Origin of the sequence: Undibacterium sp. 5I2, from assembly GCF_035019605.1 — a bacterium.
Classification (GTDB): domain Bacteria; phylum Pseudomonadota; class Gammaproteobacteria; order Burkholderiales; family Burkholderiaceae_D; genus Undibacterium.
The window spans coordinates 57,672-115,342 of sequence record NZ_JASJVS010000001.1 but is presented as its reverse complement, the minus strand read 5'-3'; the positions used below and the strand labels follow the sequence as shown (position 1 = coordinate 115,342).

Sequence of the window (57,671 nt, the reverse complement as noted above, 5' to 3'; positions counted from 1 at the left end):
CGCCGGCTACGTTTTGAACGCGATCTCGAACAGCGCGATGATTGGTTGCGAAATAAATTACACAGCGCCAATTTAGCCCCTGACACCATCGTCTTGCTCGACACGCCGCCAGGGCCGTCGATTTATCTTAAACAAGCCATGCAGGCAGCCGATTTTCTGCTCGTCGTTGTGCTGGCCGATGCGGCCTCGTATTCGACGCTGCCGGAAATGGAAGCTTTGATCGCGAGCTACCGTGGCAGCAGCGTCGCCTCGGCTTATCTGCTCAATCAAAGTAATGCGCGCATGCTGGGACAAGATGTGCTGACCTTGATGGCCGATCGTCTTGGTGAGCGTATGCTGCCCTTCGTTGTGCCCGATAGTGCCGCAGTCGAAGAGGCGCTGGCATACGAACGCCCGGTCGTGCTGTACCAAAGTCATGATCCGGCCGCCATCAATTTACAAGCCATTGCCGATTTTTTGATTCGTACCGTGGGCTTGCATCCGCGTCTTTCCTAAGTCTACTTCCTTCCCCGATGCGGGAAGGAAGTAGATCGCGTCATTTTTGTTTGATTAAAATCAAAATAAAATTTGCGCTTTGCTCACACTGCTGTGCCGCATAATTCCAGTGTTTTTCTCTTCCAACTCCACAGTATTGACCTGTCGCAGCACGTTAATCGTGTGTGTGCGAGCACTCGCGTCCACCGGTAGTTGCCGTAAAGTAAGAGTATTTCACCGAAAATGCCGTGATTTGCGGTGATAGCTATGAGGAAGCTTAGCTTTTTCAGCAAATTTTTCCTGATTATAGATTGTTGACATTTAAGTACTGCAGATTGCTGGACGGCCATTGATACCAAGTGGTAAAGTTGTAGACATGTTGTAACAGTTCGTAATATAAAAAATATTCTCTTAACAAGAACAACTTCCATTAAAGAAAAGCTGAATCCAGTCATGAATAACCTTGGATATTACGAAATACAGCAGTGTTCTCAGCAGTGGCGAATTTTCTTGCATGCCTTTGCCAGCCAATTTTCCAGCAAAGCCGAACCGGCCGAGCTGCGTGCGTTTATGCATGATTTGGGTCGAACCATGGCACAGAGCTTGCCGGTTACCGACGGCAGCAGTTTGCCGGCGCTGGCGGCGGCTATGAATGTGATGTGGGCGCAATTGAATTGGGGTTGGGTCGAGTTGATCGAGGAAGCCGACAGTTTGCAAGTCGCTCACCATGCCTCACCGCTGAAAGCGGCGTTTGGTGAAGCCGCACTGGAATGGTCGCCGGCTTTGATCGAAGGAATTTACGCACAATGGTTTGAAGGTTTGGGCATGGACCCTAGCCTGCATTTGGTGCAACGCGGCGCGGTGTTGGAAGACGGTCAGTTATTCGTCTATGAGCTAAAAAAACAACATGAGACACCCGCGTATTTTACCCGTCGTTGAATCTCGCCTCTGGGCGACACAAAGAAACAGGGCAAGTGACTATTATGGATGATGACGTAAAAAATCTTTTTCAAAAATTCGGCCAATCGGCGGCTGGTTATCAAGAAATTAATCGCCAGGCCGAAACGGAACAGGCGAAACAGCGCTGGCCCTTGCTGCGCGACGTGCGCGTGCATGCGCTGCCAGAGCCGGAGCCGGAAGCGGACCAGGTAGCGCTGGCTGAGCCAGTCGCGTGCCCGGTGCTGCGCACGCTACCGAGCGTAGCGACCGCTGTGGCTGCCCTTCATGCCGAGCCATTCGTGCGCAGTGTTGTTTCTGCTCCTGCTCCTGCTCCAGCTCCAGCCGCAGCTACAGCTACAGCTCAAGCTACAGCTCCGACCGCCAAGGCCGGCAGTTTGGCCAGCGTGTTTGCACGTTTGGCCAAACCGAACTTGCCTGTGCAAAATGAGCCGGCCGTGTCATCGTTTTTCAAAAAAATCTTCCAGTCATGAGGATTGTTGCTGTCATTTCTCCTAAGGGTGGCGTCGGCAAGACCACCGTGACAGCTAATTTGGCCGCGTCGCTGGCGCGTTTGGGCGCACGTGTCAGCGTTCTCGATCTCGATCCTCAAAATGCCTTGCGCTTGCATTTTGGCATGCCTTACGACCAGCAGGGCGGGATTGCCGGCCAAGATGCGCAAGGCCGGCCCTGGCGCGAAGTGTTGTATGAAAGTGCCTTTGGCGTTGATTTCATACCATATGGGACGATCACCGAGAAACAGCGCGACCAGTTCGAAGCCGGCATACGTCAGCAGCCGGACTGGTTGGCGACGCGGCTGGCAGCAATGCAGCTTGATGACAATGCCGTCTTGCTGATCGATACGCCACCGGGACCTAGCCTCTATTTACAGCAAGTATTGAATGTCGCCAATGTCGCGCTGGTGGTTCTGCGCGCCGATGCCGCTTCGTACTCGACGGTGCCGGCGATCGAAGCCTTGCTGGCGTATTACACCGGTAAACGCAGCAATTTTTTTGGTTATTGCTATGTGGTGAATCAAATGGATGCGTCAAAGCAACTTTGTCGCGATGTGGTCGGCATGTTGCGTAGTGATTTGGGGGCGCGTTTTGTGTCGGCAACGATACACCGCGATGAAGCGGTCAGTGAAGCACTGGCCTGTCAGTCGCCGGTGGCGTACTATGCCAAACATAGTTCGGCCACCCATGATGTTGAACAACTGTCGATCTGGTTACAGAAAAATTTCGGATTGGTGGACTGATGCGCTCGATTCTCAATTCTCGCTATTTGTACGGACGGCTCAATGAACTCGGCCTGGCACTGGTCAACTGGCCCGGCTGGGAACGCAGAGTGCCGCGCGCGCTGGCCTTGTTAGTGGCGGCTTTGTTGTACTGGACCGCCATCAGCATTCCTATGGAATTGCCGCTGCAAGCTTTTTTTTCCGCCATCGTGTTTGGTATCGCGCTGTATTTACGACGCTATACCGGCACCTTGGTGTCGCTCATCATGGTGATGTTTTCAGTCAGCGCGACGAGCCGCTACATTTACTGGCGCATCAATTACACCATAGGCACAGAGAATCTGCTCGACTTGTTTTTCGCCTTGGTGCTGATTATGGCCGAGGTTTATGCTTGGCTGGTACTGTTGCTCGGCTACGTGCAAACGGCTTGGCCGCTCAAGCGCAAACCGGTACTGATGCCGGCCGATGTCAGCAGTTGGCCGGTGATCGACTTGTTCATTCCGACGTATAACGAAGACATCAGCGTGGTCAAGCCGACCGTGATGGCGGCCATGGGGATAGACTGGCCGCGCGAGAAACTCAATATCATTATTCTCGACGATGGGCGTCGTCCTGAGTTTGCCGTTCTGGCAGCCAGCTTAGGTGTGGAATGCTACACCCGGGCTGACAATAAACATGCCAAGGCCGGCAATATCAATGCAGCACTCAAGCGCACTTCGGGCGAATTCGTCGCCATTTTCGATTGTGATCACATGCCTACCCGTTCGTTTTTGCAGTATGCGATGGGCTGGTTTTTGGTCGACCCGAAGTTGGCGATGGTGCAGACACCCCATCATTTTCTCTCACCCGATCCGTTCGAACGTAATTTGCAAACCTTCCGTGACGTCCCCAATGAAGGCGAGTTGTTTTATGGTTTGATACAAGATGGCAATGATCTTTGGAATGCCACTTTTTTCTGCGGTTCCTGCGCTATTTTGCGTCGTTCCTGTCTGGAAGAAATCGGCGGTATTGCCGTCGAAACGGTGACCGAAGATGCCCATACTGCGCTTAAAATGCAGCGACGTGGATATAACACCGCGTATCTGTCTTTACCGCAGGCGGCTGGCTTGGCGACTGAAAGTTTGTCTGCCCACGTCGGGCAAAGGATACGCTGGGCGCGTGGGATGGCGCAGATTTTCCGTACCGATAATCCCTTGTTCGGCAAGGGACTGAGTTTCGGACAACGACTCTGCTACAGCAACGCCATGCTGCATTTTTTCTATGGTTTGCCGCGCATGGTATTTTTGCTGGCGCCGATTTCCTATCTGTTTTTCGAAGTGCATATCATTAAAGCTTCGGCCTTGTCGATTGCCGCCTATTCGCTGCCGCATTTGTTACATGCCAATTTAACCAACTCGCGCATTCAGGGCGCGCACCGCCATTCCTTCTGGGCCGAAGTGTATGAAGCCACGCTGGCTTGGTATATTTTTCGCCCGACCTTGGTCGCGCTGGTCAATCCCAAGCTTGGTACCTTCAACGTGACCGCCAAGGGTGGTTTAGTACAGGAAGAGCATTTCGACTGGGTGATTTCGAAACCGTATCTGGTGATGCTGGGCTTGAATGTACTGGGCTTTTTGATCGGCATCGGGCGAGCGATCTGGTGGAATACCTACGAGCTTGATACCGTGATTTTGAATATGCTCTGGACCATTTATAACCTGGTCATACTCGGTGCCACCTTGGCCGTGGCGACGGAATCGAAGCAGGTGCGCCGCACCCATCGCGTGCGGGCCTATCTGAACGCCACACTGCGGCTGGAGAATGGCCATTCGGTAGTTTGCCAGACCGAAGATTTTTCCATGGGCGGCATGTCCCTGCGCGTGCCCGATGGGTTTGCGATGAAAAAGAATGAACAACTGCATGTGTCACTGTATGGCACCAGTGGTGAATGCCTGTTCCCCGCCAAAGCGATTTTTGCCAAGCAAAATATTCTCAGCGTGCAATTTCTTGAACTCAGCATCCAACAAGAAATGGATTTGATCAGTTGTACGATAGGGCGCGCCGATGTCTGGCTCAATTGGTCGGAAAACCGGAATATCGATCAACCGCTCAATGGTTTGAAAGAAATTGCTTTTCACAGTATTCAAGGATTCACTCGGTTTGGCACCGGCCTCAAGCAATATTGGGACACGCAATCGGAACAACAGAAAATATTAACGGAAACGACGATCATGAAAAAAAATAAAATCAAATGGCCGTGGAAACGCGCCACCGGCGCTGCCCTCGCCATCGCTGTCGGCTTGACGGCGGGCGTACCTGAGCAAGCCTACGCTGCATCGAAGCGTCACCAAGCCGAAGCGGCCGCGGCCGCGGCCGCCGATGCGACGGCGGCAACGGCGGCAACGGCCGCAACTACGGTAGCGACCGCCGTCGCTGGCCCGGTCAGCGGCCAGACCATCTATAAACTCAGCCTCAAACAAATGGGGCAGGGCAGTAACATCGAATTGCGCGGTATTGAGGGTGAGCGCTCATTTCCATTTACCGTGCGCAGTGATGAAGTGATCACGGCAGCGCGCATCCGCTACGGCTTGGCGTATTCGCCGGCGCTGCTGCCCGATTTGTCGCATCTTAAAGTGTCGGTGAATAATGAACTCATCAGCGTGGTGCCGCTGCCAAGAGAAACCGCCAAAGGCATCATCCGCGACGAGGTGATCGATCCACGCTTTTTTACCGATTTCAATCAACTCAGTTTTAAACTCATCGGCCACTATTCACGCGAATGTGAAGATCCGTATCACTCCAGCCTGTGGGCACAGCTGAGCAATACCAGCTATTTGGAATTGACGGTCAGTCCTATCGAGCTGGCGAATGATCTGGCCTTGTTGCCTGGCCCCTTCTTCGATAAGCGCGATGCGCGTTTGTTAGAATTGCCATTTGTTATGCCGGCCCAGGCTTCACTCGAGATGCTGCGTAATGCCGGTGTGGTGGCATCGTGGTTCGGCCACCTTGCGGCTTACCGTGGCGCGCGTTTTCCGGTCGCCAGCGAAGGTTTACCTAAAACGCATGCGATCGTCTTTGCCACCAGCAAAGAAGCACCCGTCGGGATACAGTTACCGGTCATAAATGGTCCGAGCTTGATGGTCGTCGCCAATCCAGCCAATCCGAAAGCCAAACTCTTGTTGGTCTTGGGGCGCGATCAAAATGAATTGAAAATTGCGGCACAAGCGCTGACTCTGGGTCAGAGCGTATTGTCCGGCCCTAGCGCCGTCATCAATAACTATAAAGAACCGCATGCCCGCTTGGCCTATGATGCGCCGAACTGGCTGCCGACCAATCGTGCGGTTAAGCTCGGTGAACTGTTGCCGCTGGAAAGCTTGCAAGTCAGTGGTCTGACCCCGGATTTAATTCGCATCAATATGCGCGTGGCACCCGATCTGTTCACCTGGCAACGTGATGGCGTGCCTATCGATTTACGCTATCGTTTCACGCCGCGTCCATCGGTCGATAAGTCTACCCTCAACATCGGTATCAATGATGGTTTCGTGCGGGCTTTGTCTTTATCGGGCGCAGAAATTGAAAAAGGCAAGATCAAAGAATCGGTGATGTTATTCTTCAAGGATGGTCATCGTTTTGCCCAAGAAGAAGTGCAATTGCCAATCTTCCGCATCGGCGCGGAAAATCAATTGCAATTCCATTTCTTTTACGATTACCCGAAACAGGGTGCCTGTAAAGATGTGTATCTCGATAATGTACGCTCGGCCATCGATTCCGATTCCACCATCGATTTTTCCAACATGCCGCATTACGCTGCCTATCCGAATTTGGCCTATGTTGCCAACGCCGGCTTTCCGTTCACCAAATACGCCGATCTCTCCGGTACCGCCATCGTCATGCCTGATCGCGCCAGCAATCAAGAAATCGAAACCTACCTTAATCTCATGGGGCGCATGGGTGAGTCGACCGCTTATCCGGTAACCAACAACACGGTGATACGTGGCAGCGATGTCGAGAAACACAGCGACCAGGATTTGATCATCATCGCCACCAATGGCAATCAAGCCCTGCTCAAGCAATGGGCCAGCTATATGCCGCTGAGCATGGATGAGACGGGCAATCATCTGCAATTGCCACGCGGATTCATGCGCTACTTGGCACGTTGGAATGGTAAGGATATCGACGACGTCGAACGCCGCTCCGGTGAGATGTTGGCCAAGACCGGCAATGGCTTCGGTGCGATGATGCAGTTTGCTTCACCCTTGTCGAGTGAACATAGTGTCGTGGTGCTTACTGCCGGTGCGGCAGAACATTTACGCGATTTGACCGATGCCTTGACCCAGCCTGATTTACGCAGCAAGTTTCAGGGTGATTTGGTGCTGGTCAAAGGCGATCACATCGAGCATGTCTTGATCGGCGATACCTACTATGTCGGCAGCTTGCCATTATGGACCTGGGTGAAGTGGACTTTGTCGACACAACCTGTGTTGCTGATCATCTTCCTGCTGCTCGCTTCGCTGATTGCCGCGACGATGTTGTTCCGCTTTTTGCGTAAAAAAGCAGCCCAGCGTTTGCAGGCCGGGCAAGATGTCGAATAAATGACACGTTTATGCGGCCGTCGCGAGGCGGTCGCGTAGTAGAATTGAAGCAATAGAGCGCCGCGCTGCTGCGCCTGCTCATCGCAGTATTTGCTTAATCAACAGGGTGAAATGCATGGTTTTCAAACGAAAAGCGATAGCGCTGGCGTTTTTGGCAATATCGATGGAAGGCACAAGCGCCTTCGCCACCTCAACCCTGCAACAGCAATTGCTGGAACAAGCACAATTTTGGGAGCAGCGCGGACGCGATGACCATGCCGCCGATGCCTGGGCCAAGTTGCTCAAGGTCGATCCCGACAATCTTCAGGCATTGGTTGCCGTCGGTATGCAAGCTGCGCGCAGCGGCAATCCCGAGCAAGCCAAAATCTGCCTGGCCAAATTACGCAGTCTCAATGCCAGTGCCTCTCAACAGCGCTTGGTGGAAGAGGCGCTGCGGCGCGGACCGGTCAGCGCCGGCCGTCAGCTCGATGATGCGCGACGCTTGGCGCGCCAAGGCGACAGCGAGGCGGCAGCCGACAGTTTCCGTTTGCTCGGCGATCCGAGTCGCCTCAAGGGCGATGCGGCGCTCGAATATTATCAAGTACTGGCTGGTACCAAGAGTGGCTATGACGAAGCCCAGCGCGGCTTGGAAAAACTCAGTAAAGACACCCCGGCCAACCTGCGCTATGCGCTGGCCTATGCCCAAGTACTCAGTTATCGCCAAGTCAGCCGAGTCAGCAGCCTTGGTTTGTTGGAAAGTTTAAGCAGCAAGCCTGAAGTGGCCACGGCTGCCACTGCCGCCTGGCGTCAGGCGTTGAGCTGGATGGGTTTGGAAGCGGGCAACAGTAAATTTTTCCGTGCTTACTTGGAGCGTCATCCGGGCGACCAAGCCATCGCCGACAAACTCGCGGCATTGGCACGGCAGAGCAAAGAAACGGCGCTCGAAAGTCGCCGCACCGGCAATAAGCCGGAGCGTAGCAAAGCGCCGGAGGTCAATATTTCCTCGGCCGGCTTTAAGGCGCTCGATGCCAATGATTTGGCTTTGGCGGAAAAAGAATTTCAAACCCTCATCAAACGCCATCCTAAAGATCCGGTTGGTCATGGCGGCATGGGCTTAGTAAAAATGCGCCAAGAAGAATTCATCGCGGCGCGAAAATATTTGCTGCAAGCCACACGTCTCGGTGGTGCCAAGGGCCAAGCCAACTGGCACCAAGCGTATGACAGCGCCAATTACTGGGCCATCATCGAAGAGGCGCGCAGCGCCTTCGAAGATGCCGACAGCGCTAAAGGTATCGCCTTGCTGCGCAAAGCGATAGCCCTCAATGGCAAAGAGCCGTCCGGGATTTTGCAATTGGCCGACGCCTTGCAGGCTGAAAATGATATGGCCGGTGCCGAAGCAAATTTCAAACAGGTCTACAACGAAGACAAAACTAATATGCGTGCGCTCGATGGCTTGATCGGCGTGTATGTATTACAAAAGCGTTTGAAAGATTTGGAAGCGCTGAGCCCATCGATGTTGCCGCGCCATTTCGCCATTTTGGCTAATTTGAAAGCCGAAGAATTTTCTGCCACGGCGAAACGCTTGTTGGCTGCCGGTGATCTCAACGGCGCCCAAGCTGCGCTTGAAGATGCGATTTTGGTCAAACCGGAAGATGCTTGGTTGCGTATGTCTCTGGCCAAAATCTACTTGCAGAGAAATATGCCTGCGCAGGCACAAGCCTTGCTCGATGCCCTCACCAATGTTGCCAAACCGGATCCCGAAGCCCTGTATGTCAGTGCCTTGCTCAGTCAAATGCAGCAATTGTGGTGGGAAGGTTTGATGACGCTGGAGCGCGTGCCGGTCGCTGCGCGTAAGGGCGAATTATTGGCCTTGCAGAAGCGCTTGTGGATACACGTACAGCTGGATCGCTTGGAATTGTTGAGCGCCCGCGGCAACAGCGCCGAAGTGAACAAAATTCTGTTGGCGATCGAAGCTGCCGCTGGCAAAGAGCCTGAATATCTTGGCACAGTCGCGGCGCTGTATATCCGCCTCGGCGACGCCGAGCACGGCTTGGCGATGATGCGACAGGCGGTACAGGAGAGCCCGAAGCCGAGCGCCGAATTGTTGCTTGCCTACGGCAGCACGCTGATGCAAATGAACCAAGAAGCCGAGCTCGATGCCGTCATGCGCAGGGTAGCGGCGCTGCCGAAACTGAGCGAAGCAGAGGTGCGCACATTCCGCCAATTACAAAAAGCTTTGTCCATGCGCTATGCGGAACGCAGCCGTGAGGCCGGCGATTATGCCGCTGCCTATACCTATTTACAGCCCTTGCTGATCAGCGAACCACAAGACCCGCTGCTCTTGCTGGCCTTGGCGCGCATCTATGCCTCGGCCGGTGAGGCCGATGTTGCAAAAACTCTGTATTTGCAAGTGTTACAGACTGAACCGAATAACCCGGAAGTGTTGCAAGGCTTGCTGTTCGCTGCCATGTCGCTGAAAGATTATGACGGTGCCGAACAACAGCTGGAAAAATTACTGCGCTTGCAGCCCGATAATCCGCGTTTCATTGCCTTGGCTGGTAATGTCGCGCGTGCGCGTGGTCAGAATGGCCGCGCACTCGACTACTTCAAACGAGCGCTGGCACTGGAACAAGCGCGCCGTCCGCTGGCCGGCCGCGGCGTGGATGGACTGCGCTTGGTCGCCACGGTGCCGGTGGCCAATGATTTCAAACTCAATCCCTTCGCGCTTGCCGGCAGCACGCCGCCAGCCGCTGGGCCACAGCTGAAACAAGTGCCGCAATTGTCCGCGCAATACGCGGTGGCGAACTTGCCTGCGGCTGCATTGCCAAGCGCTGCGCCGGCACCAACTGGCGCGCGGCTAGCGGCCGTCGCGCCGCTGCCGGCTCCGCTCAGCGTGCCAGTGTTGCCGGCCGCCAGCGTGGCCCCGCAGAGTGTAGCGCCGCTACTGATCGTGCCAAACCCGGCAATCACGCCAAGCTTACCAAGCGCAGCGCGCTCTGGCCTGAATGCCGTCGCTCCGGCCTTGCTACCAGCCTTGGCACCAGTTGCGACTGCAGCTCCAGTGTCAGCTTCAGTCGCCAGTCCACTCAATAGCCGCGCCGCGACGCGCCGCTACAGCCAAGGCTACAGCAGTTCGGTGAGCCCGGAAGAAGCCGCTTTGATCAAAGAAATTGATGATCTGTCAGCGTTGAATCGCTCGGAGGTCACGCTGGGCTTGGCCGCGCGTGCGCGCAGCGGCCAGAGTGGCTTGTCGCAGCTCAAGGATATTGAAACCCCACTCGAAGTACAGCTTTCCACCCTCTCGGCCGGTCAATTTGGTTTGAAAATCATCCCGGTACTGGTCGATGCCGGGACGCTAAACCTCAACGATAGCGGCGTGGCCGGTTTGTTTGGCCGTAATACGGTGATCAATGGCCAAGCGACGATTGCCAAATTACCGCTGACCAGCGTTGCGGCTCAGCAAGGTTTATCGAACGCGGCGAGCATCAGCCAAGTTGCCAAAGGCGTGGCCTTGAGCCTCAGTTATCAGCTCAGCGGCTTCAAGGCCGATCTCGGCAGTAGTCCGATAGGCTTTCCTATCCGCACCGTCGTCGGTGGCTTGCGCTGGAGCGATCAGATTGAGTCTTGGAATTACAGCATCGAGGTGGCCCGCCGCTCAGTCACCGACAGTTACCTCTCCTATGCCGGAGCAAAAGACAGTCTGTATGGCTTGAGCTGGGGCGGGGTGAGCAAGAATGGTGTCCGTCTGGAAACGGCTTACGATACCCCCGAAGGCGGGCTGTATCTCGGTGCCGGCTTGGCGCGTCTGAGCGGCACCAATGTGCTGAGCAACCGCGTGTTCGATTTGGGCGGTGGCATTTACTGGCGTGCGTATCGCCGCAGCGATATGTTGGTCACGACCGGCTTGGGCTTGACCAGCATGTTTTATCAAAAGAACTTACAGAATTTCACTTACGGCAATGGCGGCTACTTCAGCCCGCAATCGTATGTAGCGCTCAATCTGCCGGTGGAAGTCAGTGGTCGCTCTGGCAAGCTGGCTTACCAGCTTGGCGCTGCGATCGGTATCCAGCATTTCCGCAGCGATGCCGCACCGTATTATCCGCTCGTCAGTGCCGATCAGACGGCTTTGGAACTATTTGTCGCCGCTAATCCCGGCAGCAATCTTTCCAGTACCTATGCCGCTGCTTCGCATACCGGCTTACAATATAAACTCGGGGCTGCGCTGGAATACCTGCTGACGCCACAATTTGCGCTCGGTGGCCGCCTCTCGGTCGATAACTCCGGTGATTTCACCGATGCCGCCGCCTTGCTGTATCTGCGCTACACCTTCGAGCCGCGCCGCGGGCCGGTGGCATTTCCTCCGGTCGCACCAAAACCGTATTACCAGGGAAACTAGGTATGACTCTCCATACATTGATACGCCTTTGTACTTGCTTATTCGCCGCGTTACTCTTGCCGGTAGCGGCGGCTGATTTACAAAGCGAAGGCCGGGTCTTGTTGTCGCAAGGCGATAACTTGGCAGCCAGCAAGAAATTTTCCGAAGCGGCCAAACAAAACCCCTTTGATGGGGCCGCGCTCAACAACCAAGCGCTGGCTTATGCGGCTCAGGGCGAGTATGAACAGGCGCTGGCACTGCTGGAGCGTGCCGTGCGCGTGAGTCCGCAACGCGCCGACATCGCCGCTAATCTGCAGGAGATGCGGCAGTGGATCGCGCGCCATGCTCCTTCCGTTGGCATGGTAGCCAAGAGCACACCGATCATCAATGTGTATCCCGACAGCACGAACGATCTGCCGCCGGAACCACCGGCACTCTGGAAAAAATAAAATGAATTGCCTCAAATCGCTAATCTGCCCTTGCTAATTGCCGCGTTTTAATGCAATATCAGAGCATCATTTTGACCACTTTGTCAGAATTAAATACCGACAACCGAGATCAGCTCCTAATTTTATGAAGTTCGCACATTTTTTCTTTTTTTACTTTAGCTATTCCCAGCCTCAGGCGGACGGAAGAAGGTAATCGTGCAAAGAAAAACAGCCGAACCGAATTTCTGAAAAAACCGCCGTTACCGGCGGTTTTTTTTTGCCATCGATTTTGAATGAAGACTGACGATTTATTTTTGAACACTATCCGCAATTAACTGGAGAAAACATGCAACGCACTGATGACTTACGCATACGCGAAATGAAAGAACTGTTGCCGCCGTCGCATCTGATCCGCGAATTCGGCTGCTCCGACAAAGCCTCGGAAACAGCCGCCAATGCGCGCACCGCGCTGCACAGAATTTTGCATGGACAAGACGATCGCCTCATGGTGGTGATCGGTCCGTGTTCGATTCATGATACCGCCGCTGCCATGGAGTACGCGCGCCGTCTGGCGGCTGAGCGTGGCCGTTTTGCCGGTGAACTCGAAATCGTCATGCGTGTGTATTTCGAGAAGCCGCGCACCACGGTTGGCTGGAAAGGCTTGATCAACGATCCGTATATGGATAACAGCTTCCGCATCAATGATGGTTTGCGTATCGCGCGCGAATTGCTGCTCAATATCAACGAACTCGGTTTGCCGGCCGGTACAGAATATCTTGACGTCATCAGTCCGCAATACATCGCCGATCTCATCAGTTGGGGTGCCATCGGTGCCCGCACCACCGAGTCGCAAGTCCATCGTGAATTGGCTTCCGGCTTGTCCTGCCCGGTAGGATTTAAAAACGGTACCGATGGCAATGTCAAAATCGCGGTCGACGCCATCAAGGCTTCATCGCAGCCGCATCACTTTTTGTCGGTGACCAAGGGCGGCCATTCGGCCATTGTCTCCACCAATGGCAATGAAGATTGCCACATCATACTGCGCGGCGGAAAAACGCCGAACTACGATGCCGCCAGCGTCGATGCAGCGTGCAAAGATATCGCTGCAGCCGGCTTGGCTGCGCGCTTGATGATCGATGCATCGCATGCCAACAGTTCTAAAAACCCGGCCAACCAAATTCCGGTGTGCAGCGATATCAGCCGTCAAGTCGCTGGCGGTGACAGTCGTATCGTTGGGGTCATGATTGAATCGCATCTGGTGGCCGGCCGTCAAGACCTGGTGCTTGGAAAAGAATTGGTGTATGGCCAGTCAGTGACCGATGGCTGTATCGCTTGGGAAGACAGCGTGACGGTGTTGGAAGAGTTGGCACAAGCGGTTAAACAACGCCGTTTGCTGCAAGCGGCAGCTTGATCAACAATCTGACTAGGGTTTGAAACCCCGGCCTTCAGAGGCTGTCGCAAAAGGGTTTTCAGTCTGCATCATTACCCTAACCGCCCGTAACGTCGTTCCTGCGCGCATTTGGCAGGAATCCAGCGGCGTTCGTGGTTAACTGAAAATGCCAGAAATTGTGGCATTTTCAGTGTAAAAAACGACACTAGGTTCCCGCCAAAAGCACGCGGGAATGACGAGGTATACGGTGTTTCAGGTGTAAAAAAAGCGTCCATCAGGCTTTTGCGACAGCCTCTTTTGGCCGGTGAGCGACGAAGGAGCGACGCGATGGGAGGGGATGCAAACCCCTTCCAGAGTCTTTTCCATCGTCGCTTGCGACGATCCATTAAGTTGTTGTATCTGGCCTTGGCATGCTGCGCTGCGCGGTACGCCGGGGCCGATTTTTTCAGAAAATTCCTACGCAAGTTTTATTTGACTGTGATGACAATATCGATAAAATTCCAGTGAGAGCTTTGCTGGGAATTTTAAAAATATTGCCAAAAAACACTTAAATCGACACTTTGCCAGCGTCGTTGGTGGGGCTGCTGCTGGCATGATGGGCGGTGCGGCGAGTCAGGTGCAAGCTTGGTACTGACATGTATTTCCTCGGGAGCCGTTCATGTACCGTGAACTTTTTTTCTTTGCGCTGATCGCTTTGAATAATCTGGTTTTGTTCGTGTGCCTACCGAAGTGGCGTGACAGCCGCTATCTGCCTGTTGCCGGCGTAATTGTGTTCCTTCTGTTTATCGCCGGGCACCTGTGTTTGCATGCCGGCAGTGAGCTCAGTATGCTGGCGCGGGTGGGTAGAGGTAGTGCGCACGGCAGCTTGGTTTTATTGTTGTGCTACTGGTCGCTGCGCACTTGGAAACGCGCATCTTGAGCAGCGCCGCGTGCGTGCTCAGAAACGTTTGGTCAGCGTCATTTGTTCGCCTTCGCGGCGCATGTCCAGTCGGTTCAGCAGCGACATGCCTAGCAGTGGTGTTGTCAAGCCGGTTTCAATCACGGCAGCGTCAATCTGATGCAATTCCATGTCAGCGATTTTAATTGAGTCAAGCTTGATCATATACGTGCCGACCACACCGTTGGCCGTGTTCGAGTAGCTGCGTTTGCCGCTGCGATAATTGATACCCATACGTTTGGCATCGGCCGCCGGCAGGGTGACGAAGCTCGCACCGGTATCGACCATCATCGTCAAGGCCACACCATTGACCGTGGCCGCGGCGATGAAGTGACCATGTTCATTTTGCTGCAAGATCACGCTGGTCCGCGCGCTGGCCGTTGCGCGGTGCTCGCTCTGACCTATCTGTAATTGGTAAGACTTACCATTGCTGGTGATCGTGGCGGAATCGCGATCGGCCGCGAGCAATTTGGTATCGGCACTGAGCATGCTGCCGACTGCATAGGCTTTCGGTGCGGCACCGTCGACCACCAGAATCGCTTTGCCGGGAAACAGACCGACCAAGCCGACCTCGCTCGCCGCTGCTGTGCCTGTTGTTGCCATTGGCATCAACAGGCACAGCAGCGTGCCAGCGCTGCGCAGTGGGCTTGGTTTACTCGCTATCATCGCGCCGGCTACCAAGACTTAATCGCGGAAGTTATTGAATTCCAGCGGCAAATCTTTGATTTCTTTGCGCAGCATCGCCATCGCTTCTTGCAGATCATCGCGCTTGGCACCCGTTACGCGCACAGCGTCACCTTGTATGCTTGCTTGCACCTTGATTTTACTTTCTTTAATCACTTTGACGATTTTTTTGGCATCATCGCTCTCGATACCATTTTTCACCTTGATGACTTGTTTGACCTTGTCGCCGCCGATTTTTTCTACTTTGCCCATATCGAGAAAACGCACGTCGACTTTGCGTTTGCCCAAAGTTTGAGTGACTTCGATGATGATTTGATCGAGATGGAAATCGGAATCGCCGAACAGAATGATTTCGCGTTCTTTTTCCTTGAGTTCAATTTTTGCACTGGTGCCTTTGAGATCAAAACGGTTGGCGACGACTTTATTGGATTGCGTCACAGCGTTTTTGACTTCTTCCATGTTGGCTTCGGATACGGTGTCGAATGAGGGCATGAGGATTCCTATTTAGTCTTTCAATGTTCCCCATTTTATCAAATGCCGGGCCACTGCAAAGCCTAAGCGTTATAATTTCACGCATATGACGACTTTTCTCCCGCTTTCTCACGATGTTTCGCTGCAAAGCTTCAATACCTTCGGGATTGCAGCCTGCGCCAAGCTGTATTTACCCATTTCTGAACGTGCCCAGTTGGTGGCCTTGCACGACGATGCCCGTCTCGCTGCACTGCCGCGCTTGCTGCTCGGTGGTGGCAGTAATCTGGTCTTATCCGACCAAGTCGATGCTTTGGTGCTGCATATGCGCTTGCAAGGCATACGAATTTGCGCGCAAGACAGCGACTTCACCTACGTCCAAGCGGCCGCCGGTGAAAGCTGGCATGGCTTGGTGGAGTGGACGCTGGCACACGGTTTGGCTGGCTTGGAAAATCTCTCGCTGATTCCCGGCACCGTCGGCGCCGCACCGGTGCAAAACATCGGTGCCTATGGGCTTGAACTCAAAGATGTCTTGCACGAACTTGAAGTCTATGATTTCGCCACGGGTGCGTGGCGCATCATGGCGCGTGCCGAATGCCAATTTGCCTATCGCGAAAGTATTTTCAAACAAGCTTTGCGCGATCGCGTGGCCATCGTCAGTGTGACGCTGGCTTTGCCGCGGCGCTGGCAGCCGCAACTCGGGTATGCCGATTTACAGCAAAGTATTGCAGCGCTGGGGCCGCACGTGACGGCCGCGCAAATCAGCGCGGCCATCAGCGCGATTCGGCGCGCCAAGTTGCCCGACCCTGCCGTTATCGGCAATGCCGGCAGCTTTTTCAAAAACCCCTTGGTGCCGGCGGCGCAGCGCGCCGCCTTGCTGCAGCGTTGGCCCGAGTTGGTCAGCTATGCGCAAGCCGACGGCAGCTATAAATTGGCAGCCGGCTGGTTGATCGAACAATGCGGCTGGAAAGGGCGTAGCCTCGGTCGCGCGGCCGTTTATGAGAAGCAAGCTTTGGTGTTGGTCAATCGCGGCCATGCCAGTGGTGCGGAGGTAAGGGCCTTGGCACAGGCGGTGCAAGACGATGTCGTCGCGCGGTTTGGTGTGCGCTTGGAGATGGAGCCGGTATTTGTGTGATCCTCATGTAAAAAGGGGAGCGATGCTCCCCTTTTTTTGTTCCTTCGTGCTTGGCTATCAAGCCTTGGTTTTGGCTTCCATTTCTTCCCATTTTTCCAAGGCCAGTAACAACTGCCCATCGAGCTCGGCAAAGCGGGTGTTGAGTGCATTGGCTGCATCGGCACCGTTTTTATACAGATCAGGGGCGGCCAGCTTGGCGCTGATGGCCGCTTGTTCGCTTTCGAGTGCTGCGATCAGCTTTGGCAATTCATCGAGTTCGCGCTGGTCTTTGTAGCTGAGCTTCTTGCTTTTGCCAGCGGCGCTGGCCACTGCTGGCGTAGCAAGGCTTTTGGTTTCATTCTTGCTGCTGGTTTTATTCGCCGCCTGCGAACTGGCATAACGTTCCCAATCGCTATAGCCACCGATGAATTCACGCCATTGGCCATCGCCTTCAGCGACGATCACTTGGGTGACGACATTATCGAGGAAGGTACGATCATGGCTGACCAAAAATACCGTGCCGGTATATTCTTCGAGTAATTCTTCGAGCAATTCCAGGGTGTCGATATCGAGATCATTGGTTGGTTCATCGAGTACCAACACATTGGCCGGTTTGGCGAACAAACGCGCCAACAGCAGGCGATTGCGTTCGCCACCGGACAGCGATTTGACCGGCGAGCGCGCGCGTTCCGGGGCGAACAAGAAGTCGCCCAGATACGACATCACGTGCTTGCGCTGACCATTGACTTCAACCCAGTCGCTGCCGGGTGCGATCGTTTCGGCCAGACTGCTTTCTTCATTGAGCTGGGCGCGCATCTGGTCGAAATACGCGATCTGCAAGCGTGCACCTTGCTTCATCATGCCGCTGTCGGGTTGATCTTGGCCGAGTATCATTTTCAGCAGCGTGGTTTTACCGGCACCATTTTGGCCGATCAAACCGACTTTATCGCCACGCATGATGATGCTGGAGAAATCGCGCACGATGACTTTATCGCCGAAAGACTTATTGATATTTTCCATTTCAGCGACGATTTTCCCTGAACGTTCGCCGGAACTGACATCGAGCTTGACCTGACCTTGTTGGTCGCGTCGCACGCCGCGTTGTACGCGCAATTGTTCGAGTCGCTTGACTCGACCTTCATCGCGCACACGGCGCGCCTTGACGCCTTTGCGTATCCAAATTTCTTCCTGCGCTAAGAATTTATCAAACTTGGCGTTTTCCACTTCTTCGACTTCGAGCTGCTCTTCTTTGCGCGTTTGGTAAGTCGTGAAATTACCGGGGAAGGAAGTCAGCTTGCCGCGATCGAGTTCGAGGATGCGGGTAGCGACATTGTCGAGGAAGCTGCGATCATGGGTGATGAAGAGCACGCTGCCCTTGAAATCTTTGAGCAAACTTTCCAGCCATTGTATCGATGAGAAATCGAGATGATTGGTCGGTTCATCGAGCAACAAGACATCGGGCGCACTGACCAAGGCACACGCCAAGGCGACGCGCTTTTTCATCCCGCCTGAGAGCGTTGACATGATGGCGTCTTTGGATAAATTGAGCTTGTCGAGGGTGGTTTCGACTTTATTCCCGAGGTTCCAGGCGTCGGCGGCATCGAGCTTGAGCTGAATCTCGTGCATGCGATCCATCAGGGCTTCGTCATTGTCGCCGCCGAATTGGCCGGTCAGACTTTCATATTCTTGCAACAGACCTGGCAATTCACCCAGTCCGGAAGCGACGGCATCGAAGACGCTGACGGTTTGATCGAATACCGGCTCTTGCTCGACATAGGCGATCTTGATACCTTGCTGCATGACGAGCAAGCCGTCATCGATCTTCGAGGTTTTGGCGATGATCTTGAGTAAAGAGGATTTGCCGGTGCCGTTACGGCCGATCAGGCCGACCCGTTCGCCCGACTCGAGAGAAAACTCGGCGTGATCGAGCAGAGCAACGTGACCGAATGCCAATTGGGCATCGCTTAATGAGATAACTGCCATAAATACCTGTGATACCTGTGAGGTCCGCGATGTCGGCCGGACGGAATGAGAGAAAACCCGTATTGTACGCCAGACCGGGGTCGCCACGACAGCGCTCAATTGATTGTTACGTCAAGCTCAGGTAAGATGGCGCGCTTGTGCTGCTCGCTCGTTGGAGCAGACCACGTGTCTCGCCGTAGTTCAATGGATAGAACGTATGCCTCCTAAGCGTAAGATGTGGGTTCGATTCCCGCCGGCGGGACCAATTAGCAAAGCAGCGCCTGACGAGTATGCCCGCATGCTGTTGGCGGGAACCCAGTTTCGTTTTCAGCACTGAAAACGTGATGCTGACTAAAAGCCCGTTTGCGGCGATCCATTAAATTGTCACGACAACACTCCCAGCCTTTCGCTCCGACGATGGTGTATGAGTGCGCTTCAGGCTTTTGCCAGGCCGAAAGAAAAGCTGTTTTTACCCGCTTTCTTGGCCAAATACATGGCACTGTCGGCTTCTTTGAGTAATTGTTCCGGGGTTTGTTCATCGTTGCGAAACACCGCGATACCGATCGATGTACCGACCTGCAGTGAGCCGGCATGGCTGTTTATCGGCGCATTGACGGCGGCAATCAGGCGCGCCGCAACCTTACTCACGCTTTCATGGCTGTCGGCTTGGTTGAGTAACACCACGAATTCGTCGCCGCCCAGGCGTGCCGCCGTGTCGGCATCGCGCAATTGCTCAGATAGGCGCGTTGCGACGGTTTTCAGTACATGGTCACCCATGTCATGACCCCAACGGTCGTTGACAGCCTTAAATCCATCCAAATCCAGAAACAATAAAGCGATTTGGCGCGTTTCGCGGCTGGCGATAGCAATTAATTGCTTCAGTAACAGCATGAACGAGGCCCGATTCGGCAAATCCGTCAGCGGGTCGTGGAAGGCCATCCTTTGTATTTGCTGTTCTTTATCCCAGCGGTTGGTGATATCTTCGAACACGCCGACGTAGTGCGTAATCGTGCCGGCCTCATCGTGTATCGATGAAATCGACAGTTCTTCGAGAAAGACCTGGTCATTTTTTCGTTTGCTCCAGACTTGGCCTTTCCATTGTCCGCTGGCTCTCAATTCCGCATACAAGTCATGGAAAAACAGACTGTTGTGGCGCCCGGAATTGAGGATTTTGGCATTTCTTCCGACTACCTCGTCAGAGCGGTAGCCGGTCAGCCTGGTAAAAGCTTGGTTGACCGAGAGGATGATCGATTGAGTGTCGGTCACCATGATGCCTTCCGAGGTCGCTTCAAACACGCTGGCCGAGAGGCGGATCGCGGTATCGGCCTGGCGTAGCGCAGAAATATTCGTCACCACCGAGAAAAAACCTTTGACCAAACCGCTGGCATCGCGATCCGGTATGTAATTCGCCAAACTGTGCACGGTACTACCGTCAGCAGCAGGGGTCATGCGCTCAAATTCTTGCGTTTTGCCGGCCAGTGCCGCTTGTATGTGTGGCTGAGTTTGCTTGAACAGTGGCGCACCTAGCAGTGTCGCCATCGAGATGCCAAACAGGTTTTGCGGGCTTAGTCCAAACCATTGCGCATACGGCTGATTGGCGAATTGACAAACCAAATCATTATCCCAATATGCCACCATGTTGGGAATGCCATCGGTAATGGTGCGTATGTAGCGTTCGTTTTCTATGGTTTGAGCCAGCAATTCATCGGTTCTTTTGCGGGCTGCCAGTAATTCTTGCTCGTACAGGCTGCGCTCAAAGGTGATGAAGAACAACCAGGTGTAGTGATCGACGCCGGCTTGGCTGGTTTTTTGGCAGTTGACGTATACCGGCATGCGGTTTCCCGTTGCTGCCAGCAGTTGCAAACGAATTTCTTGGATGCGGCCGTCGCGCATCAGCATCGGCCATACATGGGTTTGCAAGAAAATACGACTCGGCATGGGAAACAGCGCTTCCATCGGGCGCGTCGCCCAATCGGCCAAGGCACCGCCGGCCAGATCAAGCAGGCACTGATTGAGCGAGATGACCTTGCCGCCCTCATCAGTCACCAAAATCGGACAGGGTATCGGATCGAAAGCAGACATAGGTAGTGTGTCAGCCCTATTGGTCGATGAAGTCGCGAATCGCGGCCACGACCAGCGATGGCGCGCTCATGTGGGCGCAATGCCCCTCGATATCGAGTATTTTGAGCTGGCTGTCGGCCAGATGGGCGTGTACATAGTCCCCCACGTTTAATGGTGCCAAGGTGTCGCGACCGTGCTGCAGGATCAGGCAAGGGCGCGTGACTTTGGGCAGATCGGCGCGGTTGTCAGAAAAAAAAGTGGTACGGGCAAAAACTTTGTTGGCCGTTGGGTCGGTCGAGCAAAAACTGTCGGATAATTCGGTGGTGATCGCATGCGCTTCACCTTGTGCCGACACCACCGGTGCCAAGTAATTGGCCCAGCCTATGTAATTTTGGTCCATCAGATCGAGCAAGCCTTCCAGATCGGCCGTTTCAAAGCCGCCGCAGTAATCAGGCGGGTGATTGATGAAGCATGGATTCGGGCCTACCAGTACCAAGCGCTCGAATAATTCCGGCCGCGCGATCGCGGCCAGCATACCTATGCTGCAACTGACGGAATGGCCGACGAAGGTGACACCGCTGTGTAAGCCTAGCGCGTCGCACACATCGAGAAGATCTTGGGCATAGCCATCGAGACTGGCATAGCGCTTGGCATCAAAGGCGGTGATATCAGATTGACCGGCACCAACATAGTCGAACAAGACTTGGCGATGCGTGCCAAGGAAGGCCGGGGTCACACGATCCCACATATTTTGATTGCAGCCAAAACCATGGGCGTACAACAGTACCGGGCCGCTGTCACCGAGCACATGAATATGGTTGCGTTTGATGATGTCGCGCGCGTGATGGTCTGATGCCATGTCGGTTTCCATTGCCTAGTAGTGGTGATCGTTGCTGTCCTAGTGATAACCAGAGTCTACCTGATATTGCATAGATAAAATATGCACTTAGGCAACAATTTTTTGATGTCCGCTGCTCGATTGCGCTTCTTTTGCTTTAACTTCAGAAATTTCCTACATATTTTCGTATTTCACTCCGGTAAAATTCCTCGCTTCGTTCAATAAGATGATGCTTGTTTTGCATGATCTTAAATTTAAGATCATGGTCCGTCGCCATGTGGGCTTTGCTGGTCGCTCGAGCTAAGCCACGATCAAGTGCAGCGGCAACATGCAGTGAGTACCGAAACAGGAGCCAGCGATTATGCTTGAATATCAATTGGTAGCACCGGAAAACTTTTCTTCTGAACAAAATTTGTTCATCCAGAAATTCAAGAAAACCATCGCTTTGTTTTCATTTCGAACGCAATTTATTTTCGGTGCCAAAGACATCGAATCACGGCATCTGATCGCTACCGATGCGTATGCGAAAATCGTCGGTTTGTCTCATGGTGCCGAAGTGGGTGGCAAGTTCGATGATGAAATGCCGTGCGAGGGAACGGTGCAATTCGCTGCCGCCTTTGTCGAGTCAGACATCGCGCTTTTCGATGGTCGCAATATCTATAAAAAAGTATCGAAACTGTGTGTGCACGAATATGCCGATGGTCTCAAGGCACGACTGTTTGATAAATATCCGCTTAAGCACCATGCCTCTCAATCGATACTAGGCTTGATCTATACCGCTCAGGAAATCAATATCAGCCAATTTTTGGCGCTGGTGCCGAATTATCTTACTGAATTTGGCATGGGTTGCGAGCTCGAAGGCGTGCATCGCCATCTGGTATTGGGTGACGTCACCTTGACTGATTATGAACACGAAATTTGTTTTCTTTTAACGCTCAATTGGAGTAACCAGCAAATCGCTGATTTTCTCAATCAGCATCGCCCGGCTGCGCATATACGTGGCCCTGAACGCATCGACAAATACCGCGAACGGATTTGCCGCAAGCTCAAGCTGACGCTGCGTGGCGATGATGATCTGCGTGCCTGCCTGATTCACATGGGCGTGCACAAAAAAATCCCCAAGTTGTTTTTTTCGCGTTTGGTCGGTCCGCTCAAGATGCGTCCACCGTTGCTGTAATGGCGGAGGGCCGTGTTCGGGCCGTCGTCATCAAGTTTTTCCTGAGTTATTTCTCTACATAGGTGCCGGCTTGTAATTGCGGCCAGTTTTGGTTGGCTTCGCTCACGTAACCGGGAATATCCTGTTGCCAGCGTTTCAGTACCACCTTACTTAAATTCAGATACAGCTTGCCATTGAGTACTTGGTACGCATGCGGATCCGTTTCCGGCGTATACCCTTGGGCTACGCCATAGGCGCAGTAACCACCATACTGTGGCGCGTATTTTTCCGGATCGGCTTTGAAGGCGGCCAAATTTTCTGCTTTACTGAAATGCCAGTCCGCCTCGTTCCAACGATACACCAATTGCGTCTTACCTTTAACGGCACGGTGCTCGGTAAAATAGGCAACCGGATCATAGCCGCGGATTGCCCCAGCCTGGGTAGAAAAAATCGGCGCGATCGCGGCCGCAAAAACACTGCTGGTCAGAGCCAGCAGCAGGGTGCTCAACAGCAAACGCAGGGAAAACGTAGTACGGCGAGTAGCCATGGTAATGCTCCTTATGAAAAATACAGATGATGGCAATGAGTCGCCGAGAACCAAGATTGACTTACAAAATATTTCCAGCAGCGCGTTCCAATTGTTCGATATCGGTACTCAAATCGATCGGCAAATACGACAACACTTCGTAGCGGCTATCGGCAAACACCTGACGATTACTGCGACCGTGCGCGAGTTCGGCCAGCACTTCGTCGCGGGCGATGAGCAAGTGTTCAATTTGCGGCGCATACAGGCGCAACAAGGCGGTGAGAAATTGATTGACCGGACGCTGGCCGTGGCGCGCACCGATCTGGAAATGTTGCAAGCCCAGGGCGCATTCTTGACGGCTCAGCCAAGCCCCTTTGGTGACCCAGCGGTTGACCGTAAATAGCCCCGTCGGCATGCCGCGGGCATCCATGGAAACGGCGAGTAAATGGGCTGGCGAGGGCGCGCGGCCAGCGCGGCGTAAGCCCAAGCTTTGGGCATGTACAAATAAATGGAAATGCCCGTGCTCGACAAAAGGGCGTTGCAAACCGGGATGGGCGTGGTAAAAATATTGTGAGGCGCGTCGATTGTCGCGCACATCTTCAGCGGGGTAGTGCTGCCATTCGAGAAATTCGGCGTCGGCAAGCACCGATTGTACGATCTGCAGCCCTTGCAAGCTCAGCGTGTGCACGCTCGCCACCACGATTTGGGCCGCCTTCCAAGCCAAGCGCAACTCTGCGGCGGAAGCGGCCGGCCAGTCGCGTTGAAATGTCAGCATGCGCGGTAAGTCTGGAGTCATCGTGGTTGCTTCTTGGCAGCTTTAAACATCGGCCGATGATGCCGTCGCGGATCAGCGCGCGACGGCGTGGGCAAGATTACTTCTTGGCGGCGCAGCAGCCAGTTTTCGCAGCGCAGCATGCTTTTTTGGCGTGTTTTTTAGCATGAGGCTTTTTGGCAGCACAACAGCCTTTTTTAGCTGCACAGCAAGATGTTTTTGCTGCGCAACATCCTTTTTTACCAGCACAAGCAGATTTCGGAGCGCAAGCAGCGACTGCCGCGACCGGTGCGGCAGCCATGGCTGTGGCGGCCAAGACAGAGGCGCTGAGAACTTGTTTGAGAGTACGTGTGAGGGATGCAGATGTCATGTCATTTTCCAATAAAGGTAAGCAGGCTAAGGGCCAAGAACCAAGGGGTAATGCAATTTCGGATGCTACAGTTACTTGGTCGGCTTGCCTACACAAAAGCTTACAAGCAAATGTGAATTATTAGGAAACAGTATTTTATTAAATAAAGTCGTTTTATATCAATTTTATATTCAGTTTTAATGGCATTCATAAAAATTATATCTGAACTGCGATGCGGGACTGTGTCGAGAATCGCACACAAAAAAAAGCGGCAGGCTCAATATTGAGCCTGCCGCTGTGTGATGTCAGCAATTCGTTTTATTGGCGAACGCGTTTTTTCGCGCCGGTAGCCGGGCTGGTTTTTGCCTTGAATGCAGGTCTGCCGCCGACTTGAGGAAAGCCAGGCTTGTCGGCTTGCAAGCTCTTGGTCAGGGCTTCAGGAAATTTTACGGCCGATTTTTTGACCGGAACGCTGACGCTGGCAGTGCTGTCGACGGCGCTGGTGCTGTCAATTGGCTGTGTGGGGCTGGGTGGTGTACTTGATTTCACTGCTTTTTTTTCACTTTCTTGGCTTGATTTGCTCGCTGTGGCGGCGCGGCGTGGCGCAGTCTTTGCTGTGCTGCTTGCTGGGCTCGCTGCGGCCACTGGTTTTTTTGCTGCTACTGGCAGCCCTGGGGCCGCTGTGGCAGTTTTGCTGCTGGCCTTAGTTGAGGTGGAAGTAGGCTTTGGCGCGGGCGCAGTATCTTTCGTTTTGCTTGCCACGGCAAGTTTTTTCGCTGGGGCAGCGCTGACTGTGCTGGCACTTGCTTTGCGTGCCGGTGCTTTCAGCGGTTTTTTCGGCGCCACCGGCGCTGTGCTGGCGGCAGTCGGCTTGGCGACAATTACGGCTGGCGTCGCCGCTGCTTTTGCCTTAGTTGCTTTGGCCGCAGCGGGGGCTTCAGGCACTTCGCGCAGCAGCGTCAATTGCGTTTGCTGTGGGACTGGGTTCTGCACTGGCGCGGCCGCTACGACGGCTGCCACTGCCACGGCTTCATGCGCGGCCGGTATCGGCTGGCGCGCTAAGGGAGCGGAGCTGACGGCCGTGTTGTCTGCTGCCAAAGCTTGCAACAGTTGCTCGCGCGTGGCACCGGCAATCTCGGCCAATTCGCGTCCGTAGGCCAGTAAGCTATCGAGTGGTGGTTGATGTTCTGCGCTGCTCAGCAAAGTCTGCGCATCGCTGGCCGACCACAACAGCGCCGAGCGTGCTGTGGCGCGCTCAAAGGCCAGCCGTGCCAAGTTGAAGTTAAGGGCAATAATTTTTTCCCATCCTCCCAGTGTGGTACTCGACAGCGCGGCAATGGCAGTCAGTTGTTTTTCGATTTGTTCGTGGGTGATGGCTGGAAGGTGCGGCGAAATCAAGGGCATAACATCTCCTGGGGTTGGGCTGCATGGTGGCGCAATGAAGTCCGGGTTGGCATTATCGCTGTAAGGTCGCACCGATTTGCACCGGTGCTAGATTGAGCGTAGCTTCTTGGCCATCGATGCGTTACGCAAACATTTCTCGCCCGATAGCCTGTTGTCGATTTTACCCTTGTATCGCGCCGACCGCTACGGAATTATTTTGCGCCGCAGCATTGATGTTGATTGCCCGGCATAGGCAGGGCGCAATTCCACCATGATTTATGGCTGCCTTCCTGCGTTTGCAGTAAAATAAAATTTTTTGTGCGGCATGAATCAACGGGTCAGTCGGTGTTGTTACTGTGCTCGTTGTTGCGGCGCAACATTTTCAAATCCACCCAATCGAGGAGCCCTGTGAATCAACCTACCAATTCCCCCGACAGTTTGGACTGCGTGCGCCTGCGCTTGCGCGAGTTCGCCCAACAACGAGAGTGGCAAGCGTTTCACACACCGAAAAATCTGGCCAGTGCATTAAGCGTCGAAGCGGCTGAATTGCTCGAACCGTTTCAATGGCTGCAAACCGGCGAGAAGCCGGAATTAGGGGCCGAACAATACCAGGCGGTGCGCGAAGAAATGGCCGATGTCTTGTCGTATTTGGTGATGCTGGCAGACCGACTCGATGTCGATCTGATCGCGGCCATCGATGAAAAAATCACCGCCAATGCACGTAAATATCCAGTCGACAAAGTGCGTGGCGATGCGCGCAAATATACCGCCTATCAGACTGACCGGCAGACTGACCTGAATGGGGTCGTCTCAGAAAACGGACTTTAAAGCACGCTAAGCCGGTTTGGGCTTACCACCCCGGTTGGCTGTTCCGTTGCTTCCTGATCAGCTCGACCAAGTACAGAACGGACAGGAACCGGACGACTGGAAGCCCATGAATACCGTGGGCAAAGGCGTGAAGGAGATTCGGATTCGGGATGCTGCCGGGGCGTTTCGGGTCATCTACGTTGCCAAGTTCGCTGATGCCGTCTACGTGCTTCACTGTTTTAAGAAGAAGACAGAGAAGACCAGTAAGCTTGATCTGGACTTGGCTGCCAAGCGTTACCGTGACTTATTGAAGGAGCTAGGCCAATGAGCAAGCAACGATTTGCCAGCATCTGGGATGCTATCGAGGACACCCCGGAAGAAGCGGAAAATATGAAACTGCGCTCCGTCCTGCTGACGGCGCTCAAGAACCACCTTACTCGCACCGAGATGAGCCAAGCGCAAGCGGCTAAGCTCTTTGGCGTGACCCAGCCACGTGTCTCTGACCTGATGCGCGGCAAGATCAACTTGTTCGGCCTCGATGCACTGGTGAACATGGCGACGGCTGCCGGGCTGCACATCGAAATGCGGGTGCGCGAAGCAGCCTGACCAGATGCGCGACCAGCCTCGTCCAGGTCAGGTCGGCGAGGATGTCAGTGATTATGCTGGCCGCGCCCGCGACCGGCATGCCGATACAACTCGGGTATCGTTGTTCGGCTCAACAGCAGCATCACCATGCTGCCGGCTGCCAGCAATCCCCAGTTCAAGCTGGGCCAGCGCAGTGCTTGTGCCAGATCGAAGAGCATGCCGCCGGCCAGACTGCCGACCATATTGCCCATACTTTGATACAGCATCTGCTGCGACATGAGGCGGCCGGTATCGGCCCCGACGCGATCGGCAAAACGGGCGGTCAGGACATCGAGCGAGGGACCGTAAAATACTTGGGCAAACGACAGCAAGATAGCCGACACGATCACCGCCGCAGCCGAATGATTAAACAGCAGCATGATGACAAAGCTGACGAACAGACAAACATAGGCAATCCGCAGAAAACGGAAATGATCACGCGTGCGAATGGCAAGTTTGGAAATTGGAATCTGGAAAAAAATAATCACCAGCGCGGCCAGCCAGAATGGGGTGGAAACCGGCAGGTCGGGGGTGTATTTGGGAATATGCAGGCTGAAACCGATCATCGGCTGTATCGCAAAACACCAGAACATCGCATTCGACAGATAGAACAAGGCCGGCAGGCGCGCCGGCTCGGCTGTGCTGGCAGCATTGGTGCCGGCTGTGGGGCGGTGCTCGTGCGCTGGCGTGCTGCGCGCAGCCGTTTGCTGTTCCGGTACGGACAGGTACGCGGTTTCATGGCGCGTAATCGCGCGCATGGCCACGAGCATGAATAAACCGTAAGCGACGAAGGTGATGAGCACGATCAGAAACACCCATTGCAAGCTGTCGTGTGGCACCCAACTGGCGGTCAGGTAGCCGAGCACCAGACCGGTGCGGATAGCGAAGGCGAGTCGGCTGAACAGAGAAGATTGATCGAGTTCGCGCAGTTTGAGCAGATAATTTTTCAAACCCGGAAATGACAAACCCGAGCCTAAGCCGGCCAGTAAGGCGAACAAGGCCAAGGCCCATGCTTGGCCGAGAAATGCCATGCAATACAGCGCCACACCTTCTAGCAGAATATTGCCGGAGACGATCAGCGGATGGTTGGCGAGCTTAGGGAAACGGCTGCCCACCAAGGCACCGAGTACCCGTCCGAGGTTGAGGCCGAATAGAATCGAGGCCGCCCAAAAGCCGGAAAAATGTTTCCCGGTTTCTGACACGATCAGTGGGGTGTACAGCGCCACGCCGGCAGAGGCGATGGCCACGCCGATGTAAATCAGATAGGAATTGAAGACCGGATTGAATTTTTTTTGCGACATGATAGAAACATAAGCAGGCGCGTGGCCTTGGAATGACAAGGCGGAGCGAAGCAGCCGATTGTACAATGAATGCGGGTTTGGCGAACGCCATGCCATGGCCGTTCCCGCCGCCACCAACAGGAGTCAAGCGCGATGCAAGAACAAAACCAGCCGGCATCGATGCCATCAGCAGCCTCAGCGGCATGGGTGCCTTCGCTGACTTCGCTGGCCTTGGCCGCGATTGCGCCGGCGGCGGCCTTGAACCGATTGACGATGCCGCAGCTATTGCAGGAAATTGAAGCCGTCACTGACGAGACGGATCCCGGTAACTTGTATATGCGGTGGTTTTATTTGCTCTCGGTGCTGGGGCAGATGTCGCATGCTCTGGAAATGCAAGCCAAAGCGCTCAGCTATCGGCAACTGTTTCGCATCGCCGATCCGGCCAAGCTAGCAGTTCGTTTATTGGTATGGATGGGACCGGGCGATAATCTCGACAACCTGCCGGTCGATTTTCTGGTGCAGGATAGTGATATCCGCGTCGACTTGGTATTTGTCAGCGCCACCGAAGAATTGCCGTCACCGTTGCCCGAACATGATATTTGTATCGTCGCTTTGGGTGAATCAGAAAAAAATAATCGTTTGCTCGATCGTATAGAGCAAATGCTGCAGGCGTGGCCACGGCCATGCTTGAATCATCCGGCCGCAGTGCGCCGCTGCGCGCGTGACCGTGCCGCCGCTTTGCTGCAGGATATCAGCGGTTTACACATGCCAGCTACCGTGCGCTGGCAGCGCAACGCGCCCGCGCCGGCGCGTTTTCCGCTGACCGTGCGCCCGCTCGACACCCATGCCGGTCTCGGCTTACGCAAAATCGATGATCTGCCGGCTTGGCAGGCGTATCTGCTCGAGTACCATGCCTGCGCACAGTTTTATGTCGCCGAGTATGTCGATTACCGCAGTGCCGACGGCTGCTTTCGCAAATACCGCATCGCCCTTATCGAGGGGGTGCCGTACCTGTGTCATCTGGCGATTGGTGAGTACTGGTTGCTGCACTATCAATCGGCCGACATGGCGCACAATCCGGCTGGCCGCGCCGAAGAGCAGCAAGTGATGGAACGCTTTGACGACGATTTTGGCCAACGTCATAGTCAGGCACTGCGCAGTATTGCTGAGCGCATAGGCCTCGATTACTTGATACTCGATTGTGGCGAGACGCAGAGCGGGGCATTGCTGGTGTTTGAGGTCGATAATGGCGCTTGGATACACGACTGTGATGCGCCGGCGGTGTTCCCCTACAAAGCCGCGATCATGGCCAAGGCCTTCGCGGCATTTCGGCGCATGCTGCTGAGGCGCAGCGGTTTGTGAGCGCGCTGCATCTGGATAATATTTTCCTTGTGTCAACGAATTACCTGCTTGCCGCGTTATAGAGAGCAGAATGCATGGCATCACGCTCATGTAATGTTCACAGGATATCGCCATGTCAGATTCACCTACTCCACGTCGTATTCACCCGCTGCTTGCCGGTGCCGCTGTTTCTGTCATCGTTGCCAGCCTGGTTGGTGTTGCCGCCATGACCGGTTTGCTGCCGACTTCAAACGGCACGCCGAAACCTGGCGATGCAGTCAATCCGGCGGCGCTGAGCAGCGACGCGAGTGCGCAAAATACTGCGTCTGGCAATGATGGACGCGGCAATCAGTTGACATCTTCGCAATCGGCCTTGTCGGGGCAAACGCAGTCGCAGCCACAGCAGCAGTCACAACAGCAGGCGCAAAACACGACGCCGGCACGCAGCACTCATCCGGTTTGTGACAGTTGCGGTGTGGTCGCCTCAGTGCGCGCGTTCGAGCAACAACCTGAACAGGGCAGTGGTTTGGGGGCGGTTGCCGGTGCTTTGCTCGGCGGGGTATTAGGGAATCAAGTCGGTGGTGGTGATGGCCGCAAACTGGCGACGGTAGCCGGTGCGGTTGGCGGTGGGTTTGCCGGTAACACTTTGGAAAAACGCAACCATACCACCACGCGCTACGAAGTACGGGTACGCTTGGACAATGGTCATGAGCGCAGCTATCAACTGAGTGCTGCGCCCGAGTACCGCGAAGGTGACCGTGTACATATCGTCAACGGCCATCCGGTCATGAACTGATCGTTTCAGTCGGGTCGCCGAAAGTCGGCGGCGATCCATTGCAGCGCCGCTTGGCGCTTGAGTTGAAATGTCGGTGCTACCTTGACCTTGGCCAGTTCCGTGCCAGCCATGTCTTCGGCGCGCAGATAGGCATACGGCTCGTCTTCATCGGGCACGATGTCGAGCATGATTTTGTAGTCGGCGCTGTCGGTGCTGACCATCAGCGTTTTATGTAATTGCGCATGCAATTGCTGCTCATGGCGACGTAATACTTCACGGGCAGTTTTGATCAAGGTGCCGAAGGCATTGGCATCGAGCGGCTTGGGGTTTTTCTTGTCGCGCCCCATGGTCCAAGGGCCGACCAGCGCGGGTTCGGCTTCGCCGTCTATGCTCATCGCCACCGCCCAGCCTTCATCATCATCATTCTTGATCACGCGTGCGGTCCAACCTTTGTCGCGCCATAAGCGTGGCTCGCGGATGCTGGCGTCGGCATCGACTTCGGTTGCGGGGAATTCTTCAGGAATAGTAGACAAGGGCGTGGCTTTATAAAGGAGCAGACAGCGGCGTGCCGGAGGTGGCACCGAAGCGCTGTTGCAAGTATTGATTGATCGATTTCGACTCGTACAGATAGCGCACCGAGCCGTCTGCTGCGCTGATACGCAGGCACGGCACTTTGGTACTGCCGCCGCCACTCTGTAAGGCTTGGCGATTGGCGGCCGAGTGCTGGGCATCGAGCAAAGTGACGCTCAAAGACAGGCGACGCATTTGCTGCCGAACTTTAATGCAAAACGGACAGGTACGGAATTGATACAGCGCTAAGTCGGCGCATTCTGCATCGACGCGTGCCTGTTCGGCGACCGTGCGGACGATGCCGGTCGGTGCAGTCAGGCGTTCTTTGAGCAGCAAGACCGGGCCTAGCACTGCACGCAGCAGTTGGAACAAGAGTTTCATTGGGTATGTGTCGGTTGGCTGCAGAATTTTGCAGGGAGTATGACATTGTAGCCGATACCCCGTAGCCCGACCGAACAGTTATCGCGTAGTTATTGCTGCGCGGCGACTTTACCGCATTGACTGCTTTTCCAATGCGCGACTTGCTCGACGCGCACATTGAGTTTGTTGCTCGCACCAGGCAATTTGCCATCTGCTTGCATGGTGAAACTCCACTCTTTGTCGTTTTTGACGCGGTATTGGCCGTGACCTTGATAGCTCAAACCCTCTGGACTACTGCATTGGAGCTCGAATTGGCCACCGCTTTCATCGGCCGAAATCGCATGGACGCTACAGCCTTTGGCATTTTCGGCAATTTTATTCTTGATGTCGGCCAAATCGATACCCTTGTTGACTTGGGCTGGCGTTAAGCAAGTTTCATTTTTGCCAGCAGCCGGTGCACCGCTTTGTTTCCGCATCATTTCTTGCAAGTTTTGGCCATTGATCAGCGTTGTATTGCTTTCTTCCCATAAACCCGGCTGCAATTTGATTTTGATGGTTTGCGCGCTGGCAGCGCTAATGCTGATCGCTAAGGCGCAGCAGAGGGTGGTGAGAGTAGAAAAGGACACGCGCATAAATTGCTCCGAATAAAAATATCAAGCAGGCAATTCTGCGCCGTGACTGCCTGCTTGACAAGAGCAACATTCTTACAAAATGTAAGTAGGATAGGACCTTACTTCGCCCAACTGTCTTTGAGCGTGGTGATGCGGTTGAACACAGGCTTGCCCGGCGTGGAATCGATGCGGTCGGCGACGAAGTAACCATGGCGCTCGAATTGCAGACGCGTATCGGCGGCAATATCGTGCAGACCGGGTTCGACGAAGGCTTGCACTACCTGTAAGGCTGCCGGATTGAGCAAGCTCATGAAATCCTTGCCACCGGCATCAGGTGTCGCATCGGTAAATAAACGATCATACAGTCTTACTTCGGCTTCGATGGCATCGGCCGCATTCACCCAGTGCAGATTGCCTTTGACCTTGTAATTGGCGCTGCCTTCGGTGCCCGATTTACTGTCGGCAAAGTAATTGCAATGAACCGCGATGATATTGCCGGCTTCATCTTTATCGCAGCCGATACATTCGACCACATAACCGTAACGCAAGCGTACCTTGTTGCCAGGGAACAGGCGGAAGTAGCCCTTGCTTGGCACTTCCATGAAGTCTTCCTGTTCTATCCACAGATGTTGGCTGATGGTGAAATCGCGGTTGCCGCGTTCCGGATGATGCGGGTGGACTGGGGCGCTGCAGGCGATTTGCTGACCGGCCGGGAAATTGTCGATGATCAGTTTGAGCGGGCGCAGTACCGCGGTGGCGCGTGCCGCTTTCGGGTCGAGGTCATCGCGCAGGCAGCCTTCGAGCGTGCTGTAGTCGATCCAGCCGTCTGAGCGTGTCACGCCTATGCGTTCGCAAAATAATTGCAAGGCTTCCGGCGTGTAACCGCGCCGACGCATACCGACGATGGTTGGCATGCGCGGATCATCCCAACCGCTGACGATTTGTTGTTCCACCAATTGGCGCAGTTTGCGCTTGCTGGTGACGACGTAAGTCAGATTGAGACGGGCGAATTCATACTGGTGCGGTACCGGTTGCTGAAAAAAGCCGCCTTCGACGCAGCGTGCGATCACCCAGTCGTAAAATGGTCTATGGTCTTGAAATTCCAGTGTGCAGATCGAGTGCGTGATGTGTTCCAACGCATCCGAGAGCGGGTGGGTGTAATCGTACATCGGATAGATGCACCACTGATCGCCAGTGCGATGATGGTGCGCGTGGCGAATCCGGTAGATCGCCGGATCGCGCAGATTCATATTCGGCGAGGCCATGTCGATACGCGCGCGAACGATGTGTTCGCCATCTTTGAATTCGCCGGCCTTCATACGTCGGAATAAATCCAGCGATTCAGCTGCAGAACGGTTGCGGAAGACCGAATCGACGCCGGGACGGGAAAAATCACCACGGTTGCTCGCCATGTCGGCGGCCGATTGGCTGTCTACATAGGCGTGGCCGGCACCGATCAGGTATTCGGCCATGGTATACAGTTGGTCGAAATAATCGCTGGCATAGTGCAAGTGTGCGACTTCGTTCTGTTGCCAGTCAAAGCCGAGCCAGCGCACGCTGTCGATGATGGTGTCGACGTATTCTTGGTCTTCTTTTTCCGGATTGGTATCGTCGAAGCGCAGATGGCAGCGACCGGCGTAATCACGCGCTAAGCCGAAATTGAGGCAGATCGACTTGGCATGACCGATGTGCAGGTAACCATTCGGCTCCGGCGGGAAGCGCGTGATCACTGCTGGCAAGCCTGGCCGCTGGTAAGTGCCGGCAGCGAGATCCTGATCGATGATTGCACGCAGGAAATTCGATACGGGTGCCGCGCTGGCGGCATCTTCTTTGTGGTGGCTGTCTTTACTCATGAAAATGGGTCGCTTTTTACTGGTAACGTTAACTGAGATGAGTATGCTGTTGTTACATAATCAGCATATTTTTGCATCAATAGGGGCTGGTCTGGCATTTTACCGTAGCAGGGCGCAGATGGCGCGTTTGTTTACGCAGTGCGGCAAAAGGCCAGGTAAGGCATTTCCCCGCCTGTTCCCGCCGACAAATTGCAGTCCGACGCGCGTAAGGCTTAAAACTCAATCGGCAACGCTGTAGAATAGCGGGATGACTACAGAATTAACTCTTACTCCCGCTGCCGACCCGGTTCTGGCACCGCATGACCCGCAATTCGTGCATTTGCGCGTGCATTCCGAATACTCGATCGTCGATGGCTTGGTGCGTATCGACGACGTGATCAAGGCGGCTGCCAAAGATCAACAGCCGGCCTTGGCCCTGACTGATCTGGCTAATTTGTTCGGCATGGTGAAGTTTTACAAGGCCGCGCGTGGTAAAGGTATCAAGCCTATCGCCGGTTGCGACACTTGGATTACCAACGAAGTCGACCGTGACAAGCCAACTCGGCTGCTGTTGCTGGTCAAGAATCGCCTCGGTTATTTGCAGTTGTGTGAATTGCTGTCGCAAGCTTGGTTGACGAATCAACATCGCGGTCGGGCGGAAATCCGTTACGAATGGTTGCAACAATTACATGAACAGGGCCTGGGGGGCGGCTTGATCGCCTTGTCCGGTGCCCATTTCGGCGATGTCGGCGTGGCCATCGATAATGGCAACCTCGATTTGGCAGAGCAGCAGGCCGCGCGCTGGGCGGCGATTTTTCCCGGCCATTTCTACCTGGAAATTCAACGTACCGGGCAGCCTAATAACGAGCATCAGGTACGCGCGAGCGTGGCACTGGCGGGGCGTTTGCAGTTGCCGGTGGTGGCCACCCATCCGGTGCAATTCATCAGTAAGGATGATTATCTCGCACATGAAGCGCGTGTCTGTATTTCTGATGGGGATATGTTGGCCAATGGTCGGCGCGTGCGCCGCTTCAGTGATGAGCAATGCTTCAAGACCCAAGCGGAAATGCAGTTGTTGTTTGCCGATTTACCGGGCGCATTACATAATTCCGTAGAAATTGCCAAACGCTGCAACCTCACGCTCGAGCTCGGCAAGCCGAAATTGCCTGATTTTCCTACCCCGGAAGGCATGAGCATCAATGATTTTCTGGTGCACGAAGCCAGTCGCGGCTTGGAATTCCGCCTCACTCAATTATTTACCAATGCCGAACAGCGCGAGAAACAACGCGCACGCTATGAAGCGCGTCTGAAGTTCGAAACCGATACCATTATCAAGATGGGTTTCCCCGGTTACTTTCTGATCGTGGCCGATTTCATACAATGGGCCAAGAACAATGGCGTGCCGGTCGGACCGGGTCGCGGTTCCGGTGCCGGCTCGCTGGTCGCGTATTCGCTGCTGATTACCGATCTCGATCCCTTGCAATACAATTTGCTGTTCGAGCGCTTCCTGAACCCGGAACGCGTTTCCATGCCCGATTTCGATATCGATTTCTGTCAGGAAGGCCGCGACCGCGTGATCCAGTACGTGAAAGACCGTTATGGCAAGGATGCGGTATCGCAGATTGCTACCTTCGGCACCATGGCAGCCAAAGGCGCGATTCGCGATGTCGGCCGGGTGCTCGATTACGGCTATATGTTTTGCGACGGCGTGTCGAAACTGATCCCTTTCAAACCGGGCAAGCAGGTAACGATTGCCGAAGCCATCGTCGAAGAACCCTTGCTGGCGGAGCGTCAGGAAAACGAAGAAGAAGTGAAAACCTTGCTCGACCTGGCGCAACAGGTCGAAGGCATCACCCGCAATATCGGCATGCATGCCGGTGGTGTGCTGATCGCCCCGGGCAAGTTGACCGATTTCTGCCCGCTGTACACGCAGGGCGGTGATTCCGGCGTGGTTTCGCAATATGATAAAGACGACGTCGAAGCCGTCGGCTTGGTGAAGTTCGACTTTTTGGGTTTAACCACCCTGACCATCCTCGACCGCGCCGTCCGCTATATCAAAATGCTCGACCCGGCGCTGGCTGATTTCGATCTCTCCAAGCTGCCGCTCGATGACCGCGCCTCGTATGAGTTGCTGACCAAGGCGAAAACGGTCGCCGTGTTTCAGCTGGAAAGCCGCGGCATGCAGGGCATGCTCAAAGATGCGCGGCCCGATCGTTTTGAAGACATTATCGCGCTGGTGGCCTTGTATCGCCCGGGGCCGATGGATTTGATTCCGGACTTTTGCAAACGCAAGCATGGTGAACGTTTCGATTATCCCGATCCGCGCACCGAAGGTATTTTGTCCGAAACCTATGGCATCATGGTGTACCAAGAGCAGGTGATGCAGATGGCTCAGGTGGTCGGCGGTTATTCGCTCGGTGGCGCCGATTTGTTACGGCGTGCGATGGGTAAGAAAAAAGCCGAAGAAATGGCCGAGCATCGCCAGATTTTCCGCGATGGCGCGGCCAAAGATGGTTTGCCACAGGAAAAAGCCGATGAGATTTTCGATCTCATGGAAAAATTCGCCGGCTATGGTTTTAATAAATCGCATGCGGCAGCGTATGCCTTGCTGTCGTATCACACCGCCTATCTGAAAGCGCATTTTCCGGCCGCCTTCATGGCTGCCAATATGTCGCTGGCCATGGATGACACCGATAAGATCAAAATTCTGGTGGAAGACGCACTCGATGTGTGCAAGCTCACGCTACTGCCACCCGATATCAACCAGTCCGACTATCGCTTCGTGCCGGTCGGGCAAGCCGGCAAGCGCTCGACCCAGATTCGCTACGGTCTCGGTGCAGTCAAAGGCTCGGGGCAAAATGCCATCGAAAACATTGTCGCAGCGCGTGAAGCGGGCGGCTCATTCGTCAGTTTGTTCGATTTTTGCAAACGCGTCGATAAGCGCCAGGTGAATCGCCGCACGATTGAATCGCTGATACGTGCCGGTGCCATGGACAGCCTTGGTAAAGACCGTGCGATTTTGTTAGCCACCGTATCGTTGGCGATCGAAGCCGCCGATCAGGCCGATGCCGCGGCCAACCAAGTCAGTTTGTTCGGTGACGATGATGACTTGATCCCGCCGCCCGAATACATCACAGTACCGGTGTGGTCGGACAAAAAACGTTTGACCGAAGAAAAACTGGCACTCGGATTTTATCTGTCCGGGCATTTGTTTGACTCGTATGCGCCGGAAGTACGCCAGTTCATCAAGACCACGCTGGCCAAACTTGAACCCTCGCGCGATCTGCGTCTGATCTGCGGCATCATCACCGCAGTGCGCACGCAAATGACACAACGCGGCAAGCTGATGATTGTCACGCTCGACGACAGTACGGCGGTAGTGGAAATCACGGTCTACAGCGAACTGATGGAAGAGTTCAAGTCACTGCTGAAAGAAGATGAATTTCTCGCCGTGATGGGCAAGGTGTCGGAAGATCGCTTTTCCGGTGGCTTGCGTATTTCTGCTGAAAAAGTGATGGATATCGGGCGCGCCCGGGTGCAATTCTCGCAAGGTTTGCGCTTGACCCTGACGGCGCAGACTGACTTGAAAAAACTGCAAGACATCTTGAAGCCACATATTAATAATGATGGCTGTCCGGTGCTGATCCGTTATCGCAATGAGCATGCCAGCGCCGAATTGTATTTATCTGATCAGTGGCGCGTCAATCCCGACGATAAGCTGCGTTTATGTCTGGGCGAGTATTTGTCGCCGCAGAATGTCATCATTGAATACGCGTAAATCATGAGCTTGAATGTACCCCGTAATCAGCCCGGTTTGTTTGGCGCATCGTCTGCTGACCGTTGGCCGCAGCAGATTCTGACTTGGCTGCCGCTGAGTTTGTTTTTTCCGGTCGGACTGATGTATGCCGGCGTCTTGTTATTTTACGCGGCACTGCTGGCGGCCGGCGATTGGCGCGCTAAATGGCAGCGGCTGAAGCAGCATCCTTTGTTGTGGCCGATTTTGAGTTTGACTGCGGTCAGCTCGATCAGCGCCTTGCTGCAGCATAGCGAGTTGGTGACGAACGATGAATTTTGGTCCGGTTTCGGCCATTACCAAACCTATTTGCTGCTGCTGCCGTTTCTGACGCTCGAAGCCGGTGCTTGGCAACGCCGCGCGCTGCATGTATTTTTTGCCGGTGCCGTGCTGGCTGCGAGTTTATTCGTGGCGAATTTTTTCCAACTGCTACCCGACAACACGCTGTTTCGCAGTTATGTCCATTACCTCGGGAATAAATCGATACTGCTTGGTATTTTGTTGGCGCTGGCGGCCGGCTGGATGTTGCATGAACTGCGCTTACGCAGCGATCATCGCTGGCTGCGCTTGCTGGCGCTGGTCTATGTGATTGCGGCCTTGGTATTGCTGTCCAAAACCCGCACCGCCAGCCTGCTGTTTCTGGCCATGGCCGCGCTGATGATCTTGCGTAATGTCCGGTGCTCGTGGCGCAGTCTGGCGCTGCCGCTGGCCTTAGTGCTCGCGCTCGGCGCAGCCACCGAGTACGCGCTGCGCATGCCGCCACCGGCTACCTGTATCATCAATGATGCCCAGGTCGCACCCTGGGATGTGGTGCGTATTCGTGCCGTTTGCAGCGTTCAACAATTGCGCGATTTTTCGGCCGGACGCAAAGTCGGCGAAGATGGCATGCGCTTGGAAATTTACCGGATTACTGCCGGCATGATTGCGCAGCAACCGTGGAGCGGCTATGGCATCGCTGCCTGGATGCCGCAATATCGGCAGCGCGCCATCGGTTTAAGCAGCGCCACGATGAGTACGCCGCACAATGATTATTTGCTGTATCTGAGTGAACTCGGCGTGTTCGGCTTACTGGCTTTGCTGGCGATCTGGATCAGCCAACTGGCGCTGGCTTGGCGCATGGCGCGCAGCGCCCTGCCGGCCCAGCGTGAGCAAGCCATGCTGTTGGCGATGCTGAGCGTGGCGATGATGCTGGGGGCGATGTTTAATGCGATACTGCGCGACGGCGTGTTCGCCATGGCCTGCATGATCTTGCTGGCGCTGCCCTTGGCCGGCGTGCGGCGCTCTTGAACCCGATCAGACGGAAAAAAATTGTTGCGGCAAGATGCAACAAGGCAGCTGGGCTGCTTATTACAGAAAATGATGTCAAAAAATGAGTTTGATTAATGCAGAAACAATGAGCGTGTTCCGGCGCTTGTGGGCTTCGGTGCAGCCGTATCGCGGTCGCGTCTGGTGGGCTTTGCTGACCATGTTAGGTACCGCCAGCACTGAAGTGATGTTTCCTAAAGCTTTGGGTTATATTCTCGATCACGGTTTTCGTGGCGATGCCTTTCATCTCGCCTTGTGGAAGGTACCGGTCGCCATCATCGGCATTTTTCTGCTGCGTGGTTTGTGCACCTTTACCACCAGTTACTTGATGAGCTGGGTGTCGACCAAATTGCTCAATGAGTTACGCGCGCGGATTTTTGATCGCATTCTGCATGTGCCGATCAGTTTTTATCATTCCGAATCGAGTGGCCGCATCATCAATACCATCATGTTCGAGGCCCAGCAAATCGTCGAGATGCTCAAGGTCTCGATGACTACCTTGTTTCGCGATTCGCTCACGGTGCTGGTATTGTTGGCCGCGCTGTTGTGGCGCAATTGGCAGCTAACTATCGTCGCTTTGGTACTGATGCCGGTGATGGCGTTGCTGGTGCGCGGCGTGAGCAAACGGCTGCGCAAGCTCAACCAGAACCAGCTCGAGGTCAATAATGAATTGACCCAGGTGATAGAAGAAGCGACCCGCGCCAGTCAGGTGATACGGATTTTCGGCGGCCATGACTATGAGCAGCAACGCTTCGATGCCAAGAATGAGAAATTGCGCGGTTATGCCATGCGTACCACGGTGGCGGTGGCATCGACCACACCCTTGACCCAACTCGCGGCCGCCATGGCGGTGGCCGTGGTGATTATGGTGGCAGTCTCGCAGGCGACCAAAGATGCCACCACGGTGGGGCATTTTGTCGAATTTGTCAGCCTCATGATGTTACTGCTGACACCGCTTAAACGGCTGGCCGATCTCAACGGTCCGCTGCAGCGTGGTATGGCTGCGGCCGAATCGGTGTTCGCGCTTATCGATACCGCACCGGAACCGACCGCTGGCACGACGCTGACAGCGCGCGCGCGTGGCCAATTGGAATTCGTACGGACCAGTTTCTCTTATCCTGAGCAAGAACAGGAAGCGCTGAAAAACATCAACCTGCAGATACAGCCGGGCGAAACAATCGCACTCGTCGGTATCTCCGGCGGTGGCAAAACTTCTTTGGTCAATCTGGTGCCGCGTTTTTATGCGCCTACCTCGGGCGATATTTTGCTCGACGGGCAGTCACTCAATGCGCTCTCACTCACCAGCCTGCGTGCACAAATCGCCATGGTCAGCCAGAATGTGGTGCTGTTTGATGACAGCATCGCAGCCAATATTGCCTATGGCGATAGCACACCTGACCGCGCGCGTATCAGCGCCGCCGTGCAGGCCGCTCATCTTGCTGATTTGGTGCGCGATTTGCCTGATGGTTTGGATAGCCTGATCGGTGACAATGGCATGCGCCTGTCCGGTGGCCAACGTCAGCGCCTGGCGATTGCGCGTGCAATTTACAAAGACGCTCCTATCCTGATTCTTGATGAAGCCACCTCGGCACTCGACAGTGAATCGGAACGTGCCGTGCAGGCAGCGCTCGACGGCCTCATGCAGGGCCGTACCACGCTGGTGATCGCGCATCGGCTCTCGACCATAGAGCGGGCCAGTCGCATCGTCGTGCTGGTCGGTGGTGAAATCAGTGAAATCGGCACGCATTTGGAATTGCTGGCCAAAGACGGCGTGTATGCGAATTTGCATCGCCTGCAGTTTGCCAAATAGGGCGCGGCAAATGTTACCCACTTCCTTACCCGATACCTCTCCTATGAGCTTGCCCGCAGAATCGACCAAACCGCGCTTGTTGGTCATTGCGCCGAATTGGATAGGCGACGCCGTCATGGCGCAACCCTTGCTGCAATTACTCAAGCAGCAGCATCCCGAGCATGCCATCGATGTGCTGGCCGCCGCCTGGGTAGCGCCGGTGGTGCGCGCGATGGCCGAAGTCGATCAGGTGCTGGAAACGCCGTTCCGGCACGGCGCCTTGCAGCTGCGCGAGCGTTGGCGTTTTGCGCGCGCCTTGAGTCGACGCGGCTACAGCGCTGCGTATATTTTGCCGAATACTTTGAAATTCGCGCTGTTGCCGTGGTTTGCCGGCATTCCGCTGCGGGTCGGTTACCTAGGTGAGAGTCGCTACGGCCTGATCAATCGCATGCACCATGATGAACCCGGGCAGCCGCGCGCCATGGTGAATTTTTATGCTGCTTTGGCGTTCGCACCGATTGCCCACTTCGATCAAAAGCTGCCGACACCAGTCTTGAGCTTGGCACCGGAAGCCAGGCTGACGACATTGCGCAGTCTCGGTTTGTCGGAACACGAACAATTGATTTGCTTTGGTCCCGGTGCCGAATTCGGGCCATCGAAGCGCTGGCCACCGGAACACTTTGCTACACTCGCCAATTTGATTTGGCAGCACTCCCCACAAGCGCAGATTGTTTTACTCGGTTCACCCAAGGATGTTGAGGTGTGCGCGGAAATCAAGGCGCTCTGTCCACAGGTCCATGCGCTGGCCGGGCAAACCAGTTTGACTCAGGCGCTGGCGCTGTTGTCGGCTGCCACAGCGGTGGTCAGTAATGACTCTGGCTTGCTGCATATCGCCTCGGCGTTCAATCGTCCGGTGCTGGCGATTTACGGTTCTACCGATCCCGATCATGCGCCGCCGTTTTCTCAGGGTGCCAAAAGCTTTTCGCTGCGCTTGGCGTGTGCGCCGTGCAAGCAGCGTGACTGTCCGCTCGGACATCACGATTGCATGCGCAAGCTGGCACCGGACTTGTTGTGGCCGACGCTGCAAGCGCTGCTGCCCGCCGCGGCGCGCTGAGGTGGAGATGTTGCAAGAAACGCGAATGTTAATGGAGCATGCGGCTGGTTGCGTTTTACCCGATTGGGAAACCTTGCTGCCAGCCTGTCAAGTGCATCGCTTCGCCAAAGGCAGCGATGTGTTTGCCGCCGGTCAGTGGCAACCGTATGTGTATGTACTGCGCAGTGGTATCGTCAAACTCACTTACCTGAGCGAGGCCGGGCAGGAGTGGATTAAATCCTTCATCGGCGCGGGCGATTTTTTTGCTTGTCCGAATGTGCTCATCGCCGGTTTGAAAACCGATTATTTTGCCACCGCAATCGAAGATTGTGAGATCGAACAAGTCGACTATGCCGCCGTCAAATTGCTCATCGAGCGGTATCCGGCCTGGCAAACTGCGATCCGTCATTTGCTCAGTGCGCATATCGTGCGCAAAGAGCAGCGCGAACGTGAATTACTGACGATGGCACCGGAAGCGCGCTACCTGTCATTTTTACATAGCTACCCGCACATGGCGGCACGGATTCAATTGCGCGACCTCGCGCATTATCTTGGTGTGACGCCGGAAGCGCTGAGCCGGATTCGCAAACGCTTGCAAATGTAAATATTTGTTTGTCAACTTCAGCATTTCTGTGGGCACAAGTGTTGGTGGCGCGCCGTCGCTCGGCTACCCAAAGTGTGCAGGACCTGGGCGGTCAACGTGTGATGCTGGAACCGCAGTCGGAAGAATTACTGGCGTATTTGAACAGCGAGGGCATCTCGAGCACGCAATTGCAGCTGAAAAAACACAGCTTTGACGTCAATGATCTCATTGCCGGTCGCACCGATGCCATCTCGGCTTATCTGACCACGGAACCGTATTTCCTCGAGCAAGCTGATTTTCCCTACCAAATTTACACCCCACGTTCCGATGGCATCGATGTGTACGGCGATAACCTGTTTACTTCCGAGCAGCAGATCCGCGCCCATCCGGAACGTGTGGCGGCCTTTCGCGCCGCCAGTTTGCGCGGTTGGGAGTATGCCGCGGCCCATCCTGATCAAATGATCTCCCTGATTTTGCAGTCGTATCCGAATCTCCACGATACACCGGGACGCAAAGACTTTTTGCAATTTGAAGCGGCCCAAACCCTGGCTCTGTTGCGTCACGATTTGATCGCACCCGGCTACATGAATCCGGGACGTTGGCGCCATATTGCCGAGGCCTACGCCAGCCTTGGTATGTTGCCGAAGAATTTTCCTTTGGAGGGGTTTTTGTATCATCAGGAAACGCTCACGGAGCGGCTCATTGAGTACCGAAAAGTCGCCGGCTTGAGCCTTTTGGTCTTCCTGGCCTTGTGTTTGCTGCTCTATATACTGCGCGTCAACCGACGTCTTGCGCATAGTCTTTCTGCGGGAAAAAAGGATCAACTGCGCCTGCAATTGTTGTCGATGGCGATCGAGCATAGCCCGACTTCGGTGGTTATTACCGCCGCCGATACCCGCATCGAATATGTCAACCCGCAATTTTGCAAAGAGACCGGTTACAGTGCCGAAGAAGCAATCGGACGTACTCCGAAAATGCTGCAATCAGGTTTGACCGAGATAGCGACGTATCAGGATATGTGGGCTTGTCTGGCACAAGGAAAAGTCTGGTCGGGTGAGCTGATCAATCGCCGTAAATCAGGTGAAATTTACTGGGAAGAGGCACACATTGCCGCGATCCGCGACGAGCACGGGCAAGTGATCAAATACATTTCGGTCAAACTCGATGTCACCGAACGCAAAGAAGCCAGCGACCGCATGGCACACATGGCACATCATGATGGCTTGACCAATCTGCCCAATCGTATCTTGTTCTTCGACCGTTTCGCGCAAGCTCTGATCACTGCCAAGATCAATGACAGTATGCTGGCCCTGATGTTCATCGATCTCGATCGCTTCAAGCCGATCAATGATAATCACGGGCACGCCATCGGCGATGCCATTTTGCAGCAGGTGGCGGTGCGTATGAAGCGCGCGGTACGCGACAATGATACCGTCGGCCGCATCGGCGGCGATGAATTCGTTGCCCTCATTACCGACGTCGGCAGCAGCGCGACCGCGCTGATGCTGGCCGATAAAATCCGTCACGCAGTCGGCCAGCCGTTTGTCATTGAAAACTGCAGCTACCATATTTCCGTCAGTATCGGTATTGCCCTTTATCCGGAACATGGACATGAGGCCGCGATGCTGGCGCAGCACGCCGATCACGCCATGTATCTGGCCAAAGCCAATGGACGCGATCACGCCAGAATGTTTGTCGCGACCAACCGTGCACCGAGCGCGGCCGAAGGTTCGTGACGCGCTCAGCCTCTGCTCACTTATTTCTCAAACACATAACTACCCGGTGCCGTGCCCAATTCCGGTTGTGCTGCCAGCGGCACGGCCTTGAGGCGTTTTGCCGTGCTGTGTTGCAGCAGCCATTGCTGCCAGTGTTCCCACCACGAGCCATCTTGTCGCTGCGCCTGCTGCAGCCAAGCTTCCGGATCATGGTAGGCAGTGCTGCGCATGGCCGTTGGCAGAAACAGAAAACTGCGGCGCGCATGGCCTGGTTCCGAAACGATGCCGGCATTATGTCCACCCGATGCCAGCACGAATTCGATCTCGGTATCGGCCAACACATTGATCTTGTAAACTGAACGCCAAGGTGAAACATGGTCGCGCTCGGTGCCAACCACATACATCGGCGATTTGATGTCTTTCAAGGCGACCACATGGTGGTCGACTTCATAGTGGCCCTTGGCCAAATCATTGTGCAAAAACAGATGTTTCAAATACTCGCTGTGCATGCGGTAGGGCAGGCGGGTGGTGTCTGCATTCCAGGACATCAAATCATTCGGTTCCTGGCGCAGACCGAGCTGGTATTCGCGCATCAGCTTGGACCAAATCAGGTCGCGCGAATTGAGTAATTCAAACGAGCCCGACATTTGCTTACCGTCGAGGTAACCTTGTTTCCACATCAGCGCATCGAGCATCGCCAATTGACTCTCATCGATGAACAAGCCCAGTTCACCCGGCTCGCTGAAATCGGTTTGCGCCGCCAGCAGCGTCACGCTGGCCAACTGTGCCGGCGCGCTGATGCGTTTGCCGGCAATCGCCGCCGCGCCGATCGCCAGCAGCGTGCCGCCTAAACAGTAACCGATTGTATGCACCGGTTGCCGACAAATGTGGGCGACTTGTTCGAGTGCGTCGAACAAACCGCTGCGCAGATAATCCTGCATCCCCAACTGACGATCTTCTTGGCCCGGATTGCGCCAAGAAATCATGAACACCGTATGCCCTTGACTTACCAAGTAGGCCACCATGGAATTATGTGGCGACAAATCGAGGATGTAATATTTCATAATCCACGATGGCACGATCAACAAGGGTTGCGCATGAACGGTAGGGGTCTGCGGTGCATACTGAATCAACTCGATGAGGTGATTGCGATACACGACGTTACCGGGCGTGAGCGCCACCTCGCGGCCCGGCTCATAGCCCAATTGCGTCGAGGTTTGCGCTTGACCATCTTGCGATGGCAATTCCAGCCCGAGATCTTGCATCATGTGCAGCAGACCGGAGGCGAGATTTTTACCGCCGCTGGAACGGGTGGCGGCCAAGACTTCCGGGTTCAACCACGGGAAGTTGGATGGCGCGACCATATCGAGTAATTGGCGCGCCGTAAAACTGACTACATCTTCATGGTGGGCACTGACGCCGCGCACGCCCGAGGTGGCTGCCTGCCAGAAATCCTGAGTGCGCAAAAACGCTTGAGAAAAAGCTTGGTACGGCCATTGCGACCAGCCGGCATCGGCAAAGCGGCTGTCGGCCGCGCCGATCGGTGCCGGCTGCAAACAGTTTTTGGCTTGCTGTTGCAGCAGTTTGAGTAAATCCATTTGCTTGCCCGGGGAATTAGCCAAATTCAAGAACCAATCCATCCAAGCCAAGCTCACGCTGGTCGGCGACACGCCACCGGTTAACTTGGCGACCTGATTTTGCCATGCGACATCGAGCGGATGCGGTGGCGCGGCGGCTTCACTGATATCGCAATTGGCGGCGTCGGGCAAGGCATGGTGTTCGTTCGCGGCCGCGATAACGGCAGTGGATTGCTGGGACTTCATCTGCATTCCTTTCAGGGTGAACTTTGATTGTCACAAACTTCACAGTTAATAAAATTGATTCTGATCAATTCGATTGTGCGCTTGCAGCAATACACTGTGATGAATTGTATAGGCGCTGATATGAAAAAAGCTTTCTCCACTGTGTATGCCATGCTGATTATGCAGTCATCGCTGAATAATGCGGCGCGCAGCAGTCACTGTTTTACAGTTAAAAAAACGTCGAAGTACCACTCTTTTCGGATATTCGCGGTAAGTTTGATCTGTATCAATTTCGTCAGCCTCCCCAGCTATGCGGCAGAATCTTTGGTGCAAGCTTGGGATGTGGCATTGCAGCGAGACCATCAATTGCTGGCCTCGCAATATCAGGAACAGGCGGCCGCTGACCAAGTCAGGGCCGCGCGTGCCAATTATCTGCCCAAGCTGAGTATGGAGACCGGCTACCTGCGCACGCAAAGCGAACCGGCGGCGAAAATTGATTTACCGGCCTTAGCCTTTTTGAAGGGGGCGACGTTGCCGTTTGCCCAGAATTCTGCCTATTATGGCGCGCTCAACTGGTCGGTGCCGCTGCTGACGAGTGGAAAAATTGCCCATGGCGTGGCGGCTGCCCAAGCCGAGGCCGGTGCCAGTCAGGCGCAGGTCCGACAAACGCGCAGCGAACTCAAACTGGCGGTGGCCAGCGCCTATCTGGCGGTGTTACGAGCCGAACATGGTGACAGCGTGGCGCGCACTTATTTGGCCGCGCTGCAGAGCCATCGCCACGATGCGCAAGAACTGTTCGAACATGGCTATGTTCCACGGCGCGATTTGTTAGCGGCCGAGGTGGCTGCGGCGAATGCGCGTCAAATGGCGCTGCAAGCAGACAATGCGCTCACACTCGCGCGTGCCGCGTATAACCGCTGGCTCGGCCGCGCCTACGCTGCGCCGGTGGACTTGCAAGATATTTCGGCTGCCGCGACCAGCGACAGCAGCCTCGCTCCCTACCTGCACAGCGCCACCGAACAAAGGTCGGAATTACAGCAGCTCGATGCGCGTAGCCAGGCTTATCGTGAACAAGCGGCCAGTGTGCGGGCTGGGTATTTGCCACAGATAGGCCTCAGCGGTGGCTATGCCAAACTGGACAATCGCTACTTAGCGCAAGACAAGGGTTGGTGGTTGGGCGTGGTGCTGAAATGGGACTTGTTTGACGGCGGCCTGATTCGTGCCCAAGCCTCCCAATTGGCGGCGCATGCCGCTGCCGTGCAGGAAATGCAGCGCGACACGGCGGAGCGTATCGCTTTACAAGTGCATCAAGCCTGGTTACAGCAACAGGAAGCCGCGGCACGCATACAGCTCGTTGCCAGCGCCGTAGCACAAGCCGAAGAAGCCTTGCAGTTGGCGCAGGAACGTTATCGCGCCGGCTTGGCACCGGCCAGTGAAGTGCTCGATGCCGTCAGCAGTCGGCTGCAAGCCTGCAGCAATCGCGACAATGCGCTGCTGGATAGAGAATTGAGTCGTTGGCAATTACTGTATGCGGCAGGCACGCTGTAATCCCTGCCCGGAGAAGAAAATGGAAAATCAGAAAAAATTGATCGGACCGGTATTATTGAGCATCGCAGTCGTTGTCATTGCCGGCGGCTTGTTTTACTACTTGGCAAAAAGTCGCGCACTGCCCGAGGGCTTGATCGCCGCCAGCGGTCGCATCGAGGGCGAACGCATCGTGGCGGCGGCTAAATATCCGGGGCGTATCAGTGCGCTGTTCGCCAAGGAAGGCGACAGCGTTAATGCCGGCGCCATCGTCGCCCAGCTCGAAGATCAGAGTTTTCAATCCAAGGTGGAACAAGCGCGGCAATTACTCAATGCCAGCCAAGCCCAGCTCGATGCGGCACAGGCCAATGTCGCCATCGCCCGACGCGAAGTGCCGATCGGCGTGGCGCTGGCCGCTACCGCGGTCAGTCAAGCGCAAGCCATGCTGAGCAAAGCGCAGGCGCTGGCCAATCAAGCTCAGCGCGATACCGAACGTAATCATGATTTATATACGCGTGGCGTGATCGAGTTGCATCGCGCCGAGCAGGCTGATTTGGCGTGGCAAGTGGCACAAGCTGATCTCATTGCTGCCGGCCAAGCGCTGGGACGCGCCAGACAAGGCGCAGTTCAAGCTGGCCTTGGCAGTGACAAAGTCAGTGCGCGCGACGACGACATCAACGCGCTGCGGGCGCAACGCGAGCGTGCTGCCGCCGCGCTGAGCGAAGCCAATTCCGTGCTCAGCGATTTGGTGATTCATGCGCCGGCCGCCGGCGTGGTATTGAGCCGTTTGCGCGAGCCTGGCGAAATGGTGATGCCGGGCGGATCGGTGTTGGAGATGGTTAATCTCGATCATCTGTATTTGAAAGTCTATGTACCGGAAGCGCGCATCGGTCAACTGCGGCTAGGTTTGCCGGCGCGAATCTATACCGATGCGCGCCCCGAACATTTTTATGAGGCGCGTGTCAGTTACATTTCGGCGCGTGCCGAATTCACTCCTAAAGAAGTACAAACTACCGATGAACGTGTCAAGCTCGTGTATGCCGTCAAACTCGACATCGTCAGCAACCCCGAGCATCAACTCACACCCGGTATTCCGGCCGATGCCGTAGTGCGTTGGCAAGAGGGGGTAGCATGGCAAAAACCGCGTTGGAATTAACGGCGGCCGATGCCCCCGTGGTCGACTTGCGGATGCTCTGCAAAGCCTATGGCAGCACCGTCGCGCTCGATGGCATCAGCCTGCAGGTAGAGGTCGGTGAAATTTACGGCTTGATCGGCCCCGATGGGGCCGGTAAAAGCAGTTTGCTCAAGGCGGTGGCCGGGGTGTTAGCGCATGACCGTGGCGAGCTGCGCGTATTTGCGCAACTGATAAACAGCGAGCAGAGCAGTGAATTGATCAAACACCGCATCGGCCTCATGCCGCAAGGTTTGGGACAAAATCTCTACGGTGATTTATCGGTGGAAGAAAATATCGATTACTTCGGTGGTTTGCGTTTGCTCAGCGCTGCCGAACTCAGCAGTCGCAAAGAAGCCTTGTTGCGCAGTACGCGACTCGAACGCTTTCGCGACCGTCCGATGAAAAATCTCTCGGGTGGCATGAAGCAAAAACTCGGCCTCGTCTGCACCTTGATACATGAACCACAGCTGGTGATACTGGATGAACCGACCACCGGCGTCGATCCGGTTTCACGCCGCGAATTCTGGAGTATCCTCGCGCATTTGTTGAAAGAAAAAGGCATCACCGCCTTGGTCTCCACCGCGTATATGGATGAGGCCAGTCGTTTTTCCCGTGTCTCGCTCATGCATGCCGGGAAAATTCTCGCTGCCGGCGAGCCGGAACAATTGCGTGCCTTGGCCGCCGGTGTGATCGTCAGTACCGAGTGCCGCGAGCCGCAGCAGCAACTCGAAGCGGTCAATCGCTTGACCCGGCAATTTCCACAAATCGAAGCACTCGGTCGGCAGTTACGCGTGTTTGTCGATGGCGATGACACGGCGCGTGCACGCGGCCTGATCGCCGCTTGCCTCGAAGGTATACCGCAGCAAAACACCGAGGTGCTCGAAGCCGAACTCGAAGATGTATTCATCGCCTTGTTGCGGCAACAGGGCTTGACACCGCCGCCGGCTGCCGCGCTACCGGCAGCCGTGCCGGCAGTCGTGACGTCGGTGTCTGGCGACACACCGACGCTGGCGATCGCCGCGCAAGAACTGAGTCGCGTGTTCGCTGACTTCAAAGCGGTCGATCAAGTCAGTTTCCAAGTTCCTCAAGGCGAAATTTTCGGACTGCTCGGTGCCAATGGGGCCGGTAAAAGCACGGTGATCAAAATGCTCACCGGTATTCTCACACCGAGTTCAGGACGCGGCAGCGTGGCCGGTGCCGACATGCGCAGCGCCGGTCGGCAGATTCGCGAACGCATCGGCTATATGTCGCAGGCATTTTCACTTTATCTTGATTTGTCTGTGCTTGAAAATATCCGTCTGTACGCCGGCATTTACGGTCTCAGCCGTGGCGAAACCGCCGCGCGCTTGGATTGGATACTCGATATGGCCGGCCTGCGCGCCTTCGGCACCCAGCTCACCGCCAGCTTGCCGATGGGCTTGCGTCAGCGGCTCGCGCTCGGGTGCGCGCTGATACACCGCCCGCAAGTCTTGTTTCTCGATGAGCCGACTTCCGGCGTCGATCCGCTCGGTCGACGCGCATTCTGGGATGTCTTGTTCCGTCTCTCGCGCGAAGAACAGGTGACTATCCTGGTGACCACTCATTACATGTCGGAAGCCGAGCATTGTGACCATATCGCCCTCATGTATGCTGGTCGAGTGGTGGCCGATGCCTCGCCTGATGCGCTCAAAGCGATGGTCGAGCGCGACGCCGGTCAATTGCATGAAATTCGCTTGCCCGCTGCTGCTGCCGCACTCGACTTGCTGCAGCAAGCCGGCTATGTCAGTGCCGCCTTGTTCGGTGCGCGCATCCATGTGTTGTTGTCCGATCCGGCAGCTCAGATCACGGCTATCGAGCGCTTGCTCAATGGTGGCCGACGACTCGATATCCGGGTGCGGCGCTTGGCGATGGAAGATGTGTTCGTACAGATCGTCACGGCGCTGGAAACGGCGGACGCCAAGGCACGCGGAGAAAAGCCATGAATTTGCAACGTATCCGGGTAGTCGCTTACAAAGAGTGGCGTGAAATTGTGCGCGACCGTTTGTTTTTCGTACTCGCCTTCGTTGTACCTTCCTTGCTCATGCTGTTGTTCGGTTTCGGCCTCTCGCTCGATGTCGAACATATTCCGCTGGCTATCGTCGATTATGACCAATCGGTGATGTCGCGCGACTATGCACACAAATTCAGTGATTCGCGCTATTTTTCATTGTACCGCTATGCCAGTCGTCAGCAAGAGCTGGAACAACTGCTGATCGATAATACCCTGCGCGCCGTGATCATCATTCCACCACAATTCGGTGCGCGCTTACAGGCAGGTAAGAGCACCGATGTACAGACTTGGATAGACGGCACCTTTCCATTTCGCGCCTTGACCACGAAAGGCTATGTCACGGCGATCAATGCTGCCGTCAATCTCGATCATCTGGCGGCATATTTTTCCGCGCAAAGCGGGCTGCCGGAAGGGCGCTTGCGTGAGTTGCTGCAGCCGGTGAAATTGGAAACTCGTTACTTGTACAATCAAGAAGTCAAAAGCATCTGGTCGCTCGCACCGAAACTGATCATGGTCATTCTGATGTTGTCGCCGCCGTTTTTAACCGCACTCGGCGTGGTCAGAGAAAAGGAATCGGGGGCGATCTATAATGTCTACGCATCGACGCTGACACGCGGCGAATATTTGCTCGGCAAGCTGTTACCGTATGTCGCCATTTCCATGCTCAATGCCGCGGTGTTAACGGCCATGGCCTTGCTGTTGTTCGGCGCGCCATTCAAGGGCGATCCGCTGTTTTTCACCTTTGCCACCATGTTGTATGTGATCTGCACCACCGGCATCGGCTTGCTGGTCTCGGTGGTAGTCGACACCCAAGTGGCGGCGATGGTGGGCACGGCGATTGTCACAGTGGTTCCGGCCGTGCTGTATTCCGGCATGATCATTCCGATTCCTTCTTTGTCGGCGATTGCCGCTGTGATTGCCCATCTGTTACCGGGCATGTATTACGCCGAAATCGCCACCGGCAGTTTTCTCAAAGGGGTAGGCGTGGCCGCCTTGTGGAGTGATCTGTTGGTGTTGGCCTTGTATGCCGTGGCCCTGTTTTCCGCCGGTTTTTTGGCCTTTCACAAACGTCCCGCTCACTGAGGCCCGCGACATTATGCTTGTCCTTTTTCAACGCGTGTGGTGGCGTCGTCTGCAAGCCATGACATGGAAAGAATTGCTGCAACTATTGCGCGATCCGACCCTGCTGGTGTTCGTGCTTTACGCTTTTTCCGCCGATATTTACAATGCCGCTTCGGGGGTCTCGTTTGCACTCAACCATGCGGCACTGGCCTTGTCTGATCTCGACCGCAGTGCCGCCTCGCGCGAGTTGGCAGGGCGCTTCATGCCACCGGAATTTCACTGGATCGGTGCGCTGCACGAGGCCGCGCAAGGCCAGCAATTACTCGATGACGGCAAGGCCATGGCGGTACTCGATATCGGGCCCGGCTTCGGTGCCGCGCTGGCGCGCGGCGATGGCGTCTCAGTGCAAATGCAAATCGACGCCTCCAATTCGGTGCAGGGATTTCTGGCTGCCATCGATGCCAGCCAGATCGTGGCACGCTATGGCTTGGAGCAGGCGGCCCAGCGTTTCGGTATCAGTAGTATTGAGGGCAGCGTCGATATACCGCTGATTAACAATGCCACGCGCGTCTGGTTCAATCCGAATCAAAATGATGCCTGGTTCATGGGTATTTCCGAATTGCTCAATGTCGTGACCTTGTTTGCCATGCTCTTGCCGGCCGCCGCCATGGTCCGAGAAAAAGAGCGTGGCACCATAGAACAATTGCTTGTCTCACCGCTGTCACCTTGGCAGATTATGATGCCTAAAATCATTGCGATGCTCGCCGTGATTCTGGCTGGAACGGCACTCGGCTTATTCGGTATTTTGGTGCCGGTGTTCGCTATTCCGGTCAATGGCAGTGTCTGGCTGTTTTTTTCCGTCACGACTCTGTACGTCAGTACCTTGGCCGGGCTCGGTATATTGATCGCCACCGTGACGCGCAATATGGCGCAAGCCGGCATGATGGTGATTTTATTATTGGCACCGATGATGTTTCTATCCGGTGCTTGGACGCCACCCGAGGCATTGCCGAACGTCATGCGCTGGGGGATGTATTTATCACCGTTGTATTACTACACCAATGCCAGTTATGGCATATTAATGAAAGGCGCAGGCGTGACGGTATTGTGGCCGATGTTGCTCGGTATCGGCGGCATCGCGGCAGTGATCAGCGGCATTACGATGAGCCGCTTCAAACAGCAATTCGCTTAATCGAAGAAAGATTTTTACCATGTCAGAAACACGTACATTGAGTGGCAAACGCGGCCTCATCGTTGGGGTTGCTAACGAGCACAGTATTGCTTACGGTTGCGCCTTGGTGGCGCATGCACAGGGCGCAGAATTGGTGCTCTCTTGCGTAAATGAAAAAGCCTTGAGCTTCGTCGCTCCGCTGGCGGTGCAACTGGACGCAAAATTAATTGTCTGTAATGTGGAAGACAGCAAGGCGCTGGCATCCTTGGTCGCGCAAACGGCGGCACAATTTGGTCAAATCGATTTCGTGATCCATTCTATTGCTTGGGCTCCACTCGAAGACTTACATGGCCGCGTGATCGACAGCTCCGCTGCCGGATTCACCCGCGCCATGCAAGTTTCTTGTCATTCGTTCGCGCAATTGGCTAAGTGTTGCGAGCCTTACTTGAGTCCCACAGCGAGTTTGATCACGATGAGTTATCTCGGTGCCGACGAAGCCGTGGCGCATTACGGATTGATGGGACCGGTGAAAGCCGCACTGGAATCTTTGGTACGCTACATGGCCGTCGAACTCGGCCCACAGGGCGTGCGCGTGCATGCGTTGTCACCCGGGCCAGTACCGACTCGGGCCGCGTCCGGTTTGCTGGAATTTGATGCCTTGATGGAAAAAGCAGCGCAGCGCGCACCGTTGCGGCGTTTGGTCAGTTTGGCTGAAATCGGTCAGTTGGCGGCTTTTTTGATCAGCGATGCCTCGTCCGGTATGACCGGGCAAACTTTGTATGTCGATGGTGGTTACCACATCGTTAACTGAACGCGCCGTCTGCGCCCGCCTGTTTTTTTTTCGCTTATCCACGAGAGCATTCAATGAACAACCCCGTTTATCCGCTGCAGAACGAGCAAGCCGTGATTGCCAATGTGATCTACGACGATATTTACATCGGCCAGTCGGCCAGCCATACGCGCACGCTTACGCGGGCCGACATCCTGGCATTCGCGGCTATTTCGGGCGATGTCAATCCGGCCCATCTCGACAGCGAGTATGCCGACCACACCCTGTTTCACGGCGTGATTGCGCATGGCATGTGGGGAGGGGCCTTGATCTCGACCATACTCGGCACGCAATTGCCGGGGCCCGGCACGATTTATCTCGAACAAACTCTGCACTTTTCCAAACCGGTACGCATCGGTGATGTCTTGACCATTTCGGCTACTGTGGTGAGCAAGGATGATTTGAAAAAACGCGTCACGCTCGATTGTCATATCATTAATCAAGATGGTGTCACGGTAGTCGCCGGTAACGCGCTGGTGATCGCACCGACTGAATCGGTACGCCGCACGCGCAGCAGTTTGCCGACCTTAGCCCTGTTCGACCTCGGCGCGCGTCAACAAGCCTTGATCGCCAGCGTGCACCAGCTGGCCCCGGTGCGCTGCGCCGTGGTCCATCCCTGTGATGCCGATTCTTTACAGGGCGCGCTCGACGCCGCCCGTGCCGGCCTCATCATTGCTGTCTTGATCGCGCCAAAAGCCCGCTTGCAAGCCGTGGCAGCCGCAGCCGGGCTCGACCTTGCCGGCATTGAAATCATCGATGTCGCGCACAGCCATGCGGCCGCCGACAAAGCCGTCGAACTGGCCGCCGCCGGGGCCGTCGAAGCCTTGATGAAGGGCAGTCTGCACACCGATGAATTGATGTCAGCCGTAGTACATTGCGCCGGTTTGAAAACCAAGCGTCGCTTGTCGCACGTGTTTCATCTCGATGCACCGATGTATCACAAGGCCTTGCTGCTGACCGATGCGGCGCTCAATATCGCGCCGAATTTGGCCGAAAAAGCCGATATTCTGCAAAATGCCATCGAGCTCGCGCATGCCCTCGGCATCGCCGTGCCAAAGGTGGCGATTCTGTCTGCACTCGAAACCATCAACCCGAAAATCCCCTCCACCATCGATGCGGCCGCCTTATGCAAAATGGCCGATCGCGGTCAAATCAGCGGTGCCATTATCGATGGCCCGCTGGCCTTCGATAACGCCATCTCGGCCGCAGCTGCGCGCGTCAAGGGGATTGTTTCAGCAGTGGCCGGTGAGGTTGATATCCTGATGGTGCCGGACCTCGAATCGGGCAATATGCTGGCCAAACAATTTGAATATCTGGCCGGTGCTGCCACTTGCGGCATCGTGCTCGGTGCGCGCGTGCCGATCGCCCTGACCAGCCGCGCCGACGGTGCCAGCGCACGCGTGGCTTCGGCCGCATTGGTGAAATTGCTGGCCCATGAATACAGGAAAAATGCGCCATGAGCAGCGCTATCTTGGCCGTCAATTCCGGTTCTTCATCGATTAAATTCGCGCTTTATCCACAGCACCATGCCATCGTTGATGCGGCCGTCTTGTCCGGTTTGGTCGATGGTCTCGAACCCGGTGGCACACCGGCGATACGCTTGGACAGCGCCGACGGCCGCGAACAATTCCCACTCGCGGCGGCCGATCCTGAACAATTGTTTGCCGTCGCCCTGACCAGCTTGCGCAGCCTGATTACACAGCACAGTACGGGCATCGATATCGTCGCCGTAGCCCACCGCATCGTCCATGGTGGTGAACGCTATGCCGCCTCGCTGCCGGTCGATGACGAGGTCAGCAGTTATCTGCAAAAGCTGGCACCGCTGGCACCGCTGCACCAGCCGCATAATCTGGAAGGGGTAAGGGCGTTTCAACAAGCTTACCCCGAGCTGCCGCAAATCGCTTGTTTCGACACCGGCTTTCATTCCACCCTGCCAGTCAATGAATCCACCATACCGCTGCCCTTGGCTTTACGTGCGGCCGGCATTCGCCGCTACGGTTTTCACGGCTTATCCTATCGCTATGTGGCGGGCCGCTTGGCGCAGCATTCCACGCGCGCCAGCCAGCGCGTGCTGATGGCCCATCTCGGCAATGGTGCCAGTGTATGCGCTATGCGTGACGGCCGCAGTATCGCCACCACCATGGGTTTTTCCGCGCTCGATGGCTTGATGATGGGAACCCGCTGTGGTGCGCTCGATCCTGGCGTGCTGCTGCATTTGCTGCAGGCGGGGTGGGATGCCAAACGCATAGAAACGCTGCTGTATCGCGAATCTGGCTTGCTCGGCATGTCCGGTATCTCGGCTGATATGCGCATGCTACGTCGTAGTGAGAGGCCAGAGGCAGGCGCCGCGATCGATTTGTTCGCTTACCGCATCATTCGCGAAAGCGGAGCCTTGTCTGCCTGTTTGCAGGGGCTCGATGTATTGGCGTTTACCGGCGGTATCGGTGAACATGATGCCGCCTTGCGTGAACAAGTCGCACGCGGTCTGGCCTATCTCGGGGTGAAAATCGATGCGGCTAAAAATCACGCAGCCAGCGGCGAACAAATCGCCGCCATACATGCGCCTGAAAGCAGCCAGGAAGTCTGGGTGATACCGACCGACGAAGGCCGCATTGCCGCTATGGATGCGGCAGCTTGGCTGACGGCGCAGGCGGCAGAGAAAAGCAGTAAGTCAGCGCGGCATGGCGCTGGCTGAACCGGTAAAACCCTATCGGCAGCGCACACGCGATCACGCAAGCCAGCAGCAAGTGCAGGGCGCTGTTATCGATGCCGCAGAATTTTTGCAACACGATGCGCACGCCGCTGCCGACCAAGATATGCATGAGATAGATAGTCATCGAATACCGGCCGCACAATTGCAGCCAGTGCAAGGCGCGGCCGGCCCGCGTCGACAGCATGGCCAGACTGCAGACCAGCGCGATCCCGCTCAGTGCCAGTGGCAGCAGCAACAGTGACGGACTGGTATAGCGCAAGCCCAGCGGCCCATGCAGCCAGTAAGCTAAGGCCGCGAAGGCCGCAGCGCACAGCAAGGTGGCCGCCAGCGCATGTGTTTGCAGCCAAGCTTGCACACGCAGTGCCTCAGTGCCCAGCCAAAAAAACAACAGATACGTGGCGATGAAATCGAGCGGAAATGGAAAACTGAGCCGCAGGTGGGCAATCCAGGCCAGCAGCGCGGCGGCCGGCAGCAACACGGCCGCGCCCGGGCGCCGATACAGCAGCGCCATCAAGCCGAACAAGGTAAATAAAACATACAAAAACCAAAATTGCGCGCGCGGCTGCCATAGCAGCGCCAACACCTCGCTCGAGCTGACATGCGCGGTGGTATAGCGCGACAACAGCACTTCGATGTAACCTTGCAGCAGCGACCAGACCAGGTAGGGGTAGACAATACTGCCGGCTTTTTCCCTCAGCAGCGCAGGCCGGCCATATTTGTTGAAAGATGGAATGAAGAACAAACCCGACAAAAAGAAAAACAGCGGCATGTGAAAACTGTAAATCACGCTGTCGATGAGCGTGAAACGCGGCGCATCGAGCAGCAGACCGGCGTTGAACAAGCCACGACTGACGTGACCATAGACCACCAGCACAATGCCGTAGCCTTTGGCATAATCGACCCAGGAAGCGCGCTTATTCATGATCTGTCGGAGAGAGGATGGCGGAAAGTGGCGCTATTGTAGCCTATCGTCGGCGTTTCGCTGCGCATGCGATAATCGATATTCTGTCATGGCAAGGAGGTAGAAATATGCCCAATATCATCAGCCTGCTGTACACGGCCAGCTTGCTGGCGCTGGCAGCACAAGCCCCGGCAGCAGAGCTGCGGCCGCGTTCTGGCGCACTGATTTACAACATGCAATGCGCCGAATGCCATCTGCGTGGCGTCAACGGCGCCCCGAAACTGAGTGACCGGCCGGCTTGGGCTGCCCGCTTGGCACAGGGCCCGACGCGTCTGATTGAGCACGCCA

General features: G+C 55.3%; 48 protein-coding genes and 1 tRNA gene (2 of these 49 cut by a window edge). 34 read left to right on the top strand and 15 right to left on the bottom strand.

Annotation, left to right across the window (positions count from 1 at the left end):
• From bcsQ (QN359_RS00530) to QN359_RS00490, 9 genes are all read left to right on the top strand, one after another.
• Positions 1-495 carry the 3' portion of a cellulose biosynthesis protein BcsQ gene (bcsQ, locus tag QN359_RS00530; RefSeq protein WP_322249310.1) on the top strand. The gene continues 273 nt to the left of window position 1, outside the view, so only the last 495 of its 768 coding nucleotides appear in the window; its start codon lies beyond the left edge, outside the window; the stop codon is at positions 493-495.
• Positions 496-927: 432 nt separating this feature from the next.
• Positions 928-1,413 carry a cellulose biosynthesis protein BcsD gene (bcsD, locus tag QN359_RS00525; protein WP_322249309.1) on the top strand — a complete coding sequence of 162 codons (486 nt, stop codon included), beginning with the start codon at positions 928-930 and terminating at the stop codon, positions 1,411-1,413.
• Positions 1,414-1,457: 44 nt separating this feature from the next.
• Complete coding sequence (gene bcsP / locus QN359_RS00520) at positions 1,458-1,904, top strand: cellulose biosynthesis protein BcsP (protein ID WP_322249308.1); 447 nt, start codon at positions 1,458-1,460, stop codon at positions 1,902-1,904.
• A complete protein-coding gene (gene bcsQ, locus QN359_RS00515; protein WP_322249307.1) occupies positions 1,901-2,668 on the top strand; it encodes a cellulose biosynthesis protein BcsQ in 768 nt (255 codons plus the stop codon). Before bcsP ends, bcsQ (QN359_RS00515) begins: the two co-directional genes overlap by 4 nt.
• The gene (gene bcsA / locus QN359_RS00510) at positions 2,668-7,218 is read left to right on the top strand and encodes a UDP-forming cellulose synthase catalytic subunit (RefSeq protein WP_322249306.1); all 4,551 of its coding nucleotides are present in this window, start codon (positions 2,668-2,670) and stop codon (positions 7,216-7,218) included. The genes bcsQ (QN359_RS00515) and bcsA overlap by 1 nt, the downstream gene beginning before the upstream one ends.
• Positions 7,219-7,333: 115 nt before the next feature.
• A complete protein-coding gene (locus QN359_RS00505) occupies positions 7,334-11,593 on the top strand; it encodes a cellulose synthase subunit BcsC-related outer membrane protein (RefSeq protein ID WP_322249305.1) in 4,260 nt (1,419 codons plus the stop codon).
• 2 nt (positions 11,594-11,595) lie between these two features.
• The gene (locus QN359_RS00500; RefSeq protein WP_322249304.1) at positions 11,596-12,021 is read left to right on the top strand and encodes a tetratricopeptide repeat protein; all 426 of its coding nucleotides are present in this window, start codon (positions 11,596-11,598) and stop codon (positions 12,019-12,021) included.
• 325 nt (positions 12,022-12,346) lie between these two features.
• Positions 12,347-13,411, top strand: a complete 1,065-nt coding sequence (aroG, locus tag QN359_RS00495; protein ID WP_322249303.1) for a 3-deoxy-7-phosphoheptulonate synthase AroG — start codon at positions 12,347-12,349, stop codon at positions 13,409-13,411.
• A 637-nt stretch (positions 13,412-14,048) separates the two neighbouring features.
• Positions 14,049-14,309: a hypothetical protein gene (locus tag QN359_RS00490; RefSeq protein ID WP_322249302.1), complete on the top strand. Its 261-nt coding sequence runs from the start codon at positions 14,049-14,051 to the stop codon at positions 14,307-14,309.
• Between the two features lie 18 nt (positions 14,310-14,327).
• On the opposite strand, the gene QN359_RS00485 is transcribed toward QN359_RS00490, so the two are convergent.
• Both QN359_RS00485 and QN359_RS00480 read right to left on the bottom strand, forming a co-directional pair.
• Positions 14,328-14,993: a retropepsin-like aspartic protease family protein gene (locus tag QN359_RS00485; RefSeq protein ID WP_322249301.1), complete on the bottom strand. Its 666-nt coding sequence runs from the start codon at positions 14,991-14,993 to the stop codon at positions 14,328-14,330.
• 18 nt (positions 14,994-15,011) lie between these two features.
• Positions 15,012-15,503 (bottom strand): YajQ family cyclic di-GMP-binding protein, encoded by a 492-nt coding sequence (locus QN359_RS00480; protein ID WP_322249300.1) that lies wholly within the window; start codon positions 15,501-15,503, stop codon positions 15,012-15,014.
• An 85-nt stretch (positions 15,504-15,588) separates the two neighbouring features.
• Between QN359_RS00480 and murB the strand changes: the two genes are divergently transcribed.
• Complete coding sequence (gene murB, locus QN359_RS00475) at positions 15,589-16,614, top strand: UDP-N-acetylmuramate dehydrogenase (protein WP_322249299.1); 1,026 nt, start codon at positions 15,589-15,591, stop codon at positions 16,612-16,614.
• Between the two features lie 57 nt (positions 16,615-16,671).
• On the opposite strand, the gene QN359_RS00470 is transcribed toward murB, so the two are convergent.
• Entirely contained in the window at positions 16,672-18,576 is a 1,905-nt protein-coding gene (locus QN359_RS00470; RefSeq protein ID WP_322249298.1) for an ATP-binding cassette domain-containing protein, read from the bottom strand.
• A 169-nt stretch (positions 18,577-18,745) separates the two neighbouring features.
• On the opposite strand from QN359_RS00470, the gene QN359_RS00465 reads away from it, so the two are divergent.
• Positions 18,746-18,820: transfer RNA gene (locus QN359_RS00465), tRNA-Arg, on the top strand.
• Positions 18,821-18,990: 170 nt separating this feature from the next.
• Here the strand turns inward: QN359_RS00465 and QN359_RS00460 are convergent.
• Together QN359_RS00460 and QN359_RS00455 are read right to left on the bottom strand one after the other, a co-directional pair.
• Positions 18,991-20,637, bottom strand: a complete 1,647-nt coding sequence (locus QN359_RS00460) for a bifunctional diguanylate cyclase/phosphodiesterase (RefSeq protein WP_322249297.1) — start codon at positions 20,635-20,637, stop codon at positions 18,991-18,993.
• Between the two features lie 16 nt (positions 20,638-20,653).
• Positions 20,654-21,475, bottom strand: a complete 822-nt coding sequence (locus QN359_RS00455) for an alpha/beta hydrolase (protein WP_322249296.1) — start codon at positions 21,473-21,475, stop codon at positions 20,654-20,656.
• 340 nt (positions 21,476-21,815) lie between these two features.
• Here QN359_RS00455 and QN359_RS00450 point away from each other — a divergent pair, with 340 nt between their 5' ends.
• Positions 21,816-22,631: a hypothetical protein gene (locus QN359_RS00450; RefSeq protein ID WP_322249295.1), complete on the top strand. Its 816-nt coding sequence runs from the start codon at positions 21,816-21,818 to the stop codon at positions 22,629-22,631.
• Positions 22,632-22,677: 46 nt separating this feature from the next.
• Here the strand turns inward: QN359_RS00450 and QN359_RS00445 are convergent, their stop codons facing one another.
• Both QN359_RS00445 and QN359_RS00440 read right to left on the bottom strand, forming a co-directional pair.
• Positions 22,678-23,157, bottom strand: coding sequence for a YHS domain-containing (seleno)protein (locus QN359_RS00445; protein ID WP_322249294.1), 480 nt, complete (start codon positions 23,155-23,157; stop codon positions 22,678-22,680).
• Between the two features lie 61 nt (positions 23,158-23,218).
• Positions 23,219-23,932: a DUF6969 family protein gene (locus QN359_RS00440; protein ID WP_322249293.1), complete on the bottom strand. Its 714-nt coding sequence runs from the start codon at positions 23,930-23,932 to the stop codon at positions 23,219-23,221.
• Positions 23,933-24,084: 152 nt separating this feature from the next.
• On the opposite strand from QN359_RS00440, the gene QN359_RS00435 reads away from it, so the two are divergent.
• The gene (locus tag QN359_RS00435; RefSeq protein WP_322249292.1) at positions 24,085-24,402 is read left to right on the top strand and encodes a hypothetical protein; all 318 of its coding nucleotides are present in this window, start codon (positions 24,085-24,087) and stop codon (positions 24,400-24,402) included.
• A 173-nt stretch (positions 24,403-24,575) separates the two neighbouring features.
• Here QN359_RS00435 and QN359_RS00430 read toward each other — a convergent pair whose 3' ends face one another.
• Positions 24,576-25,661 (bottom strand): phasin family protein, encoded by a 1,086-nt coding sequence (locus QN359_RS00430; RefSeq protein WP_322249291.1) that lies wholly within the window; start codon positions 25,659-25,661, stop codon positions 24,576-24,578.
• 106 nt (positions 25,662-25,767) lie between these two features.
• Between QN359_RS00430 and QN359_RS00425 the strand changes: the two genes are divergently transcribed.
• The 4 genes from QN359_RS00425 (at position 25,768) to QN359_RS00410 (ending at position 27,053) form a co-directional block, all read left to right on the top strand.
• Positions 25,768-25,893 (top strand): hypothetical protein, encoded by a 126-nt coding sequence (locus QN359_RS00425; protein ID WP_322249290.1) that lies wholly within the window; start codon positions 25,768-25,770, stop codon positions 25,891-25,893.
• A gap of 155 nt (positions 25,894-26,048) precedes the next feature.
• Positions 26,049-26,468, top strand: a complete 420-nt coding sequence (locus QN359_RS00420; RefSeq protein ID WP_322249289.1) for a nucleotide pyrophosphohydrolase — start codon at positions 26,049-26,051, stop codon at positions 26,466-26,468.
• 16 nt (positions 26,469-26,484) lie between these two features.
• On the top strand, positions 26,485-26,775 hold the full coding sequence (locus QN359_RS00415) for a type II toxin-antitoxin system RelE/ParE family toxin (protein ID WP_322249288.1): 291 nt from the start codon (positions 26,485-26,487) through the stop codon (positions 26,773-26,775).
• Entirely contained in the window at positions 26,772-27,053 is a 282-nt protein-coding gene (locus tag QN359_RS00410; protein ID WP_322249287.1) for a helix-turn-helix domain-containing protein, read from the top strand. Before QN359_RS00415 ends, QN359_RS00410 begins: the two co-directional genes overlap by 4 nt.
• Positions 27,054-27,097: 44 nt before the next feature.
• Here QN359_RS00410 and QN359_RS00405 read toward each other — a convergent pair whose 3' ends face one another.
• Positions 27,098-28,372, bottom strand: a complete 1,275-nt coding sequence (locus QN359_RS00405; RefSeq protein ID WP_322249286.1) for an MFS transporter — start codon at positions 28,370-28,372, stop codon at positions 27,098-27,100.
• A gap of 132 nt (positions 28,373-28,504) precedes the next feature.
• On the opposite strand from QN359_RS00405, the gene QN359_RS00400 reads away from it, so the two are divergent.
• Both QN359_RS00400 and QN359_RS00395 read left to right on the top strand, forming a co-directional pair.
• A complete protein-coding gene (locus tag QN359_RS00400; protein ID WP_322249285.1) occupies positions 28,505-29,713 on the top strand; it encodes a RimK family alpha-L-glutamate ligase in 1,209 nt (402 codons plus the stop codon).
• Between the two features lie 112 nt (positions 29,714-29,825).
• Positions 29,826-30,488 (top strand): glycine zipper 2TM domain-containing protein, encoded by a 663-nt coding sequence (locus QN359_RS00395; protein ID WP_322249284.1) that lies wholly within the window; start codon positions 29,826-29,828, stop codon positions 30,486-30,488.
• Positions 30,489-30,493: 5 nt separating this feature from the next.
• Here the strand turns inward: QN359_RS00395 and QN359_RS00390 are convergent, their stop codons facing one another.
• The 4 genes from QN359_RS00390 to QN359_RS00375 all read right to left on the bottom strand — a co-directional run bounded on the left by QN359_RS00390 (position 30,494) and on the right by QN359_RS00375 (position 33,861).
• Positions 30,494-30,991 carry a hypothetical protein gene (locus tag QN359_RS00390; protein WP_322251014.1) on the bottom strand — a complete coding sequence of 166 codons (498 nt, stop codon included), beginning with the start codon at positions 30,989-30,991 and terminating at the stop codon, positions 30,494-30,496.
• 19 nt (positions 30,992-31,010) lie between these two features.
• Positions 31,011-31,418 carry a glutaredoxin family protein gene (locus tag QN359_RS00385; protein ID WP_322249283.1) on the bottom strand — a complete coding sequence of 136 codons (408 nt, stop codon included), beginning with the start codon at positions 31,416-31,418 and terminating at the stop codon, positions 31,011-31,013.
• 89 nt (positions 31,419-31,507) lie between these two features.
• On the bottom strand, positions 31,508-32,029 hold the full coding sequence (locus tag QN359_RS00380; protein ID WP_322249282.1) for a DUF3617 domain-containing protein: 522 nt from the start codon (positions 32,027-32,029) through the stop codon (positions 31,508-31,510).
• 98 nt (positions 32,030-32,127) lie between these two features.
• Complete coding sequence (locus QN359_RS00375) at positions 32,128-33,861, bottom strand: glutamine--tRNA ligase/YqeY domain fusion protein (RefSeq protein WP_322249281.1); 1,734 nt, start codon at positions 33,859-33,861, stop codon at positions 32,128-32,130.
• A gap of 247 nt (positions 33,862-34,108) precedes the next feature.
• Between QN359_RS00375 and dnaE the strand changes: the two genes are divergently transcribed.
• The 6 genes from dnaE (at position 34,109) to QN359_RS00345 (ending at position 44,139) form a co-directional block, all read left to right on the top strand.
• On the top strand, positions 34,109-37,618 hold the full coding sequence (dnaE, locus tag QN359_RS00370) for a DNA polymerase III subunit alpha (RefSeq protein ID WP_322249280.1): 3,510 nt from the start codon (positions 34,109-34,111) through the stop codon (positions 37,616-37,618).
• Between the two features lie 3 nt (positions 37,619-37,621).
• Positions 37,622-38,920, top strand: a complete 1,299-nt coding sequence (locus QN359_RS00365; protein ID WP_322249279.1) for an O-antigen ligase family protein — start codon at positions 37,622-37,624, stop codon at positions 38,918-38,920.
• An 82-nt stretch (positions 38,921-39,002) separates the two neighbouring features.
• Complete coding sequence (gene msbA / locus QN359_RS00360; protein WP_322249278.1) at positions 39,003-40,748, top strand: lipid A export permease/ATP-binding protein MsbA; 1,746 nt, start codon at positions 39,003-39,005, stop codon at positions 40,746-40,748.
• Between the two features lie 10 nt (positions 40,749-40,758).
• Positions 40,759-41,841 carry a lipopolysaccharide heptosyltransferase II gene (gene waaF, locus QN359_RS00355; protein ID WP_322249277.1) on the top strand — a complete coding sequence of 361 codons (1,083 nt, stop codon included), beginning with the start codon at positions 40,759-40,761 and terminating at the stop codon, positions 41,839-41,841.
• Positions 41,842-41,866: 25 nt separating this feature from the next.
• Positions 41,867-42,424, top strand: a complete 558-nt coding sequence (locus QN359_RS00350; protein WP_322249276.1) for a Crp/Fnr family transcriptional regulator — start codon at positions 41,867-41,869, stop codon at positions 42,422-42,424.
• An 8-nt stretch (positions 42,425-42,432) separates the two neighbouring features.
• A complete protein-coding gene (locus tag QN359_RS00345) occupies positions 42,433-44,139 on the top strand; it encodes a diguanylate cyclase domain-containing protein (protein WP_322249275.1) in 1,707 nt (568 codons plus the stop codon).
• Positions 44,140-44,159: 20 nt separating this feature from the next.
• On the opposite strand, the gene QN359_RS00340 is transcribed toward QN359_RS00345, so the two are convergent.
• On the bottom strand, positions 44,160-45,941 hold the full coding sequence (locus tag QN359_RS00340; RefSeq protein ID WP_322249274.1) for a PHA/PHB synthase family protein: 1,782 nt from the start codon (positions 45,939-45,941) through the stop codon (positions 44,160-44,162).
• Positions 45,942-46,061: 120 nt separating this feature from the next.
• Here QN359_RS00340 and QN359_RS00335 point away from each other — a divergent pair, with 120 nt between their 5' ends.
• From QN359_RS00335 to QN359_RS00300, 8 genes are read left to right on the top strand one after another with little or no spacing between them, the layout of a single operon-like run.
• On the top strand, positions 46,062-47,468 hold the full coding sequence (locus QN359_RS00335; RefSeq protein ID WP_323493548.1) for a TolC family protein: 1,407 nt from the start codon (positions 46,062-46,064) through the stop codon (positions 47,466-47,468).
• A 19-nt stretch (positions 47,469-47,487) separates the two neighbouring features.
• Positions 47,488-48,600, top strand: coding sequence for an HlyD family secretion protein (locus QN359_RS00330; protein WP_322249272.1), 1,113 nt, complete (start codon positions 47,488-47,490; stop codon positions 48,598-48,600).
• Positions 48,576-50,579: an ATP-binding cassette domain-containing protein gene (locus tag QN359_RS00325; protein ID WP_322249271.1), complete on the top strand. Its 2,004-nt coding sequence runs from the start codon at positions 48,576-48,578 to the stop codon at positions 50,577-50,579. Before QN359_RS00330 ends, QN359_RS00325 begins: the two co-directional genes overlap by 25 nt.
• On the top strand, positions 50,576-51,730 hold the full coding sequence (locus QN359_RS00320; RefSeq protein WP_322249270.1) for an ABC transporter permease: 1,155 nt from the start codon (positions 50,576-50,578) through the stop codon (positions 51,728-51,730). The genes QN359_RS00325 and QN359_RS00320 overlap by 4 nt, the downstream gene beginning before the upstream one ends.
• 13 nt (positions 51,731-51,743) lie before the next feature.
• A complete protein-coding gene (locus tag QN359_RS00315; protein WP_322249269.1) occupies positions 51,744-52,901 on the top strand; it encodes an ABC transporter permease in 1,158 nt (385 codons plus the stop codon).
• A gap of 19 nt (positions 52,902-52,920) precedes the next feature.
• Positions 52,921-53,691, top strand: coding sequence for an enoyl-ACP reductase FabI (fabI, locus tag QN359_RS00310; protein ID WP_322249268.1), 771 nt, complete (start codon positions 52,921-52,923; stop codon positions 53,689-53,691).
• Positions 53,692-53,744: 53 nt separating this feature from the next.
• Positions 53,745-55,169: a bifunctional enoyl-CoA hydratase/phosphate acetyltransferase gene (locus tag QN359_RS00305; RefSeq protein ID WP_322249267.1), complete on the top strand. Its 1,425-nt coding sequence runs from the start codon at positions 53,745-53,747 to the stop codon at positions 55,167-55,169.
• Positions 55,166-56,404 (top strand): acetate/propionate family kinase, encoded by a 1,239-nt coding sequence (locus tag QN359_RS00300; RefSeq protein WP_322249266.1) that lies wholly within the window; start codon positions 55,166-55,168, stop codon positions 56,402-56,404. Before QN359_RS00305 ends, QN359_RS00300 begins: the two co-directional genes overlap by 4 nt.
• Here the strand turns inward: QN359_RS00300 and QN359_RS00295 are convergent.
• Entirely contained in the window at positions 56,328-57,344 is a 1,017-nt protein-coding gene (locus QN359_RS00295; protein WP_322249265.1) for an acyltransferase, read from the bottom strand. The two genes, QN359_RS00300 and QN359_RS00295, sit on opposite strands and share 77 nt — an antisense overlap.
• 107 nt (positions 57,345-57,451) lie before the next feature.
• Between QN359_RS00295 and QN359_RS00290 the strand changes: the two genes are divergently transcribed.
• Positions 57,452-57,671: the 5' portion of a c-type cytochrome gene (locus QN359_RS00290; protein ID WP_322249264.1), read on the top strand. 104 nt of this gene lie beyond the right edge of the window; only the first 220 of its 324 coding nucleotides appear in the window; the start codon lies at positions 57,452-57,454; its stop codon lies beyond the right edge, outside the window.

Coding starts and splice junctions, on each gene's coding strand:
- QN359_RS00375 (WP_322249281.1), bottom strand. CDS start 33,861: ATGAGTAAAGACAGCCACCACAAAGAAGATGCCGCCAGCGCGGCACCC.
- QN359_RS00330 (WP_322249272.1), top strand. CDS start 47,488: ATGGAAAATCAGAAAAAATTGATCGGACCGGTATTATTGAGCATCGCA.
- QN359_RS00410 (WP_322249287.1), top strand. CDS start 26,772: ATGAGCAAGCAACGATTTGCCAGCATCTGGGATGCTATCGAGGACACC.
- bcsQ (WP_322249307.1), top strand. CDS start 1,901: ATGAGGATTGTTGCTGTCATTTCTCCTAAGGGTGGCGTCGGCAAGACC.
- QN359_RS00480 (WP_322249300.1), bottom strand. CDS start 15,503: ATGCCCTCATTCGACACCGTATCCGAAGCCAACATGGAAGAAGTCAAA.
- bcsD (WP_322249309.1), top strand. CDS start 928: ATGAATAACCTTGGATATTACGAAATACAGCAGTGTTCTCAGCAGTGG.
- QN359_RS00440 (WP_322249293.1), bottom strand. CDS start 23,932: ATGACTCCAGACTTACCGCGCATGCTGACATTTCAACGCGACTGGCCG.
- QN359_RS00405 (WP_322249286.1), bottom strand. CDS start 28,372: ATGTCGCAAAAAAAATTCAATCCGGTCTTCAATTCCTATCTGATTTAC.
- QN359_RS00500 (WP_322249304.1), top strand. CDS start 11,596: ATGACTCTCCATACATTGATACGCCTTTGTACTTGCTTATTCGCCGCG.
- QN359_RS00395 (WP_322249284.1), top strand. CDS start 29,826: ATGTCAGATTCACCTACTCCACGTCGTATTCACCCGCTGCTTGCCGGT.
- QN359_RS00335 (WP_323493548.1), top strand. CDS start 46,062: ATGAAAAAAGCTTTCTCCACTGTGTATGCCATGCTGATTATGCAGTCA.
- QN359_RS00445 (WP_322249294.1), bottom strand. CDS start 23,157: ATGGCTACTCGCCGTACTACGTTTTCCCTGCGTTTGCTGTTGAGCACC.
- QN359_RS00470 (WP_322249298.1), bottom strand. CDS start 18,576: ATGGCAGTTATCTCATTAAGCGATGCCCAATTGGCATTCGGTCACGTT.
- QN359_RS00505 (WP_322249305.1), top strand. CDS start 7,334: ATGGTTTTCAAACGAAAAGCGATAGCGCTGGCGTTTTTGGCAATATCG.
- QN359_RS00295 (WP_322249265.1), bottom strand. CDS start 57,344: ATGAATAAGCGCGCTTCCTGGGTCGATTATGCCAAAGGCTACGGCATT.
- QN359_RS00300 (WP_322249266.1), top strand. CDS start 55,166: ATGAGCAGCGCTATCTTGGCCGTCAATTCCGGTTCTTCATCGATTAAA.
- murB (WP_322249299.1), top strand. CDS start 15,589: ATGACGACTTTTCTCCCGCTTTCTCACGATGTTTCGCTGCAAAGCTTC.
- QN359_RS00325 (WP_322249271.1), top strand. CDS start 48,576: ATGGCAAAAACCGCGTTGGAATTAACGGCGGCCGATGCCCCCGTGGTC.
- QN359_RS00460 (WP_322249297.1), bottom strand. CDS start 20,637: ATGTCTGCTTTCGATCCGATACCCTGTCCGATTTTGGTGACTGATGAG.
- QN359_RS00450 (WP_322249295.1), top strand. CDS start 21,816: ATGCTTGAATATCAATTGGTAGCACCGGAAAACTTTTCTTCTGAACAA.
- QN359_RS00490 (WP_322249302.1), top strand. CDS start 14,049: ATGTACCGTGAACTTTTTTTCTTTGCGCTGATCGCTTTGAATAATCTG.
- QN359_RS00315 (WP_322249269.1), top strand. CDS start 51,744: ATGCTTGTCCTTTTTCAACGCGTGTGGTGGCGTCGTCTGCAAGCCATG.
- bcsP (WP_322249308.1), top strand. CDS start 1,458: ATGGATGATGACGTAAAAAATCTTTTTCAAAAATTCGGCCAATCGGCG.
- QN359_RS00340 (WP_322249274.1), bottom strand. CDS start 45,941: ATGAAGTCCCAGCAATCCACTGCCGTTATCGCGGCCGCGAACGAACAC.
- waaF (WP_322249277.1), top strand. CDS start 40,759: ATGTTACCCACTTCCTTACCCGATACCTCTCCTATGAGCTTGCCCGCA.
- QN359_RS00380 (WP_322249282.1), bottom strand. CDS start 32,029: ATGCGCGTGTCCTTTTCTACTCTCACCACCCTCTGCTGCGCCTTAGCG.
- msbA (WP_322249278.1), top strand. CDS start 39,003: ATGAGTTTGATTAATGCAGAAACAATGAGCGTGTTCCGGCGCTTGTGG.
- bcsA (WP_322249306.1), top strand. CDS start 2,668: ATGCGCTCGATTCTCAATTCTCGCTATTTGTACGGACGGCTCAATGAA.
- QN359_RS00365 (WP_322249279.1), top strand. CDS start 37,622: ATGAGCTTGAATGTACCCCGTAATCAGCCCGGTTTGTTTGGCGCATCG.
- QN359_RS00400 (WP_322249285.1), top strand. CDS start 28,505: ATGCAAGAACAAAACCAGCCGGCATCGATGCCATCAGCAGCCTCAGCG.
- QN359_RS00350 (WP_322249276.1), top strand. CDS start 41,867: ATGTTAATGGAGCATGCGGCTGGTTGCGTTTTACCCGATTGGGAAACC.
- QN359_RS00385 (WP_322249283.1), bottom strand. CDS start 31,418: ATGAAACTCTTGTTCCAACTGCTGCGTGCAGTGCTAGGCCCGGTCTTG.
- QN359_RS00320 (WP_322249270.1), top strand. CDS start 50,576: ATGAATTTGCAACGTATCCGGGTAGTCGCTTACAAAGAGTGGCGTGAA.
- QN359_RS00455 (WP_322249296.1), bottom strand. CDS start 21,475: ATGGCATCAGACCATCACGCGCGCGACATCATCAAACGCAACCATATT.
- QN359_RS00485 (WP_322249301.1), bottom strand. CDS start 14,993: ATGATAGCGAGTAAACCAAGCCCACTGCGCAGCGCTGGCACGCTGCTG.
- dnaE (WP_322249280.1), top strand. CDS start 34,109: ATGACTACAGAATTAACTCTTACTCCCGCTGCCGACCCGGTTCTGGCA.
- QN359_RS00430 (WP_322249291.1), bottom strand. CDS start 25,661: ATGCCCTTGATTTCGCCGCACCTTCCAGCCATCACCCACGAACAAATC.
- aroG (WP_322249303.1), top strand. CDS start 12,347: ATGCAACGCACTGATGACTTACGCATACGCGAAATGAAAGAACTGTTG.
- fabI (WP_322249268.1), top strand. CDS start 52,921: ATGTCAGAAACACGTACATTGAGTGGCAAACGCGGCCTCATCGTTGGG.
- QN359_RS00305 (WP_322249267.1), top strand. CDS start 53,745: ATGAACAACCCCGTTTATCCGCTGCAGAACGAGCAAGCCGTGATTGCC.